Raw genomic sequence first — 56580 nt, 5'->3', positions numbered from 1 at the left:
GAAGTCCAGCGGCGTCCCGATCACGCAGACCACGTCCGCCTCGTTGAGCGCGGGCCGCCGCGCCTTGGCGAAGGCCAGCGGGTGCGACGGCGGCAGCGCGCCGCGCCCCATCCCGTTGGTGAAGACCGGGATCTGCAGCGCCTCGGCGACCGCCCGGAGCGCGTCGATCGCGTCGCCGCCCCAGACGTCCGACCCCGCGATGATCACCGGACGGGCGGCGGAGGCGAGCAGCGTCGCGGCCCGATCGACATCGGCAGGGTCAGCCTCCAGAACCGGCACCGCCGGCGAACCGGGCGCGGCCGCCTCCCCGGCCGAGAAGATCACTTCGAGCGGCAGGTCGAGGAAGGCCGGCCCGCGGTGCGGGGTCAGCGCCGCGGTGAGCGCCGCGGTGATCTCGCCGGCGATCCCGTCGGTGTCGGTGACCGTAGCGGCGTACTTGGTGATCGGCGCGACCAGCGGCACGTGGTCGAACTCCTGCAGGCTGCCCGAGCCCCAGCGGAACTGCGGCGCCCGGCCGCCGAGCACGAACACCGGCGAGGCGTTGAACAACGCACTGGTCAGCCCGGAGATCCCGTTGGTGACGCCGGGGCCGGCGGTGAGCACGGCCAGGCCCGGGCGCCGTTGCAGCTTGGCGACGGCCTCGGCCGCGAACACGGCGCTCTGCTCGTGGCGTACGTCGAAGATCGGGAAGTTTTGCTTGTGCGCGGCGTCGTAGAGCGGGAACACGTGCCCGCCGGAGAGGGTGAACATCTCCCGCACCCCGAACGCCCGCAGCGCCGCGAGCGCCAGATCGCCGCCGTGTCCCTCGATCACTTCCGCCATGCCCGCCTCCGTCGCCGTGCCGTCGCCAGCACGTTACCGGTCGGTACGTCAAAGATGAATCAGACTCAGATACCCAGCAGTCTCTCGATGTCGCGCAGCAGGTTCTGGGCGTCGACCATCAGCGAGTCGCCATTGCCGTAACCGTAGGCCACCACCAGCGCGGCGACCGGCACAGTCAGCATCACGACGATGCTCAGCACGATCTGGAGAAAGCGCCGGAACCGGCCGCGCCGGCGAGGCTTGCGCTTGGCGACCTTAGCCGGCGGCTCGACCAGGGTGTGTGGCTGGCTGGACGGATGGATGCGCGGCTGCGGCCGCGGCGGAGGCGTCGCCTGCGGCGACGGGGAAACGGGCCGGCTGGTTGCCTTCACCGGCGGCATCGGCCGGGTATCGCGCCGCGGGGGTGCGGGCGGATTTGCCGGTACGGGCGGGGCCTGCTCGAAACGCGGTTTCGCGGTCGCGACGGTGGCATGCGGATCGGGCACCCAGTGCCCATGATCGGCGTCCGGCCAGGGGTCGACGGCCGGCTGCAACCCGGTGGTGCCCGGGATGTGCGCCGGGGGAGGTGGAGGAGGCGGCGGAGCGGCCGGCGCGACCTTGACCGTCGCCGACTCGGCCCGGCCCTGCGACACCAGCCGCAGCTCGGCGGTCGGGCCGGGCGCGGCCGGCTGCGTCGTCAGCAGGGCCGCATCGGCCAGGATGCTGCCCTCGGCCACCACCAGCTCGGGCTGCTCGATCACCACCGGCGCCTCGCCGAGCTCCCGGTGCAGCAGCGTGGCCACCAGGGGGATCCGGCTCGCTCCGCCGACCAGGAACACCCCGGCCAGCCGCCCCTCCGGCAGGTCGGCCCAGCGGAGCAGGCCGTTGGTGATGCGAACCGTCTGGTCGAGCACCGGGCGGGCCAGCTTTTCCAGCTCGTCGCGGGTCAGATGAACCTCGGTGTCGAGCAGCGGCACCATGAAATCGGCGGACTGGGCGCGGGACAGCCGCTCCTTGGCGATCCGCACGTCGTCCCAGAGCTGGCGGCGGGCGCGGCGCTCCTCCACCGTGGTCGGCTCGAGGAGCCGTTCCCACGCGTCGGTGCGCAGGTGCTCGACGATCGCGGCGTCCACGTCGAGGCCGCCGATGTCGTCGCGGCCGTCGACCGCCATCACTTCAAAACCCTCGGCGGTACGCGCGACCACGCTCGCGTCGAACGTGCCGGCCCCGAAGTCGTGCACCACGACGACCGAGCCGATCGGCACGTCCCGGCCGAGGATCTCGGCGAAGTAGGTGGCCGCGGCGACCGGCTCGGCGACCAGCCGGGCGCCCTCGAGCCCGGCCCGGGCGGCCGCCTCGGCGAGCAGCCCGCGGCGGGCCGCACCCCAGGTGGCCGGGCAGGTCAGGGTGGTGTCGGGGCGTACCGGGCCGACCGCGCGGTGCCACTCCTCGGCGACCCGGGCCAGCACGCCGGCGATCAGGTCGACCACCTCGAACTCGTGGTCGCCGAGCAGCACCAGGCCGTCGTCGATGCGGCGCTTCGGGTTGGGCTCGAAGCGGGCCGGGTCGAGCCGGGCGCTGTGCACGGCGTCGCGGCCCACGGCCAGGGCCCCGCCGGGCTCGGCGTAGACGGCCGAGGGCAGCAGCGGCGAGCCGTCGACCAGGATCGGACGCGCCCGCCCGTCTGGCCAGCGCGCCACCGCGACGGTGTTCGACGTCCCGAAGTCCACGCCGAGGGCGTGCCGCTTCGGGCCCCCAGGGTCAGTGGCCATGACGGTGAGTCTAGGGGGTCCCGTCCCCTAGACGATCTTCCAGAGCAGTCGGTGATGCGACGTGCGCGTACAGCGAACCAGCACACTGTCGGCGGTGAACGCGTACGCCCCTTCGGGCGAGCAGGGGTCGCCGACCACGACCGGCCCGAACGACGCGGACGGCGCCGGCGGCACCACCGGGACCAGGGCCGGGGGCACGACCGTGGTCGCTACGACCGTCGGAGCGGGCGCGGGCAGCGCGGGCACCGCGATCGCCGGGGGCGGCGGCTGCGCGGGCCGCGGCGGCGGAGGCTGCGGAGGGCGCGCGGGCGGCGCGAGGGGCACGTGGACCGGGACGGCCTTGCGGTGCGTGGCGCGGGTCGTGGTCGCCGGCGAGGCGGCGGACCTGCCCGGTGACGTGGGCGGCTGGACGTGCCGCCCGGCGCCGGTCGGCGGTCGGGCGGCCGGCGGGGCGGCCATGGCGTCGACCTTTCCACCGGCGCCGCCGGCCCGGCCGAGGGTGAGCCACCCGATCAGCCCGACGAGCAACGCCTGACCCACCACCAGGGCAACCGCCACGCGCACGGTGCGGCGCACCGTGCCCGCGGCGGGTAACGAATCCACAACGACGGACTTTATGGCACGCGATCGATGGAAGCGAGGGTCAGCGCCCGGTAAATGTGGGCTTACGCTTCGCGACGAAGGCGGCGGTGCCCTCGGCCATGTCCTCGGTGGCGAACAGCGAGGCGAAGAGCTGGGACTCCAGGGCCAGGCCGTTGGCGAGATCCATGCTCAGCCCGCTGTCGATCGCCTGCTTCGCGGCGCGCAGTGCCAGCGCCGGGCCGGTCACGTACGGGCGGACCAGCGCCTCGGCGGTGGCGTAGACCTCGGCGGCCGGCGCGACCCGATCGGCCAGCCCGATCCGCAACGCCTCCTCGGCGTCCACCATCCGGCCCGAGAAGATCAGATCTTTGGCCTTGGCCGGGCCGACCAGCCGGGCCAGCCGCTGGGTACCGCCCGCGCCGGGGATCAGGCCCAGCCGGATCTCGGGCTGGCCGAGCTTGGCGTCGTCGGCCACCACCCGCCAGTCGCAGGCGAGGGCGAGCTCACAGCCGCCGCCGAGCGCGTACCCGGTGATGGCCGCCACCACCGGCTTCGGAATCTGCGCGACCGAGTCGAACGCGCCGGACAGCGCGCCCGCCCGCAGTACCATGTCCCGGTAGCTGAGCTCGGTGAACTCGGTGATGTCCGCGCCCGCCGCGAAGACCTTCTCCCCGCCGTACACGATGACGGCCTTGACCTCCTCGGAGCCGGCGGCGGAATGCGCGGCGACCCGAAGCTCTTCCTGTACTTGGGTGTTGAGCGGGTTCATCGGGGGCCGGTCGATCCGGATGGTGCCGATGCCGTCGGTGATCTCCAGCTGTACGAACTCGCCCACGAAACACGCCTCCCTGAGTGTTGGTTAAGCGAGAGCCTACGACGGGTACGGAGAGTGAATGACCACCTACTACCGGGACGGCGACGTCTGGATCACTTCGTCCGGAATCCGGATGAACGGGTGCAACTACGTCCCGGCCGAGCTGCGGCAGGTGTGGCATCGGGCGGGCAGCCGGTCGTGGGCGACCATCGCCAACCGGGGCGCGCTCGGGGTGGCGATGGTGCTGCCGCTCCTGATCGGCGCGCTCGGCGTGGTGATCGCCGTGGTCGCGGACGCGCCGACCGCGGTGACCATCGGGCTGATCGGCGGCGGAATCCTGGTCGGGCTGGCCGCCGCGCCGCTCGCCGACCTGCTGCTCGAGCGGGTGGACCGCTCCTACGACCGGGGCAGCCGGCCGCGCGAGATCTGGGGCCGCACCCGGCACGGTGACGTCCTGCTGCTGCGCACGATGGATGCGGCGCGGTTCGGGCGAATCTACCGAGCGCTGCAGCGCGCCCTCGAGCCGACCGGCCGTCTGGCCCGCTGATTCCGGCGTTCGGGCCGCACCAAGCCTCACAATTCGGGACGATCTGGCTATCATGCGAGCCACACAGACCCGTCCCACCGGGGTAGAGCGCACGTTCGGCCTGGACGAGATCATCGTGACCAAGACCGATCCGCGCGGCGTCATCACGTACACGAACGAGGTCTTTCTGCGCACGTCGGCGCTCACCGAGGCGGAGGCCCTCGGGCAGGCGCACAACATCATCCGGCACCCGGACATGCCCCGGGCCGTGTTCAAGCTGCTTTGGGACACCATCGGGGCCGGGCAGGAAATCTTCGCGTACGTGCTGAACCTCGCCGTCGACGGCGCCCACTACTGGGTATTCGCGCACGTCACGCCCTCGTACGACGCGGCCGGTGGGCTGGTCGGCTACCACTCCAACCGGCGCCGCCCCGACTTGGGCCCGGTCACCGCGGTCAAGCAGGTCTACGAGCGGGTGCGGCAGGCGGAGAGCCGGGCGGGCTCGACGTCGGCCGCGGTGGAGGCGGGCTGGCAGGCGCTGCAGGAGGAACTCGGCGAGCAGACGTACGACGAGTTCGTCTGGCGGATCACCAATGGATGAGCGGATCACCGGCCGATGAGCGAGTCACCGACGGACAACCGGACCCTGCAGGTGATCGCCGAGGTGTGCCAGCGGGCCGCGGCCGGCGACCTGGAGGCCCGGCTGCCCCAGCTCGGCGACCACCCCGGCGCGGACGAGTGCCGGGCGGCGGTCAACGCCATGCTGGACACGAGCGACGCCTTCGTCCGGGAGGCCGGCGCCGCCTCGGCCGCGGCCGCCGAGGGCCGCTTCCACCGGCACATCCTCACCCGTGGACTGCGCGGCGCTTACCGCAAGGCGGCCGAGCAGATCTCCGCCTCGATCGCGGCGATGAGCCGCAGCGCCGACCGGCTCGCCGAGGCCAACGCGGCCCGGGTCGCGCTCGCCGACGAGCTCGAGAACGCCGTGCTGCGGGTCTCCGAGCAGGTGGCCACCGCCGCCACCGAGATGGGCGCCTCGGCGAACGGGCTGGCCGACTTCGCCCGGTCCGCGGTCACCGAGGCCGAGCGCGGGCTGGAGACGGTGACCTCGCTGCGTACCGCGGCCGGGCAGATCCTCACCGCGGTCGACCTGATCAACCAGGTGGCCAAGCAGACCCGGCTGCTCGCGCTGAACGCCACCATCGAAGCGGCCCGGGCCGGGGAGGCCGGACGTGGCTTCAGCGTGGTGGCCAGCGAGGTCAAGTCGCTCGCCGACGAGACCAGCGGTTCGAGCGGCGAGATCATGCGCCATGTCAACCGGGTGCAGGAGGTGGCCGCCGACGCGATCGCCGTCCTCGAGAGGGTGACCGAGAGCATCCGGGAGATGAGCGGGCTGACCAGCGGCATCGCGATCGCGGTGGACGGCGGGCAGGGCATGGACGGGCTGTCCCAGCTGGCCGAGGTCCTGCGGGCCGAGGTGATCCGGTTCGTGGAGACCGCCCGGCACGACTGACTACGAGGCGAACACCTCGTCGATCTCGGCCCGGGTGGGCAGCGCGTTGGAGGCGCCCAGCTTGCGGACGCAGGCCGCGCCGGCCGCGTTCGCCCAGCGCACCGCCTCGATCAGGTCGCGACCCTCGCCCCAGGCGACGGCCAGCGCGGCGGTGAACGCGTCGCCGGCCGCGGTGGTGTCGGTCGCCTCGACCACGAACGCCGGCACCATCTCGTCGCGGCCGTCGCGCTCGGCGTACCGGGAGCCCGCGCCGCCCAGCGTCAGCACCACCCGCGGCACCAGCGCCAGCAGGGCCGACATGTCCGGGGATGTGCTGCCGGTGATGGTCTGCGCCTCGACCTCGTTGACCACCAGCAGGTCGACGTTCGCCAGCAGGTCGGCCGGCAGCTCGCGGACCGGGGCGGCGTTGAGGATCGTGCGGACGCCGGCGGCCCGGGCGGCCCGGCAGGCGGCGGTCACCGTCTCGACCGGGATCTCCAGCTGGCAGAGCAGCACGTCGCCGCCGACGATCACCTGCTCCTCGGCCGCGGTGAGGTCGCGGAACGTGCTGTTCGCACCGGGGGCGACCAGGATCGAGTTCTCCGCGGCGCGGTCCACCATGATGACCGCAACCCCGGAGGCGCCGTAGCTGGTGCGCAGGTGGGCGGTGTCCACGCCGGCCGCGTTCAGCCGGGCGTTCAGCGTGACGCCGAACGAGTCGGAGCCGATGGCACCGAGGAACACCGCCCGACCGCCGGCCCGGGCCGCCGCGATCGCTTGGTTGGCGCCCTTGCCGCCGGGCATCATCACGAAATCGTCCCCGAGCACCGTCTCGCCCGGCAGGGGCAGCCGCTCGGCGAGGCCGACCAGGTCCATGTTGGCGCTGCCGGCCACGACGATGCGCGGCGCCATCGCAGGGCCGCCCTCCGTGCTCATGCCGCGCGCGCCGCGTACCGGTCGCCGAACCGGTCCACCTGCAGGGCCACGCCGAAGGTCTTGGTCAGGTTGTCGGCGGTCATCACCTCGCCGAGCGGGCCGGACGCCACGATCGTGCCCTCGCGCAGCAGCATGCCGTGGGTGAAGCCGGGCGGGATCTCCTCGACGTGGTGGGTGACCAGCACCATGGCCGGCGAGTCGGGGTCGAGGGCCAGCTCGGTGAGGCGGCCGATCAGGTCTTCCCGGCCGCCCAGGTCGAGGCCGGCCGAGGGCTCGTCGAGCAGCATCAGCTCGGGATCGGTCATCAGCGCGCGGGCGATCAGCGTGCGCTTGCGCTCGCCCTCGGAGAGGGTGCCGAACTCCCGGTCGAGCAGCGCGCCCATGCCCAGCTGCTCGAGCAGCCGGCGGGCGCGCGCGGTGTCCATCGGGTCGTACGTCTCCCGCCAGCGGCCCACCACCGACCAGGCCGCGGTGACCACCACGTCGATCACCCGCTCGGCGGGCGGGATGCGCTCGCCGAACTGGCCGGTGGACAGGCCGATCCGGGTGCGCAGCTCGTTGACGTCGGTGCGGCCGAGCCGCTCGCCCAGCACGAACGCGGTGCCGCGGGACGGGTGCAACCGGCCGGCGGCGAGGTTGAGCAGCGTCGTCTTGCCGGCGCCGTTCGGCCCCAGGATCACCCATCGCTCGTCCAGCTCCACCTGCCAGGAGAGGCCGCGGACCAGAAAGTTGCCACTCCGGATCACGCTGACCCGGTCGAAGGCGATGACGGTGTCGTCGTGAGGCGGGATTCGCACCGCGGGTTCGAGCACGGACCTATCCAATCACGCGGTTTGGATGGCCTTCAGTCAGGTGGGAAGGGCCGGGTCACCCGGTGGTCGAGCCGAAGACCTCGTCGCGAACCGCGTCGAGGGCGGTGTGCAGGGCGCCGTGCAGCACCGGCTCGGACGCCACCTCGGTGATCACCACCTTGGGGCTGACCAGCGTGATCGCCGCCACCTCGCGCTCGACCCGCTCGGCCAGCGCGGGGCCGCCGGCCTGGCTGACCTCGCCGGCCAGCACCACCAGCGGCGGGTCGAGCACCACGCAGGTGGCGGCCACGCCGAGGGCCAGCCGCGCCGCCAGCTCGTCGAGCACCTGGCCGCCGGCCTCGCCCGCGGCCACCGCCGAGCGGATCACGTCGGACGCCTCGCTGCCGCGGAAGCCGTACTTCTTGCCGATCGCCTTCACCGCGTCGGCGCCCGCGACCGTCTGGAAGCCGCCGCGCACGCCGCCCTTCTGCGAGCGCTTTCCCTGGTGGCGGGGCACCTCGGCGCCGGCCACCGGCAGGTAGCCGATCTCGCCGGCCGCACCGGTCGCGCCCTGGTGCAACCGGCCGCCGATGACGCTGGCCAGGCCGACGCCGCGGCCGATCCAGATCAGCACGAAGTCGCCGGCGCCCTTCGCCGCGCCGGTGCTCTGCTCGGCGATCGCGGCCAGGTTCACGTCGTTGCCGAAGTGGACCGGGGTGCTCAGGTCGCGGCGCAGGTCGTCGAGCAGGCCGCGGTGCCAGCGGGGCAGGTCCCAGGCGAAGGAGATCTCGCCGCTGTCCGGGTCGACCAGGCCGGGCGTGCCGAGCACCACCCGGCGTACCGAGCTCATGTCGGTGCCGGCCTCGGCGGCGGCCTGGACCACCGCGGTGTGCACCACGCCGACCGGGTCGTCGGTGTCCTTGGTGGACTGCTCGACCCGGCTCACGATCGCCCCGGTGATGTCGGCGCAGGCGGCCACCACCCGCTCGGGACCGACGTCGACGCCGATCACGTGAGCGCTCCCAGGGGTGACCGCGTAAAGCTGGGCGTTGGGTCCGCGGCCGCCGGCCTGCTCGCCGACCCGGCGTACCAGGCCGCGCTGCTCGAGACGCTCCACCAGCTGGGAGGCGGTGACCTTGCTGAGCCCGGTCATCTCGCCGAGTTGGGCGCGGGTCAACGGACCTCGGGCGAGCAGCAGCTCCAGCGCCGCGCGATCGTTGAGAGCGCGCAGCAGCCGAGGTGTGCCCGGAAGGCGGGTCGCGGCCATCGTGAAGTCCCCTAGTATTTAGGATTGTTTCCTATTAGCTTACGAGCCCCCGCAGTCGTAGCGGCAGCGTAACCGTCGGCAGCGCCGCCGACACCACCCACCGTCATCGACTCGTAGCGATCATGGCAGCTCGCGGTCCCCCAGAGCCAGAGCTGCGTCACCGGAAGGACATCATGGCGATGGATCAAGGGTTGCGCCGTCTCGCCCTCGGCACTCTGCTCGCCGCGTTTCCCGGCGAGAAGCCGCCGGGCTGGGCGCTCGATCTGCTCGACGAGGGCCTGGCCGGGCACACGCTGTTCGGGACCAACGTCGGGTCGCCGGAGCAGCTCGCCGCGCTGACCGCGGCGCTGCGGTCGGCCCGGCCGGACGCGCTGATCGCGATCGACGAGGAGGGCGGCGATGTCACCCGGCTGGGGCATCGGACCGGCAGCCCCTATCCGGGGAACGCGGCGCTGGGCGTGGTCGACGATCCGGCGCTGACCACCGAGGTGTACGCCGCGATCGGGGGCGACCTCGCCGACACCGGGATCAACCTGGACCTGGCGCCGACCGTCGACGTGAACACGGCCGACGACAACCCGATCATCGGGACCCGGTCGTTCGGCGCGTCGCCGGAGCTGGTGGCGCGGCACGCGGCGGCCGCGGTGCGCGGGCTCCAGTCGGCCGGGGTGGCGGCCTGCGCCAAGCATTTCCCGGGGCACGGGGCGACGCTGGCCGACTCGCATCTGGAGCTGCCGACCGTGGACGCCCCGCTCGCCGTGCTCCGGTCGCGCGATCTGCCGCCGTTCGCCGCGGTGGTCCAGGCCGGAGTGCAGGCGATCATGTCGGCGCACATCCGGGTGCCGGAGCTGACCGGGGACGACCCGGCGACCTTCAGCTCGGCGGCGTTGGTGACGCTGGCGCGGCGGGAGTACGGGTTTGCCGGGGTGCTCGTCACCGACGCGCTGGAGATGAACGGGGCGGCGCTCGCCGCCGGTGGCATCGCGCCGGCCGCGGTGCGCGCGCTGGCCGCCGGGGCCGACCTGCTGTGCGTGGGGGCGCGGGTCGACCGGGAGCTGGTCGAGACGATCGCCGGGGAGATCGTCGCGGCGGTGACCGACGGACGGCTGCCGCTCCCGCGGTTGGAGGAGGCTTTCACCCGTACGGCGAAAATGGCGACGTGGAGCGCAACGCCGGCCCGCACGAGCGACCACGACGAAGCCCTCGGGGTGTCCGCCGCCCGGCGGGCCGTACGGGTCGAGGGCACGCCGAACGGCCTCGGTGTTCCGCTGGTGGTGCAGCTCGCCGCCGGGCACTCGATCGCGGAGGGCCGGGTGCCGTGGGGCCTGCGCCCGCATCTGAACGGCGCCATGCAGATCGACGTCGTCGCCGATGACGCCTCGGCCACCGAGTTGATCGAACGGGCGGCGGGCCGGCCGATCGTCGTCGTCGGCCGGCATCTGCATCGCTCGCCGGGCGGCCGGGCCCTGGTCGAGAAGCTGGCCGCGGCTCATCCGGTGGTGGTCGTGGAGATGGGCTGGCCGTCGTCGTGGCGGCCCGCGGGATCCCGGGCGTTCGTGATCACGCACGGCGCGAGCCTGGCCAACGGGCGCGCCGCGGCGCAGGTCCTCGGGCTCGCCTGAGGCGCTGTTCACATCTCTTGAACATGTTCAACTCATGGCCCTATCCTGAGGCGGACTTAGTTGAACATGTTCAGGAAGGACGATCCGATGGATCCGAAGGTCTGGATGTACCTGCTTTACCTCGCGGTCAGCGTCGGGCTGACCGTGTGGGTGGCGACCACGCTCTCGCGCAACGGCCGGGTCTTCCTGGAGGACGTCTTCGACGACCCGCGACTCGCCGGCGCCGTCAACCAGCTCCTGGTGATGGGCTTCTACCTGCTGAATCTCGGTTACGTGACGTTCGCGATGCGGTCCAGCGCGCAGGTCGAGGACACCAGCACGGCGCTCGAGACGTTCTCCACGAAGATCGGCCTGGTGCTGCTGGTGCTCGGCATCCTGCACTTCTGCAACGTCTACTTCCTCGGCCGGTACCGCCGCGGGCGGATCCGGCAGCAGCAGGGACAGCCGCCGCTGCCGCCGGCCGGACGCCTGCCGCAGCACCCGCCGCGACCCCCGATGGCGCCACCCGCGCGGGCATGACGACATCGTCCGACCCGGCCGGTCACGGGGCCGGCCGGGTCGGCTCCTTCACGGTGCTGTTCGACGAGGGGTGCCCGCTGTGCCGGACCGCCCGGTGGTGGCTGTCCCGCCAGGACCAGCTCGTGCCGCTGCACTTCGTGCCGGCCGGTTCGGCCGCGGCGCGGTCGCGGTTCCCCGGGCTCGATCATGAGGCGACGCTGCGGGATCTCACCGTGATCGCCGACGACGGGGCCTACTACACCGGCGACTCCGCCTGGCTGGCCTGCCTGTGGGCGCTGACCGACCACCGGGCGACGGCCGAGCGGCTCTCGTCGCCGCGGCTGCTGCCGGTTGCCCGGCGGATCATCGCGGCGGCCTCGGCGGTACGAGAGGCAACCCGCTCGCCCACGCCCTCGGAGCCGCCGTTCGCGGACTACGGTGACCACTGTGACGACCGCTGCCGCTGACTCTCCGCCGCCGTCTCCCGCGCGGCGGGCCCGGGGCGAGCAGACCCGCCAGCTGATCCTGGAGACGGCACTGCGGCTGTTCCGCGAGCGGGGGTACACCGAGACGACCATGCGGGCGATCGCCAAGGAGGCGGGCGTCGCGGTCGGGAACGCGTACTACTACTTCGACTCCAAGGAACACCTGATCCAGGGGTTCTACGACCGGAACCAGGCCGCACACCGGGCGGCGGCCGAGCCGGTGCTCACCGAGGAGAAGGAGTTCGCGACCCGGCTGCGCGGGGTGCTGCACGCGGGGGTCGACGTGAACGCTCCGTACCACTCGTTCGCGGCGACCTTCTTCAAGACCGCGGCCGAGCCGTCGTCGCCGCTGAGCCCGTTCTCCAAGGAGTCGTCGCCGGCCCGGGACGCGTCGATCGCGATCTTCCGGGACGTGGTCGAGGGGTCATCCGCGAAACTCGACCCGGAGCTGCGCCGCGAGCTGCCCGAGCTGCTCTGGCTCGGGTGGATGGGTGTGACCCTCTTCTGGGTGTACGACAAGTCGCCGGAGCAGCGGCGCACCCGGCGGCTGATCGACGGCGTGGTGCCGCTGATCGACCGGTTGGTGGCGCTGTCCCGGTTGCGGGTGCTGCGGCCCGCGCTGCGCCAGATCCTCGCGCTGATCGAGTCGGTCCGCCGGGACGACTGATCACCGCCCCGACACACTAAATGCCCCTACACCCAGAAATTACCGAATTTGTCGCCTAAGGGGGTTGGCCGAACGGCCAAAATGCGCAAGCAGAGCTTCCGAGCCCGCTTCGCCGGCACGTAGCGTCAGATCCGCAGGTGGGTCTGGGGACGTTGCGGGGACTCGGGCTTCGGGACCAGTTCGAGCCCCCGCAACAACGACGATGAGCCGGGCGCGCGGGATCGCGGGAGCAGTCCCCGCGACCGGCTCACGTCGTCGCGGCCGCCTTCTCACGGCGTCCCGGCGCCTTCTCACGGCGTCCCGGCGCCTTCTCGCGGCGTCCCGGCCGCCCTCTCACGTCGTCCCGGGCGGCCTCTCACGTCGTCCCGGGCGGCCTCTCACATCGTCGCGGCTGCCTTGAAGGTGCGCAGGCGCAGGCTGTTGAGGACCACGAAGATGCTGCTCAGGGCCATCGCGGCGCCGGCGATCATCGGGTTGAGCAGGCCGGTCGCGGCCAGCGGAAGCGCCGCCACGTTGTAGGCAAAGGCCCAGAACAGGTTGCCCCGGATGATCGCCAGCGTGCGCCGGGACAGCCGCACGGCGTCCACCGCGGCGGTCAGGTCGCCGCGGACCAGGGTCAGATCCGAGGCCTGGATCGCCACGTCGGCGCCGGCGCCCATCGCCAGGCCCAGGTCGGCCTGGGCCAGGGCGGGCGCGTCGTTCACCCCGTCGCCGACCATCGCCACCGCCCGGCCCTCGGACTGGAGACGCTTCACCACGTCGACCTTGCCGGCCGGGAGCACGCCGGCGAAGACCTCGGTGATGCCCACCTCGGCCGCCACCGCCCGGGCCACCGCCGGGGCGTCGCCGGTGACCAGCATCGGCTCGAGGCCCAGGCGGCGGAGGGCGGCGACCGCGTGGGCGCTGCTCGGGCGTACCGCATCGGCAAGCGCAAGCCACCCGCGCGGCGAGCCGTCGACGCGGACCTCGACCCAGGTGGCCGCCTCGAGCGTCGCGGCGGACGTCGCGGTGGTGCCTCGGCTCATCGAAACGACCTGGTAGAGCGGCACGGTCGCCGTGGCCGGGACCGGCGCCGCCGACAGCAGATCGTCGGGGCGGCCGGTCACGACCTCGACCAGTCGGCCCTCCACCCGGCCGCGGACGCCGACGCCGGCCGTGGCGTGAAAGTCGGTGACCGCGGGCAGCAGGCCGCTCCCCCGGGCGCCGGCCGACGGCGCGCCGTTTTCGCGGGCCGCGGCCGACGAAGCACCGTTTTCGCGGGCCGCGGCCGACGAAGCACCGTTTTCGCGGGCCGCGGCCGGCGAAGCGCCGTTTTCGCGGGCGGCGGCCGTGATCGCGCGGCCCAGTGGGTGCTCCGAGGCGGCCTCGACCGCGCCGGCCAGCCGGAGCAGCTCGTCGGGATCCCGGGCCACGGCCGCCACCAGCGACATCCGGCCGCTGGTCACCGTGCCGGTCTTGTCGAGGACGATCGTGTCGGCCTTGCGGGTGGACTCCAGCGCCTCCACGCCCCGGATCAGGATGCCCAGCTGGGCGCCGCGGCCGGTGCCGACCAGCAGCGCGGTGGGCGTGGCCAGGCCGAGCGCGCACGGGCAGGCGATGATCAGCACGGCCACCGCGGCGGTGAACGCGGCGGTCGCGCCCCCGCCGGTGCCCAGCCAGAAGCCGAGCGTGCCGATGGCCAGCAAGATCACCGCGGGGACGAAGACCGCGGCGATGCGATCGGCCAGGCGCTGGACGGCGGCCTTGCCGGTCTGCGCCTCCTCGACCAGCTTGGCCATCTGGGCGAGCTGGGTGTCGGCGCCGACCCGGGTGGCCCGGACGGTCAGGCGACCGCCGGCGTTCAGGGTCGCGCCCGGTGCCGGGTCGCCCGGACGCACCTCGACCGGCACCGACTCGCCGGTCAGCAGGCTCTGGTCGAGCGCCGAGACACCGTCGACCACCACACCGTCGGTGGCGACCTTCTCCCCCGGGCGTACCAGGAAGACGTCGTCCACCCGCAGCTCGGCCACGGGGATCTCGCGCTCGGCGCCGTCCCGCAGCACCGTGACCGATTTCGCGCCCAGTTCGAGCAGCGAACGCAACGCATCCCCGGCCCGGTGCTTCGCGCGGGCCTCCAGGTAGCGCCCGGCCAGCAGGAACGTGGTCACACCGGCGGCGGCCTCGAGATAGATGGCGTCGCCGCCCTGGGCGGTCAGCGAGAACGGGTGGGTCATCCCGGGCTCGCCGGCGTCGCCGAGGAAGAGCGCCCAGACCGACCAGCCGAACGCGGCGAGCGTGCCGAGCGAGACCAGCGTGTCCATAGTGGCCGCGCCGTGCCGGAGATTGACGAACGCGGCCCGGTGGAACGGCCAGCCGCCGTAGACGACGACCGGGGCGGCGAGGACCAGCGACAGCCACTGCCAGTAGTCGAACTGCCAGGCGGGCACCATGGCGAGCACGACGACCGGAATGCTGAGCGCGACGGAGATCAGCAGGCGGTCACGCAGCGGATCGCGCTTCTCGTCACGCTGTGGCGGCTCGGGGGCGGGCTCGGCCGCCGTGTAGCCGGTCTTCTCCACCACCGCGATCAGATCCCGGGCGGTCAGCGCGGCCGGCACGGTGGCCCGCGCCTTCTCCGTCGCGTAGTTGACCGTGGCGGTGACCCCGTCGAGCCGGTTCAGCTTCTTCTCGATGCGGCTTGCACACGACGCGCACGTCATGCCGCCGATCTCCAGCTCGATCACCCGCTCCACACCACCACCTTATACCCCTCGGGGGTACCTCACGCCATGACCTGCGCCTCGGTCCCGGCGATCAGCAGCGTCAGCCCGTGCTCGAAGGACGCCTCGTCCATCGGATTGCCGCCCGCCCGCAGCGCCGCCGCGAGCGTCGGCATCGCGGCCAGCAGATCACCCGCGTCGGGGTCGCCGGCCTCGACGCCGGCCTGCTCCTGCAGCACGTAGCCGTTCAGATAGTTGGCCAGCGCGGTGATCGTGCGCAGCGCCAGCACCGGCGTGAAGCCGAGCGCGACCATCGCCGACAGCTCGCCCTCGAACTCCCCGAGCGCGCCCGGCATGCGGCGGGCCGAGGCGACCACGCGGGCGCCGTCCCGATGGGCCAGCAGCGAGCGGCGATAGCCGCGCGCACGACGCCGCAGCCACTCCTGCCAGGACTCACCGTCCCACGGCGGACCCATCCCGGCGCCCTGGATGATCACGTCGGCCATCCCGTCGAGCAGCTCCTGCTTGGTCTTGATGTGCCAGTAGAGGGCCGGCGACCGGACGCCCAACTCGGTGGCAAGCCGGCGCACGGTGAGCCCGTCCAGCCCCACCTCGTCGAGAAGCCGCAGCCCGGTCTCGATCAGCACCTCTCGGGAAAGCCCCTTCACCCGATCACCTTAGCAGTGCTAAGGTCAATTTAGCGGTGCTAAGGAGGGGGCGACGGCATGGGCGAGGAACTGATCGACGAGGGGCGGGGGCGCGCGATCCTGGTGCTGCACGGCGGCATGGGCGACGCGACCTCGTGGTCGCGGGTCACCGACCGGCTGCGCGACCGCTTCCGGACGGTCCGGCTGACCCGCCGGCAATACCGGCCGGACGTGCCGCGCAAGGTGACCATGGCGGATGAGGTGGCGCAGGTCCGCGAGGTGGCCGCGGCGCTGGACCACCCGGTGCTGGTCGGGCACTCGTCCGGGGCGGTGCTCGCGCTGGAGGCGCTGGTGGCCGACCCCGGGCTCTACTCGGGCGCGGTGCTCTACGAGCCGCCGATCGTGCTGGACGAGCCACTGGGCGGGGCGAAACTCGAGCCGGCCCGGGCCGCCATCGCCGCCGGCAAGCCGGGGCAGGCGCTGCGCATCTTCCTGCGGGACGTGGTGCGCACCGGGCCGGTGCTGGCCGCGGTGGCCGGCCTGGTGCTTACCGCAAAGCCGGAGTGGGCCGCGCGGGTCGAACGCCAGCTCGACGACAACGACGCGATCGACGCCCTCGGAAACCGGCTCTCGGCGTACGCAAAAATTGATCTTCCGGTGTTGCTCGTCGGTGGCGACAAGAGCCCGGCTCACCTGCGCAAACGGCTCGACGCGCTGCGGCGGGCCCTGCCGCAGGCCAGTCGCCTGACGATGCACGGGCAGGGCCACAACGCCGAGCGGACCGCCCCGGCCCGGCTGGCCGAGGCGGTCGCCAAGTTCACGAGTTAGCGGACGAGGTCTTCACCAGCGTGCGGATCTGGCGGAGCAGCACCGACAACGCGGCCAGCTCGGCCGGGGTGTCGTCGACGTTGCCCATCGCGTTCGCGCACCTCGCGATCGAGGACGCGTTCACCTGCTCCCACTCGTCGACCCGCTCGCGCGCCGTCGACGTCGACTCGGTCGACTCCAGCACCTCGACCGTGAGTGCGGCCAGCGCCGCGTACAGGTCGTAGCGCAGCGCCATCCGGGCCAGCGTCTGCCACCGGTCGCCGCGCGGCAGCCGGGAGATGTGCGACAGCAGCTGGTCGATCTGGAAGCGCTCGGAGAGCAGGAAGTAGACCTGCGCCACCTCGAGCGGGTCCCGGCCGGAGGCGGCCGCGGTGGTGAGCACGTCGAGCAGGCCGAAGCCGTAGTTCGCCCAGGTGACCCGCTCGGCGAGCTCCATCGGGACGCCCTTGTCGACCAGCGTGGCGACGTGCTCGTCCATCGACCGGCGCTCGACGCCGACCAGCACCGAGACCAGCTGCGGCAGCAACTCGTGCACGCCGGGCTGCAGCCGGGCGATCTCGCCGGTCACGTCCAGCGGCGAGCGACGGGTGCTGACCAGCCAGCGGACCGCCCGGTCGAGCAGCCGCCGCGACTCGAGGAAGACCAGCGTCTGCGCCGAGGTGGGCACCTCGTTGTCCAGCTCCTCGGTGGCGCGCCAGATCTCGGAGAGCCCGAACGCCTCGCGCACCACCACGTACGCCCGCATGACGTCGGCGGCGGACGCGCCGCTCTCCTCCATCGCGCGGTAGACGAACGACGTCCCGCCCCGGTTGACCACCTCGTTGACCAGCGAGGTCGAGATGATCTCCCGGCGCAGCCGGTGCCCGGCCATCCGAGCGCCGAACCGCTCGCGCAACGGCGTCGGGAAGTACCGGGCCAGCACGTCGTGAGTCCAGGCCTCGTCGACCAGTTCGTCGGCGAGCACGTCGGTCTCCAAGGTGATCTTCACGTACGCCAGGAGCACGGCGAACTCGGGCGCGGTCAGTCCCTCGCCCGCGTCCGACCGGACGGCCAGCTCGGCGTCCGTGGGCAGTGCCTCCAGCTCCCGGTTGAGCTGCCCGCTCTCCTCCAGCGCGGTGAGCATCCGCCGGTGCACCGGCAGCAGCGAGTGGGCCTGCGCCCCCGCATTGCCGAGCGCCGACGACTGCTCGTAGTTGTCCCGCAGCACCAGGGCCGCGACCTCGTCGGTCATGGCCGCCAGCAGCGCGTCCCGGTCGGGGACGCTGAGCTCGCCCTCCGTCACCGCGCCGCCGAGCAGGATCTTGATGTTGACCTCGTGGTCCGAGCAGTCGACGCCGGCGGTGTTGTCGATGAAGTCGGTGAAGATTCGTCCGCCGGTGCCGGCCACCCCGCCGGAGCGGGCGAACTCGATCCGCCCGCGCTGGGTGAGTCCCAGGTTGCCGCCCTCGCCGACCACCTTGGCCCGCACCTGCGACCCGTTGACCCGGATCGCGTCGTTGGTCTTGTCGCCGACGTCGGCGTGCGTCTCGGACACCGCCTTCACGTACGTGCCGATGCCGCCGTTGAACAACAGGTCGACCGGGGCCTTGAGGATCGCCTTCATCAGCTCGGCGGGGCTGATCGCGGTGCCGTCGCCGAGGCCCAGCGCGGCACGTACCTCGTCCGTCACCGGGATCGACTTGGCCGTGCGCGGGTAGACGCCGCCACCCGCCGAGAGAAGCGATTTGTCGTAATCGGCCCAGGACGACCGGGGCAGGTCGAACAACCGCTGCCGTTCGGCGAAGGACGCGGCGGCATCCGGCGCCGGGTCGAGGAAGATGTGCCGGTGGTCGAACGCGGCCACCAGCCGGATGTGCCGGGACAGCAGCATCCCGTTGCCGAAGACGTCACCGGACATGTCGCCGATGCCGACCACGGTGAAGTCCTCGGTCTGCGTGTTCACGCCGAGGTCGCGGAAGTGCTTCTTGACCGACTCCCAGGCGCCGCGCGCGGTGATGCCCATCTTCTTGTGGTCGTACCCGGCCGAGCCGCCGCTGGCGAACGCGTCGCCGAGCCAGAACTCCTTGCCCACCGAGATCTCGTTGGCGATGTCGGAGAACGTCGCCGTGCCCTTGTCCGCCGCGACCACCAGGTAGGGGTCGTCGCCGTCGTGCCGGACCACGTCCGGCGGTGGCACGATCTTGCCGCCGTGGATGTTGTCGGTGACGTCGAGCAGCGCGGTGATGAACCGCTTGTAGCACTCGACGGCCTCGTCCCGGTCGCCCGGCTTCTGCTTCAGGACGAACCCGCCCTTGGCGCCCACCGGCACGATCACGGCGTTCTTCACCATCTGCGCCTTGACCAGGCCAAGTACCTCGGTGCGGAAGTCCTCGCGCCGGTCCGACCAGCGCAGGCCGCCCCGGGCGACCGCACCGAAGCGCAGGTGCACGCCCTCGAACCGCGGCGAGTACACGAAGATCTCGTATTTCGGGCGCGGCTCGGGCAGGTCGGGGATCGCCTTCGGGTCGAGCTTGAAGGCCACGTAGTTCTTCGGCCGGCCGTCCGCGCCACGCTGGAAGAAGCTGGTGCGCAGGGTGGCACGCACCAGCGTCAGGTAGGACCGCAGGATCCTGTCCTGGTCGAGGCTGTCCACCCCGTCGAGCAGCTCGGTGATCCGCTCGACGAGCTCGTCGGCCAGCCGGGTGCGCTCCGCCTCGCCGGCCTCCAGCCCGGGCGAGAAACGGGTCTCGAAGAGCGTGACCAGCAGCCGGGCGATCTCCGGATAGGCGATGAAGGTCGATTCGATGTACCGCTGGGAGAAGACGTTGCCGGCCTGACGCTGATATTTCGCGTACGCCCGGAGCACCACGACCTGCCGCCAGGTCAACCCGGCCCGCAGCACCAGCTCGTTGAACCCGTCGACCTCCGCCTCGCCCCGCCAGGCGGCCGCGAAGGCGTTCTCCACCTGCGGCCGCACCTCGGCCAGCTCGCGGTGCTCGGTCGGCGGGCGCAGCCCGAAGTCGTACAGGTAGATGGTGCCGTCGTTGCGGCGGATCTCGTACGGCCGCTCGTCGACCACCTGGACGCCGAGCGAGTGGAGCACGGGCAGCACCGCGGAGAGCAGCATCGGCTCGCCGTACCGGTAGACCTTGAACCGCACGTCGTGGTCGTCGGGCTCGGGCTCGCCGCCCACCACCTGCCGCCGCTTGCGGTGCAGGTGCATCTCGAGCTGGCCCTCCTCCTCGAGCAGCTCGAGCTTGGCCAGGTCCTGCATGCCCTCGTACGGCGTGTGGCCGTCCTTGTAGCTGTCCGGGTATGCGTTGGCGTACCGGCCGAACAGCTCGCGGGCCGGCTCCTCGCCCAGCTTGCGCTCGAGCACCAGGGAGAAGTCGTCGTCCCACATCCGGGTCGCGTCGGCGAGCTGCTCGGCCAGCGTGTTCGGGTCGACCGTGCCGGGCGGGTCGGCCGGATCGGTGCGCACGATGAAGTGGATCCGGGCCAGCATCCGCTCGGTGACCCGGGTCGTGTAGTCGACGCCGATGCCGTTCAGCTCGCGCAGCAGGATCTCCTGCATGCGCAGCCGGTTACCGGTGGTGAACCTGTCGCGGGGCATGTAGATGAGGCAGGAGATGAAACGGCCGTAACCGTCGCGCCGGAGGAAGAGGCGGAGCTGCCGGCGGCCCGCCATGCGCAGGACGCCGATCACCGCCTCGTACAGATCGTCGGTCTTGATCTGGAAGAGCTCGTCGCGCGGGTAGGTCTCCAGGATCTGCAAGAGGTCCTTGCCGGAGTGGCCGCGGGGGGACAGGCCGGAGCGGTCCAGCACCTCCATCACCTTGCGCTTGACCACCGGCAGCTCGCGCACGCTGGTCCGGTACGCCGAGCTGGAGAACAGGCCCAGGAAACGGCGCTCGCCCACCACCTCGCCACGGCTGTTGAAGATCTTGACGCCGATGTAGTCGAGGTAGGCGGAGCGGTGCACCGTTGCCCGCGAGTTGGCCTTGGTGATCACCAGCAGGCGCTTCTCGAGGGCCCGCTGGTATGCCTCGGGGGCCATCGACGAGAGCCGGCGCGGCGTCGAATCCCCGCGGAGGATGCCCAGGCCGGTGCCGGAGATCGCGGTGAGCACGTCGCCGTCGAGGCGGTACTCGCGATACCCGAGGAACGTGAAGTGATCGTGGGCGAGCCACTTGAGCAGCTCGATCGAGTCGGTGACGTCCTTGTCCGGTACCGGCAGCTTGGCCTCGGAGCCACGCGCGGCGGCCAGCTCGTCGGCGATCACCAGAGCCCGCTGGCGCATCCGCGGCCAGTCCTCCACCGCGTCCCGCACATCGGTGAGCACCCGGCGCACTTCGTTGTGCAGCTGCTCGCGGGCCTCCTCCCGGCGGACCGGGTCGATCTCGATCCGGATCCAGCTCTCCACCAGGTCGCCGTCGATCGCGTCGTCCGGCTCGACGTCGGCGGCGAGCTCGGCCAGCGCGCCCAGCGGCTCGCGGCGCAGCACGATCAGCGGGTGGACCAGCAGGTGCACCTGTAGCTGATGGGCGGTGAGCAGGGCGATCACCGAGTCGACCAGGAAGGGCATGTCGTCGGTGACGATCTGCAGAACGGTGTGGCACTCGGAGCCGGTCGGCGGCGTGATCGCCAGCTTCAGCTCGCCGGGCAACCGGACGGCGGCGAGCTCGCGATGGGCGACCGCGGCGTCGTACATCTCCGACGCGGTAAATCCGACCAACTCCTCATCCGGCGCGAACCGCCAGAAGCGGCCGACCAGCGACGCCGTCGCGTGGTCGGCGCCGGCGACTTCGACGGCCTGCGCCACCAGACGCTCGCCGTTCGGCAGCGGCTCATCGAGCTCGGCATCGTCGTTGGCGGTGCCGAGCCGGCCCGTGAGGGCGAACCCGGGCCCCTGCGAGAAGTCCAGCTCAGGATCGGAGGTCGGATCAGATTCCGACGGTGACTCACCGACGAAAGCCATGGTTTGGTGCTCCCCTCACCCACGACGCTGTGGGTTCGAACGTGTCGTTCACAGCCTAGAACGGTTGCGCCGCAGGGGATCACACGCGTGGGCGGTTCGGTCCGTTCGGCGGCGAAATTGCTCTACATCACGCAATCCGGGTCGGCGGGACGTGCGCATCTTTATTACCGTTCCGTAGCATCGCGTCCGGCATACCCACGAAAGGGGACCTCATGCTCGACCGCCGTGACCTCAAACGCCGCCGAGTGACCGCCGTCGCGGCCTCGTTGACGCTGGTCTGCGGAGGCCTGGCAGCCTGCTCCAAGGACGGCCCCGACAACACGCTCAAGGATTTCCTGACCGGTTGGCGCAGCGGCAACCTCGGCACGGTCGGCTTCGTGACCGCGGACGGCAGCAAGATCAGCGCCACTGATGTCCTCGCCCAGCTCCACACGCTCTCCGGCGACCTGGCCAAGCAGTCGCTGGTGCTGACCGCGGTCGGCGCGCCCAAGACCACCGGGGACATCTCGTCCAGCACCATCAAGCTGGACTGGACGCTGCCCGGCGGGGTGCCCTGGTCGTACCAGAGCACGGTCCGGCTGACCAAGCAGGGCAGCAAGGGCTGGCGGGTGGTCTGGGAGCCGGCCATCGTGCAGAACGAGCTGCAAACCGGCGACAAGCTGGCCGTACGGCGGGTGACGGCGAAGCGGGCGACCATTCAGGACGCGACCGGCCGGCCGATCGTGACGCCCCGGGACGTGGTGGTCATCGGGGTCAGCCCGCAGAAGATCACGAATGTGGCGCAGTTGCAGAAGGATCTCGCCGCCGCGTTCAAGAAGATCAACCTGACGGTCGATATGTCCAACCTTGCCGACCGGGTGAAGAACTCCGATCCGGGCGCTTTCATCGAGCTGGTCACGCTGCGTCGCCCCGACTATGACAAGATCCGCAATGCGGTGCGCCCACTGGCCGGCACGGTCTTCCGCGAGGAGACCCGCAACCTCGCGCCGAGCAGGGCGTTCGCCCGGGCGCTACTCGGCACCGCCGACGAGGCGACCCGCGAGGACATCGAAAACAATCCCGACGCCGTCGCGCAGGGTGACACCGTCGGGCACGGCGGTCTCCAGGAGCGGTACGACGCGACGCTGCGCGGCACGTCCGGCCTCTCGGTGGTGATCGCCCGCGAGGCCGCCGACGGCACGGTGACCAACTCCCAGCTGTACAGCACCAAGCCGGTCGACGGCCAACCCATCAAGATCAGCATCGACACGAAGACGCAGGTCGCGGCCGACGCGGCCCTGGCCACCCAGAAGCAGCCCGGCTCACTGGTCGCCATCCGGGTCAGCGACGGCTCGGTGCTCGCGGTCGCGAACGGTCCCGACGGCAGCACGGTCGACACCGCCCTGACCGGTCAGGTTCCGCCAGGATCGACATTCAAGACCGTCTCCGCGTACGGGTTGTTGCAGCAGAAAAGGGTCACGGCCACCTCGGTGGTCGCCTGCCCGAAGACGCTCACCGTCGACGGCCGCGAATTCAAGAACTCCGGCGGCGAGGTGCTCGGCAACGTCCCGTTCCACGTCGACTACGCGAAGTCGTGCAACACGGCCTTCGTCGGCCTCTCCTCGAAGCTGGGCGCCGCCGGGCTGCAGACCGCGGCCGGCGACCTCGGCCTGGGCGGCCAGTGGGACCTGGGCATCGACGCGTTCAGCGGCAAGGTGTCCGCGGCCGACAGCCCGACCGAACTCGCCGCGGCGACCTTCGGGCAGGGCGCGACCGCGGTCAGCCCGGTGGCCATGGCGAGCGTGGCGGCGGCGGTGGCGCGCGGCCAGTTCAAGCAGCCCCGGCTGGTCCTCGACCCGGCCCCGACCAAGGCGGCGGCCGACGGCGCGCCGCTCGACGCGGCCGCGGTGGGCGCGCTGCGCGGGATGATGCGCGAGGTGGTGACCGGGGGCACCGGCACGGCACTGCGCGACGTCAAGGGCAAGCCGGTGTTCGGCAAGACCGGCACGGCCGAGTTCGACGACAAGTCGACGGACACCCACTCCTGGTTCATCGGCTACCAGGGCGACGTCGCCTTCGCGGTGATGGTGCAGAAGGGCGGCGCCGGCGCCGAGGCGGCGGTCCCGGTCGTGAAGAACTTCCTGAATGCCCTGAACTGACCGTCGGGTGGGCCGCCCGCCAGCGGCCCACCCGACGCTTCTCCGGCGATGTCGGCCGGGAGGCTTCTCCGGGGATGTCGGCCGGGAGGCTTCTCAGACGATGTCGGCCGGGGAGCCCGAGCCCAGCTCGAACGCGGGGCGCTGGGCCGGCAGCGTGAAGCTGTCGGCGGCCGGAAGACGGTCGGCCGGGTGGTCTTCCGCCGGGAGCCGTTCGGGCGGGCGGTCGTCCACCGGGACGCCGTCCACCGGGACGCCGCCGCCCACCGGGAGCACGCCGTCCACCGGGATGCCGCCGCCCACCGGGAGGCCGTCGGCCGGGAGGTCGGTCGCCGCCGGGGGGTGCTCGGTCGGGCGGGCGGGCGGCGGAGGGTCGTCCGCCGGGCGCGGGCGGAGCCTGCCGGGGCGGGTGGCCGCCAGCGGCTTGGAGTCGAGCAGCGGCGCCTGACCGAGCGGCCGAGCGATGAACGGGTTTTCCCTTTCGCCCTGCGCGGCCGGCAGGTCGACGACTGCCTGGTTCGGCTCGGGGTCGGAAATTTCGGTTTTGTCGTTCGGGGCGGTCTCCGGCTCTTCGGCATGCGCGGGCCGCCGCAATCGAGAGCCGGCGCCGCCCGGGCCGGGATCCACGGACCGCCGCGACGACGCCTTGCGCAGCGACTCCGGACTCGTGCGCGGCCGCGACAACGACGCTCGGACGGCGGCGGCCGCATCCCCGGCCGGTCGCATCCACACCCCGCGGTCGGCGGTCGGCGCATCCCCGGCCGGTCGCAACAGCGACGCCAGTCCGGCTGCGGCATCCTCCGCCGCCGGGCGGGTCGACGTCCCGTCCTCGCCTGCCTCAGACCCGGCGTCCACCCCGGCGGGCCCGGACCCGGCGCCACCCTCGGCCGCCCCGGACCCGGCGTCACCCTCGGCCGCCCCAGACCCGGTGTCGGCGCCGGCGGCCTCAAACTCGGGGCCGGCCTCGACTGACTCAGGCTCGCCGCCGACCTCCGCCGCCCCGGACTCGGCATCGACCTCAGCGGCCCTGGACTCGGCATCGACCTCGGCGGCGTCGACCTCCGTGGCGTCGACCTCGGCGGCGCGGGACTCGGCATCGACCTCGGCAGCGCCGGACTCGGCATCGACCTCAGCGGCCCTGGACTCGGCATCGGCTTCCGGCGCCGGAGCGGACTCCGGAGAGGGCTCCGGAGAGGGCTTCGAGGCCGGCGCGGGCGCGGGCCGGGCCAGATCCGCGCGGGCCGCGATCAGATCCGGCCGGACGGCGACCGTGCGCGCCGCCGCCAGCCCGGCCGCCACCGTGGTGGCGATCTCGGCCGCATAGACGCCGTCCGGGTCGTAGTCCGGATCGAAGACGGTGATCTCGACGCCCAGGCAGTGCGGCGACTCGACCAGCCCGGCCAGCAGGATCTCCAGCTCCGGGAACGCGATGCCGCCCGGCGACGGCGCGTCGACCGCCGGCATCACCGCCGGGTCGAGCACATCGACGTCGACGTGCAGCCAGTACCCCGCGCAGTCGACCAACTGGTCGCGGGCCCATTGGGCGCTGCGAGCCGCGCCCTCCACCCGCAGCGCCGGGACCGGCCGGGTCACGATGCCCGCCGCCTGCAGGTCGAGGCGGTACTCGTCCTGGGCGCGCAACCCCAGCACCACCACGTCGATGTCGCGGAAGTACGGCCGCCGTCCCTCGATCGACGCCAGGTCCGACTGACCGCGACCGGTGACCAGCGCGAGATCCTCCCCCGCCGCGGCGCCCACATAGGACGCGTTCCCGGGGTGGCGGAAGTCGGAGTGACCGTCCACAAAGACCAGGCCGATCCGGCCGCCGACCGCCTCGCCGAGCCGGTGCATGGCCAGCCCCGAGCCGAGCAGGATCGAACAGTCCCCGCCGAGGATCACCGGGAACTCGCCGGCGTCCAGGATCGCGCCGATTCGGTCGGCGAGCCGGCGGGAGTACGCGGCGATCTGCGACGCGTGCGCGACACCGTCCCCGGGCCGCCAGTCGCCCGGGTCGTATCGGGGCGGGGTCAGGCAGCCCGCGTCGCGCGCACCGAGCTTGGTGAGCAGGCCGTGGTCGCGGAGCGCTCCGGGCGCCTTGGCGCAGCCGGGCACCGACGTCGCGGTCGGCGGGCGCAGACCGAGATTGGACGGTGCGTCGAGGACTGCGATCCGGCGCACGGAACCTCCCGCCTAGAACAGGGCGCTGGCCAGCTGGCGCCGGGCCGTGGCGACCGCCGGGTCGTCCGGTCCGGCCACGCTGAACAGCGAGAGCAAATGCTTGCGTACGACGTCGCGCTCGTCCCCGGCGGTGCGCTTGACCAGCTTGATCAGCCGCTGGTACGCCCGGTCGGCCTGGCCCGAGAGCACCTCGACGTCGGCCGCCAGGCACTGGGCCTCGAGGTCGTCCTGGTTGGCCTCGGCCGCGGCCAGCGCGGCGCTCGGGTCGGCACCGCCCACCCGGCGGTACAGATCGACCTGGGCCAGGCCGGACTCGGCGACGGCGTCGGCCGGGGACTCGGCGAGGATCTTCTTGTACGCCGCCTCGGCCGCGTCGAGGTCGCCGTCCATGAGCGCTTCGTCGGCGGCGTCGAGCCGCGGGTCGGCGGCCGCCTCGACGGTCACACCGCCGGCCTTGAGCACCGCGTCCACATACTGCTTGACCTGGTGCTCGGGCAGCACGCCGGTAAAGCCCTCGACGAGCTGACCGCCGACGACCGCGACCACCATCGGGATGCCCTGCACGCGCAGCGCCTGGGCGAGCCGGGGGTTGGCGTCTACATCGACCTTGCCGAGCACCCAGCTGCCGGCGCCGTCCCGGGCGAGCTTTTCGAGCACCGGGGACAGCTGCTTGCACGGCTCGCACCAGTCGGCCCAGAAATCGAGGATCACCGGTGTGGTCAGCGAACGCTCGAGGACGGCGGACTGGAAGTTGGCCTCGGTGACGTCGATGATCGCCTCGGGCCCGCCGCCGGGCAGGCCGGCCGGGACACCCGCGGTGGGCGCCGCTCCGGCTCCGCCGGCGTCGGCCGAGGAGGGACGGCTGGGGCCCGCCGCCGGGGACGGGGCCGGGGTGCGCAGCGCGCTGAGGTCGACCGCGCCGCGGGTGAAGATCGACGGAGTGGTCCGTGGGTCGCTCATGGTTACCTAGTCTCGCACGCTGGCAAGGCGGTTCGCGTGCCGCGCGGCGGTCGATATCGGAGGTCACAACGGCACGTCATCCCCGATACTTGACGCCGCCGCGCGGTTACGCAAGATCCCACAACGGTCCTGGGAGTGCCAGATGCCCGACGGGCGACACGACCGCAGCGAAGTGCGGCATGTCGCCCGTTTTGCGGAGTTAGCGGCGCGGCGAATACGGCTCAGAAGCGGGCCGGCTCGCGGTAGATGCCCCACTCCCCCTTCAGCACGCCACAGATCTCGCCGAGCGTCGCCTCGGCCCGCGCCGCCTCGAGCATCGCCGGGATCATGTTCTCCTCGGTGCGCGCGACGGCCACCAGTTTGTCGAGGGCGGCCTTGACCCGTACGGAATCCCGGGCGGCCCGCCGGTCGCCGAGCTCGCGTCGCTGCGCCACCTCGACCTCGTGCGAGACCCGCAGGATCTCCAGTTCCTTCGCCACCGTGCCGGTGTGGGCGTTGACGCCGACGATGCGCTTCTCGTCCTTCTCCAGCGCCTGCTGGTAGACGAACGCGGCCTCGGCGATGTTCGCGGTGAACCAGCCGTCCTCGATGCCGCGCAGGATGCCGGAGGTGACGCTGCCGTCCTCGCCCAGTTCGCGGATGCGGGCAAAGATCTCCTCGGCCTCGGCCTCGATCCGGTCGGTGAGCGCCTCCAGATACCACGAGCCGCCGAGCGGGTCGGCCACGTTGACCACGCCGGTCTCCTCCATCAGCACCTGCTGGGTGCGCAGGGCGATCTCGGCGGACTCGTCGGTGGGCAGCGCGAGCGTCTCGTCGAGGGCGTTGGTGTGCAACGAGTTCGTCCCGCCAAGCACCGCGGCCAGCGCCTCGACGGCGGTGCGCACCACGTTGTTGACCGGCTGCTGCGCGGTCAGGCTGACCCCCGCGGTCTGCGTGTGGAACTTCAGCCACAACGCCTTCTCGCTGGTCGCGCCGTACTCGTCGCGCAGGTGCCGGGCCCAGATGCGGCGCGCGGCGCGGAACTTCGCGATCTCCTCGAAGAAGTCGATGTGTGCGTCGAAGAAGAAGCTCAGCCCGGGCGCGAACTGATTGACGTCGAGCCCGCGGGACAGTCCGAGCTCGACATAGCCGAAGCCGTCGGCCAGCGTGTAGGCCAGCTCCTGCGCGGCCGTCGAGCCGGCCTCGCGGATGTGGTAGCCGCTGACCGACAGCGGCTTGTACTTCGGGATCTCCCGCGCGCAGTACTCCATCAGGTCGCCGATCAGGCGCAGGTGCGGCTCGGGCGCGAACAGCCACTCCTTCTGCGCGATGTACTCCTTGAAGATGTCGGTCTGCAGCGTGCCGTCGAGCCGGCTCAGCTCGGCGCCCTGCCGCTCGGCGGCCACCAGGTACATGCAGAAGATCGGCACGGCCGGCCCGGAGATCGTCATGCTCGTGGTGACCCGGCCGAGGTCGATGCCGGCGAAGAGCACGTCCATGTCGGCGGCCGAGTCGATCGCCACCCCGCAGTGCCCGACCTCGCCGAGCGACTGCGGGTCGTCGGAGTCGCGGCCCATCAGCGTGGGCATGTCGAAGGCGACGCTGAGCCCGCCACCGCCGGCCGCGAGGATCATCTTGTACCGCTCGTTGGTCTGCTGCGCGTTCCCGAACCCCGCGAACTGGCGGATGGTCCAGGTGCGTCCGCGATATCCGGTCGGATAGAGACCCCGGGTGTACGGGAACTCGCCCGGCCACCCGATGCGCTCGAAACCGGGGTGAGCGGCCCCGTCGGGCGGCCCGTAGACCGGGTCGACGGGCACCCCGGAGAGGGTGGTGAAGTCGGCTTCCCGCTTACGAGAGGCGTCGTAGCGCCGTTGCCAGCGCTCCCGGCCGGCGGCGATGTCGGCAGCATCCATGCAGCCATCGTAGAGGCAAACCTGAACGATCCCTAAGGGCCACCGTCAGACCCGGTGGTCGAGTATCCACGACTGCGGGTTTCCGCGGCGGTAGGCCATCCTGAGGAAGAACGGCAGCATCGCGTCGCGGATGGCGGCGCCGACCGGACCGGCCGTCTTGCCGCTGCCGTTGCGGCGGCCGACGGCGACCACCTTCTCCACCCGGGGGCGGCGGATCCGCTCGTACTCGCCGAGCGCGCCGGGCAGGTCGCCGGGGCGCTCGGCCAGGCAGCGACCGAGGACCACGGCGTCCTCGATCGCCATCGAGGCGCCCTGGCCCGAGGACGGGGCCACGGCGTGCGCGGCGTCGCCGGCCAGCACCACCCGATCGGAGTGCCACACCGGGACGCGACTCAGGTCGTCGGTGTTCCACGGGCCGATCGCCTCGTCCGTCGCCCGGATGATCGCGGCGGCGGGCAGACCCTCGTCGGCGAACAGGTCGATCAGGTGGGCGCGCCAGGACTCGGGCGTGTAGTCGCCGGGCCGCACCGGACGCTTGCTCGGCGGGTTGGCGAACCACCACACCGCGCCGCCGGGCGCCGTCGCCCAGCCGAAGAACGCCCGGCGGCCGAACGCCATGTGCACGAGGCCGGGCGTGCGGTCGAACTCGGCCTCGATCGGGTGGTCGGTGAAGCCGCCCGCGTTGAGCAGGCCCAGATAGGTCGGCGCGGGGCCGCCCGGATTGAGCACCTCGCGCACCCGCGACCGCAGGCCGTCGGCGCCGACCAGCAGGTCACCCTCGACGGTCGAGCCGTCGTCGAAGGCCGCGGTGACGCCGCCGGCGTGCTCCCGGTAGCCGGTGAGCCGCCGGTCGTACTCGATCGGGATGCCGCGCTCGGCGGCGACGGCGCGCAGCGCGGAATAGAGGTCGGCGCGGCGGATGGTCGTGGTGACCGTGCCGTCGGCGGCGGGCCCACCGAGCGGGAGCAGGGCCAGCCGGCGACCGGCTCCGTTGACCATGGCCAGGGTCGGCGTGGCGAACCCGGCGGCCAGCACCCGGGCCGGGTCGAGATCGAGGGCGCGCAGGGCGGCCAGGCCGTTGACCGCGACGGTCAGGAAGGCGCCGCGCTCGTCGGCGACCCCGTCGGGACGGGACTCGAGCAGGCGCGGCTGCCAGCCGGCGCGCTGCAGGGCGATGGCGGCGACGGTGCCGGCGATCCCGCCGCCGGCCACCAGGGCTATATTAGTCATACTCTGACTATGCATACTATGACTAAGAATCGTCAAGCCCCGTAGGCTGATCAAATGCAGGGAGAACCGCGCCGCTCGACGCTGGCCGTGGTGTTGCTGGCGCTGCTCACCGAGGCGCCGATGCACCCGTACCGGATGCAGCAGGTGATCAAGGAGCGCGGGCAGGACCAACTGGTCAACGTGGCCCAGCGCAACAGCGTCTACCAGGCCCTCGAACGGCTGGTGCGGGACGGCCTGGCCCGGCCGGCGGCGACCGCGCGGGAGGCGGGGCGGCCGGAGCGCACGACGTACGAGATCACCGAGGACGGCGCGACGACGTTCCGCCGATGGCTCACCTCGATGCTGCCGACGCCGGCCCGAGAGTTCCCGGAGTTCCCGGCCGCGCTCGCGTTCCTCGCGGTCCTGGCCCCCGCCGAGGTCAAGGGCCTGCTGGAACGGCGGATCGAGGCGCAGCGGGAACGGCTGACGGCGATCGGAGAGCAGGCGCCGCCCGGGATGCCGCGGCTGTTCCTGATCGAGGACGAGTACCGCGCGGCCATGCTGACCGCCGAGATCGCCTGGCTGCGCTCGGTGGTGGCGGACCTGGACAGCGGCACCTTCACCTGGGACCTGGCGCTGATCCAGAAGACCCTGGCGGAGTTCTCCTAGAGCCCCTTGATCAACTCGTCGGCGGCGGCGTACGGGTCGAGCTCACCGGCCGCGACCGCCGCGGCGAGGGTGCTCAACGCCGTACCCTCGTGCAGGTCTCCGATCCGGGCCCGCAGCGCACCCATGGCGATCGCCTCGACCTCGACGGACGCCCGCCGCTCGCGGCGGCGCTGCAGGTTGCCGCTCGACTCCAGCCAGGCCCGATGCTTGCCGATCGCCTCGACCACGTCGCCGATGCCCTCGCCGCGCACCGCCGTGGCCCGCACGACCTGCGGCCGCCAGTCGCCCGGCGCGCGCTCACCGAGGCCGAGCATGCCCTGGATATCGCGGTAGGTGGCGTCGGCGCCGGGCCGATCGGCCTTGTTGATCACGAAGACGTCGGCGATCTCGAGGACGCCGGCCTTGACCGCCTGGATCGCGTCGCCCATCCCGGGCGCGAGCAGCACCAGCGTCGTGTCGGCGAGCGAGGCGATCTCCACCTCGGCCTGGCCCACGCCGACCGTCTCGACCAGGATCACCTCGCAGCCGGCGCCCTCGAGCACGCGCACCGCCTGCGGCGTGGCCGCGGCGAGCCCGCCGAGCTGGCCACGGCTGGACATCGAGCGGATGTAGACACCGGGGTCGACCGTGTGCTCCTGCATGCGCACCCGGTCGCCGAGGATCGCGCCGCCGGTGAACGGGCTGGACGGGTCGACGGCGAGCACACCGACCCGGCGGCCCTCCGCGCGCAACTGCCGGACCAGCTCGTTGGTCGTGGTGGACTTGCCCACCCCGGGCGAGCCGGTCAGGCCGACCACCTGGGCGTGCCCGGCGTACGGCGCGAGCGCGGCGGCGACCTCGGGCAGCGCCGGGTCGCCGTTCTCGACGAGGCTGATCAGCCGGGCCACCGAGCGGGCGTCACCCTCGCGCGCCCGGGCGACCAGAGTGGGCACGTCGTGCCGGCGACTCACGCCGAACTGCCCCTGGGAAAGGGCCGGTTCACGCGGCAGGCACCTCGATGAGCAGCGCGTCGCCCTGCCCGCCGCCGCCGCACAGGCCGGCCGCGCCCAAACCGCCGCCGCGGCGCTTGAGCTCCAGCGCCAGGGTCAGCACCAGCCGGGCGCCGGACATGCCGACCGGGTGGCCGAGCGCGATCGCACCGCCGTTGACGTTGACGATCTCGCCGGAGACGCCGAGCTCCCGCATCGACTGGATGCCCACCTGGGCGAACGCCTCGTTGATCTCGATCAGGTCGAGGTCGGACACGGCCTTGCCGGCCTTGGTCAGCGCGTGCTTGATCGCGTTGGCCGGCTGCGACTGCAGCGAGCTGTCCGGGCCGGCCACGTTGCCGTGCGCGACGACCTCGGCGAGCCAGGTGAGCCCGAGCTCCTCGGCCTTGGCCTTGCTCATCACCACGACCGCGGCGGCGCCGTCGGAGATCGGCGAGGCGCTGCCCGCGGTGATCGTGCCGTCCTTGGCGAAGGCCGGGCGCAGCTTGGCCAGCGACGCGGCGGTGGTGTCGGGGCGTACCCCCTCGTCGGTGTCGACGACCAGGTCGCCGCCGCGCTGGGCGATGGTGATCGGCGCGATCTCCTCGGCGAAGTGGCCGTTCTTCTGCGCGGCGGCGGCCCGCTGGTGACTGGCCGCGGCGAACTCGTCCTGCTCCTCGCGGGAGATGCCGAGCTTGGCGCCGCTGCGCTCGGTGGACTCGCCCATCGCGATGCCGTCCCACGGGTCGGTGAGCGCGTCGAACGCCATGTGGTCGCGCATCGTCACGTCGCCGTACTTGACGCCCTGGCGCTGGTTGATCAGGTGCGGCGCGTTGGTCATCGACTCCATGCCGCCGGCCACCACGATCTCGAACTCGCCGGCCCGGATCAGCTGGTCGGCCAGGGCGATCGCGTCCAGCCCGCTCAGGCACACCTTGTTGATCGTGATGGCGGGCGTCGTCATCGGGATGCCGGCGGCCACGGCGGCCTGGCGGGCGGTGATCTGGCCGGCGCCGGCCTGCAGGACCTGTCCCATGATCACGTACTCGACCTGGTCGGGGCGCACGCCGGCGCGCTCGAGGGCGGCGCCGATCGCGTGGCCGCCCAGGGCGGTGCCGGAGAGGGATTTCAGATTGCCGAGCAGGCGGCCCATGGGTGTGCGGGCGCCACTGACGATTACCGAGGTGGTCACGGGTGATCGCTTTCGTCCTGAACGGTGGTTCAAGTAAGACTAGTAGCATGACCAACGCCTCACCTAACGCCGCTGAGAATGTCACATTCCTGGGCGTGGACCTCCTGCGGATCGACCACGTGGGCATCGCGGTGCCCGATCTCGACGCCGCGAAGGCCTTCTATGCCGAGACCTTCGGCCTGCACGTCGTGCACGAAGAGACGAACGAGGAGCAAGGCGTACGGGAGGCGATGCTCGCGGTCGGCGACGGCGCCGGCCCGCGGCTGCAGTTGCTCGCACCGGCCCGGCCCGATTCGACGATCGCCAAGTTCCTCGACCGCAGCGGGCCGGGACTGCAGCAACTGGCCTACACGGTGGCCGACGTCGAGGCGGCGTCGGCGGCACTGCGCGCCCGGGGCCTCCGGCTTCTCTACGACACACCCCGCCGGGGAACGGCCGGATCACGGATCAACTTCGTCCACCCCAAGGACGCGGGTGGGGTTCTGGTGGAATTGGTGGAGCCTGCCCGATAGCTCCGTCTTACGGGTGAATCGTCCTGACGGATCGCGGGCGGCCTGGCAGGATCGTGGACATCGAGCGGCGCGACCGCCCGGCCGATCTCGCAGAACCCGGATACAGCAGGTGACAGCGCGGCGAACAGCTTTCGCCGGGCGGCTTGCGCCCGCCGCCCGAACGGCGGGCACCACAACTTCCGGGCTGCTCAAAAGCTGATCTACGTGTCGTTTCCGATGCCCGTCCGCTCTTGCGTGGCTGGTGCGTCTTCGCCAGGATGGCCCAATGCCTCAGCAGCAGGATCAGAACTTGGCATTCTTCGACGGTGCAAACTCGCAGCACGACTTCACCGTCGTTCTCCGCGGCTACGACCGCGGGCAGGTGGACGCACATCTGGGCCGGCTCATCGCCGCGCTTAACCAGTCCCAGCAGGCCCAGGGCGAGGCCGAGCAGCGGATGAACGACGCGCAGCGACGGCTGCGCCAGGCCGAGCAGCGGCTCAACGCCGTGGAGCAGAAGCTCGCCGACAGCAACAAGCTGCTGGAGGAGAACAACCGGCCCACGCTCTCCGGGCTGGGCACCCGGGTCGAGCAGATCCTGCGGCTGGCCGAGGAGCAGGCGAACGACCACCGCAGCGAGGCGAAGCGGGAGTCCGAGGGCATCCTCTCGGCGGCCCGGCTGGAGGCCCGCGAGATCACCGACAAGGCGCGCGCTGAGGCCGCCGCCATGAAGGCGACCGCCGAGCGCGAGGCCGGCCAGGTCCGCACGCACGCCGAGCGGGAGGCGGCCGAGGCCCGCGTCCAGGCCCGGCGGGAGGCGGACACGCTCCGGTCGGACGCCGACCGCGAGACCAAGCAGCTGCGTACGGTCACCGCGCACGAGGTCGCCGAGCTGAAGTCGACCGTGGAGCGTGAGGTCGCGTCGCTGCGCGCCACCGCCGAGCGCGAGATCACCCAGCTGCGGGCCAAGGCCTCCCGCGAGGCGGAGGAGAAGCGCGCCGAGGCGACCAAGCTGCTGACCGACACCCGCGACAAGCGCGACAAGGACCTGCAGTCCCTGGCGCTGGAGATCGCCGAGCGGCGGGAGAAATCCGAGCGCGAGGAGTCCCAGCGGCACGCCGCCCAGCTCGCCGCCACCCAGAAGATGGTGGGCGAGGCCGAGGAGCGGGCCCGCGCCGCCGAGGACCGCGCGAAGGAGATCGAGCAGCGCGCCGAGCAGCGCCGGGTCGAGTCCGAGCGCAACGCGGTGGAGACCACCGAGAAGTCCCGCGCCCTCGCGGAAAAGACGGTGAGCGAGGCCCGCGCCGAGGCCCAGCGGTTGATGAGCGAGGCCCGCACCGAGGCCGAGCTGACCACCCAGGCGGCCAAGCGTGAGGTGGAAGATCTCACCCGTCAGAAGGACCAGGTCACCAACCAGCTCGGTCAGATGTTGTCCGGTCTGTCCGGTCTCGTGCCGGGGGTGGGCGGCGGCGCCAAGGCGGCTGCCGAGGCCGCGAAGTCGGCGTCGCCGGCCCAGCGCAGCCCCGAATCGGCCCAGCGCAGCGCCGAGGCGGACCACAACGGCGCTGGTGACAAGCCGGTGGCTGCCAAGACCAACTCCTGAGTATTTCACCCTCAGTTCCTGAGTCGTTCGCCACTGATCCCTCCGGTTGCGTCATCCGTCCGGGTGCGCGACGGTAGTTCAGTCGGCCGCTACACATCGATGCGGGCCGTATCGGAGTTTCTCCGATGCGGCCTGACTCGTTTTGCGCGCGTAGCCTTGCTCACGGCGAGCCGGCTCAGACAAATCTCAACTAGACGCATACTCCGCCCAGGACGGTGTGTATCCCTCCCAGACGGGACGATGCGTATGTGAGGATGGACAGCATGTCGCATGGCGGTGAAATCTTCGGTCTTGGCGGAGACGCGGCCACCGAGCCCAGCTTCGAAACCGCCCTGCGGGGCTACGAGAAGAAGCAGGTCGAGCGGTACGTCGCGAGAGCCGAGAACGAGATAGCCGCGCTGGCCTCCGAACGCGAGCAGGCGTATGCCCAGATCCAGGGCATGGCCGCGCAGATCGAGCGCCTCCAGCAGGAGATCACCCAAGCCCGCCGGGACGGCGGGATCGGGCCCGAGGTCACCTTCCACCACCTGGGCCCGCGGATCGGGCGGATACTCGAGCTGGCCGAGGAGCAGGCCGAGGCGATCAAGGCATCGGCCACCGACGACATCGCCGCCCGGCTCGCCGAGGCCGAGCGCATCCGGGCCGAGGCGGAAAAGCACGCCCGCGACGGCGTCCGCGATTTCGAGATCGCCCTGGCCGCCCGGCGCGCCGAGGAGGAGCGGGCCGACGTCGTCAAGCGCGCCGCGCAGGAAAAGGCGTTGTCCGCCGCCCGCCAGTCCGCCGAGCAGATGCGCGCCGAGGCCGAGGGCATGCTGGCCCGCGCCCGAACCGACGCCCAGCAGCTCACCGAGCAGGCCGCGCGAGACGCGCACCGGGTGCGCGCCGAGGCCGACGGCTACGCCCAGTCCGCCCGGATGCAGGCCGACCAGGAGATCAAGGCCATCCGGGAGAAGAGCCAGCAGGAGATCGACGCGCAGCGGGCGGACGCCGACCGCACGCACAACGAGCTGAAGGCCACCGCGGAGCAGGAGCTCGGGCAGCTCCGCCAGTCCCTCGCCCAGGAGCTCGCCCAGCAGCGCGCGGCCGTCGAGAAGCAGTGCGCCGACCTGCGCAGCGAGGCCGACAAGTACGCCGAGGAGGTGCTCCGCCGCTCGGACGACCAGGCCACCGCCGTACGCCGGGAAATCGAGTCTCAGCAGGAGAAGATCGCGCAGGCCGCCGCCGACCTCGAGGCCGCCCAGGCCGCGACCGCCGAGGCGGAGCGGCAGCTCGCGGAGGCGCAGGAGCGCGCCCGTGCCGGCCGGCAGGAGGCCGAGCAGGTCGATGAGCAGATCGCCGAGATGCGCAAGCAACTGGAGGCCGAGACCGTGCGGGTCGTCGAGGCGCAGCGGGGCGCCGAGGCCGCCGAGCGGCACGCCGCCGACATCCGCCGCCAGGTGCAGAAGGAAGCGAAGCGGGTCGCCGAGCTGGCCGCCGCCGCGGTGCTCGCCGCCGCCGCCTCCCCTGACGGGGACGACGAGGACGACCGCGACGACATCGACCGCGAAAAGAACGACGAGCCGGCCGAGAAGGCCGTCGCCGGTGGCTCGGTCGGCGCGCACGCCGCGGAGGAGTCGGTCGGCCAGCACGCGGTCGGCCAGCACGCCGCGGAGGAATCGGTCGGCCAGCACGCGGCCGGGCCGGGCAAGGTCACCGCATCGGCCAAGGTCACCGTGCCGCCCGCCTCTCGGGTAGGTGCCGACGCGGAGTAGTCGGGTGATAGCCTCCGCCGAAAAGATCGGCGGGAGGACTTGGCCCGGTGGCCGCAGACGAAGAGATCGAGACCGCTCCGGCGGACGACGTGGACGACGCGACCACCGAGGCGGAGCTTGAGGGCCGCTTCGGCCGCCCCGGACCGCCGATCGACCGGCGCAACCCGTTCATCATCGGCCTGCTGGGCGGGCTCGGCCTGCTCCTCGCGTACACCATCTTCCTGGGGATTCGCAACGCCGCGTCGATCCTGGTCCTGATCTTCATCGCGGCGTTCCTGGCCATCGGCCTCAACCCGGCGGTGAGCTGGCTGCGCCGGCGCGGCGTCCCGCGCGGCGGCGCGGTCGCGATCGTGGCGCTGGTGGTGCTGGCGCTGCTGATCGGCGGCATCATCGCGCTGATTCCGCCGCTGGTCACGCAGACCAACGAGCTGATCAAAAACGTGCCCGACTACGTGTCGCAGCTGCAGCGCAACCAGACGATCAAAGAGCTGATCGTGCGCTACGACATCATGGAGAAGGTCACCAGCGCGGTCAACGCGGGCACGGTCGGCAACGCGGTCGGCGGCGTCGTGGGCGGGGCCAAGCTGATCTTCGGAACGATCTTCAACACGCTCACCGTGCTGGTCCTGACGATCTACTTCATGGCCGCCTTCGACCGGCTGCGCGAGTCGGCCTACTCGCTGGCGCCGGCCTCCCGGCGAGCCCGGGTGCGGCTGCTCACCGACGAGATCCTGACCAAGGTCGGCGCGTACATGGTGGGTGCGCTCGCGATCGCGGTGCTGGCCGGCTTCAGCTCGTTCGTGCTCGCCATGATCCTCGGGCTGGCCTACCCGTTCGCGCTGGCCGTGGTGGTCGCCGTCTGCGACCTGATCCCGCAGATCGGCGCCACCCTCGGCGCGATCATCGTGAGCCTGGTGGGCTTCGCCTCGTCGCTCACCGCCGGGCTGGTCTGCGTCGTCTTCTTCATCATCTACCAGCAGGTGGAGAACTACCTGATCTATCCGAGCGTGATGCGCCGGTCGGTGAAGGTGAGCGACGTGGCGGCGGTGGTCGCGGCGCTGCTCGGGGTGGCGCTGTTCGGCGTGGTGGGCGCGCTGGTGGCGATCCCGATGGTGGCCGCCGTTCAGCTGATCATTCGCGAGGTCGTGGTGCCGAGTCAGGAGAGCCACTGAGCGGTCCGGGGACGGGCACGTCGGCGAAGGCGGCCACGGTGCGGTCGGCGTAGGCGTTCATGTCGCCGCTCTCCATCGGGCCGTCCCAGGTCCGCGGCAGCGGGACGGGGACGTCGGGCGCGACCCGCTTGACGATCTCGTCCAGCACGCGCTCGGCGTCGCCGACCCAGAGGTGCTTCGCGCCGTCCACCGGGACAACCTCCGCCACCCCGGCAAATCGGTCAGCGGCCTCGGCCGGTCGCAGGTAGTCGTCGAACTCGGGAATCAGGGCGGTGAGCGGTTTGCCGCTGCTCTTCCACGCGTCAAGGTGGTCTTGCCGGGAGTACCGCAGCGGCGGCGAGAGCAGGATCGCGCCGACCACCGCCGGGTCGAGGCCGTGCATGAGGGTCAGGTCGGTGCCGAAGGACCAGCCCAGCAGCCAGATGTTCGGCAATTCCGAAAAATCGGCAAATTCTATGGCGGCGGCCACGTCGTACTTCTCGCCGAGGGCGCCCTCGAACGCGCCCTCCGACGTCCCTCGCACGCTGCTGGTCCCCCGGGTGTTGAAGCGCAGCACCGCGAGTCCGGCCAGCGCCGGCAGCCGCCAGGCCGCCTTGCGGAAGACGTGACTGTCCATCATGCCGCCGTGCGTGGGCAGCGGGTGCAGGCACACCAGCGTGGCGACCGGGTCGCGGTCGAGCGGGCGGGCCAGCTCACCGACCAGGGTGAGGCCGTCGGCGGTGTGCAGCTCGATGTCCTCGCGATGCGCGGGCAGTATCGAGTTCGCACGGATCTGGTTCGTCATCTGATGATCATCACCCATAGTGCGGAGCGTTGCGCGAGCGTTCCACCCCGGGGGCGCGCCGGTCCCGGGCCTTCCAGCAGCCGGTGTGCCAGTGCCGGCGGTCGGTGAGGTCGCCGCGCTCGTCGGCCGGCCAGGCCACCACGTGCGCCACGCCGGGCCGGATCTCCTGCATGCACCCCGGGCAGCGGTACGCCTTCGTCGCCGACCCGCCGAAGATGGACCGCACCATCCACTCCCCGTCCTGCCACTGCTGGACGCCATCGACGCCCTTGCGCACGCGTTCGTCCGTCAACTCAGGGGACTCCGAGGCGGAACGACGGCGGGGGTGATTTCGGCGCGGCACCAGTCAAGAGTACGTAGTGACTGACGGGTAACAACGGCCGTAGACTCCGCCCATGACGGCTACTCGCGTTCCCGGCGTGCCGGTGATCGAAGACGGCGTGCTCATCTCCACCAACCCGGCCAGCGGCGACGAGGCCGGCCGCGTCCCGGTCGCCGACGCCGCGGCGGTCGGCGCCGCCGTCGAGCGCGCTCGGGAGGCCGCGTCCTGGTGGCTGCGACTCGGCTTCGACGGCCGCAAGGAGCGGCTGCTGCGCTGGCGCTCGCTGATCGTCCAGCGGATCGAGGAGCTGGCCCAGCTCACCTCCTTGGAGGCGGGCAAGCCGCACGACGACGCGGTCATGGAGACGGTCGCCGCGATCGAGCACCTCGACTGGGCGGCCCATCACGCGAAGCGGGTGCTCGGCCCGCGGCGTACCCGCACCCGGCTCCTGCTGGCCGAGCACGCCGGCCACCTGGAGTACCAGCCGTACGGCGTGGTCGGCGTGATCGGCCCGTGGAACTACCCGATCGTCACGCCGATCGGCCCGATCAGCGGCGCGCTCGCGGCCGGCAACGCGGTGGTCTTCAAGCCGAGTGAGTACACCCCGATCGTCGGCCAGTGGCTGGTCGACACGTTCGCCGAGGTGGTGCCCGAGCACCCGGTGCTGCAGGCGGTGCACGGCCTGGGTGACGTCGGCGGCGCGCTGTGCCGCTCGGGGGTCGGCAAGGTGGCGTTCACCGGCTCCACCGCCACCGGCAAGAAGGTGATGGCCGCCTGTGCGGAAAACCTGGTCCCGGTCGTGATCGAGGCGGGCGGCAAGGACGCGTTGATCGTCGACGCCGACGCGGACATCCCGGCCGCCGCCGAGGCGGCCGTCTGGGGCGGCATGACCAACGCCGGCCAGACCTGCATCGGCATCGAGCGGGTGTACGCGGTGGCCCCGGTCTACGACCGGCTGGTGCAGGAGATCGTGGCCCGGGCCGGCAAGCTGCGCACCGGCGAGGAGATCGGCCCGATCACCATGCCCCGGCAGATCGACATCATCCGCGACCACATCGACGACGCGCTGGCCAAGGGCGGCAAGGCGGTCCTCGGCGGTGCCGACGCGGTGCAGCCGCCGTACGTGGCGCCGACCGTGCTGGTCGACGTCCCGGCCGACTCGTCGGAGATCCGCGAGGAGACGTTCGGGCCGACCCTGACGATCACCAAGGTCGCCGATGCCGACGAGGCGGTGCGACTGGCCAACGACAGCCCGTACGGTCTCGGTGGTGCGGTCTTCGGCAAGAAGAACGCGGTCCGCATCGCCCGCCGGCTGCGCTCCGGCATGGTCGCGGTCAACTCCACGCTGACCTTCGTCGGCATGGGCAACCTGCCGTTCGGCGGCGTCGGCGACTCCGGCTTCGGCCGCATCCACGGCGAGGACGGCCTGCGCGAGTTCGCCCGGCCCAAGGCGATCACGGTGCGCCGCGCCAAGTCGATGCTGCCGTCGACGACCTTCGAGCGCACCCCGGCCCAGATCAAGCAGATCGTCAAGGTGGTACGGATGCTGTACGGGCGCAAGAGCTAGGTGCTCGTAAGCTGTCGGGGTGGTCGATCATCCCGCCGTCGAGGTCGAGGACCTGCACGTCAGTTACGGCTCCACACCGGTGCTGGTCGGCGTCGCGCTCACCGTCCCGGCCAACTCCGGCGTCTGCGTGACCGGCGAGAACGGTATCGGCAAGTCGACGCTGCTGCGCTGCGTGAGCAGCCTCCAGGAGCCCGACTCCGGCACCATCCGGGTCTTCGGCGCGCCGCCCGGCGCCGGGCCCGAGTTCTGGCGGGCCGTGGTCACCACCGTTGAGCCACCGACCTGGTACCCGGGCCTCACCGTGCACGAGCACGCCGAGCTGGTCTGCCGCGCGCACGGGCAGGACCCGCAGGAGGCCGGCATCGACGAGGCGCTCGAGCGACTAGGCCTGGCCGGGCACGCCGACGCGATCCCGCCGTCGCTCTCCTCCGGGCAGAAGCAGCGGCTCACCCTGGCGTGCGCGCTGCTGCGGCCCAGCTCGCTGCTGATCCTCGACGAGCCCGAGCAGCGGCTCGACCCGGACGGCCGCAAGGAGGTGGCGGCGCTGCTCGCGCAGTACCTCGAGGACGGCGGCTCGCTGCTGATGGCCAGCCATGACGAGTCGTTCGCGGCGGCGTCCGGGGCGCAGGTCACCACAATGGAGTCGCTGAGCGCGGACCCCACATGAGCACGGCCACCGTCCCGCTCGCGCCGATCCGCCGATGGATCGGCCGCCGTCAGTCGGCGCACCGGGAACGCGGCGCCACCGCCGGCAACATCTACTTCGCGTTGCTGTTCGTGGCGATCGTCGGCGGCATGGTGCACAAGCAACTCGCCGTGGTCTTCTGGCCGTCCGCGCCGAACGCCTCCCGGCTCGTCGCCGCATCGCTGGTCCCGGTCCTGTTCGGCCTGCTCTACTTGGCGCTGCGCCGATTCGGCCCGCTCGCGCTGAGCCGTCCGGCGGCGTCCTGGCTGCTGCCCGCGCCGGTGAGTCGTCGCCGCCTGTTACTGCCGTCGCTGCGACTCGCCGCGATCGTGGCGGCCACCGTGGGCGCCCTTTTCGGTCTGGCCATCGTCGGGCATGCCGCGCCGCGCACGCTGGGCGGCTCCGCGGTGGCCCTGCTCGGCGTCGGCGCCGCCCTCTTCGGCATCGTTCTGCTGCTGGTCGCGCTGGCCGCGCAGGCCGGCGGCCGGTGGGGGGACCGGCTCGACGCGGTGATCTCGCTGCTGCTGGCGGCCGGCCTGGCCGGCCTCGTGCTCGACGCGGCCTCGACCGGCCCGGTCGCGCCGGCCGGGTGGCCCTCCGCCACGACGCTGTTTCCGCTGGTCGGAACGCTTGCGCTGATCGTCGGCCTGCTCTTCGCCCTGGCCGTACGGGGTTTGGCCCGCACCCCGAACGAGCGGATCCTGGAGGCCGCGAAGACCGCCGGCACGCTGTTCGACTCGGCCTTCGGGGTCGAGCCGTCCTTCCTCACCGACATGATCGAGCGGCGCTACTGGGCCCGGCGGCACCTCCGCTCGGTGCGCTTCCCGGCCCGGCTCCCGATCCTGGTCACTCAGGACCTGCTGCTCGTGGCCCGCCGTCGCCGCCGCCTGCTGTGGCTGGCGCTCGCCGCCGCACTCCCGGTGCTGCTCGCCGACGCCCCGGCCGCGCTGACCGGCGTCGCGATCCTGATCGGCGCCCTGCTGGCCGCCGCCACCTCGACCGGCAACGTGAAGACCGACGCCGGCAACCCGGTGCTGCTGCGCCTGCTCGGCCTCAGCTCCCGGCAGGCCGTGCTGCAGCGGATGGCCGTCCCCGGCGTGCTGGCGGCCGTCTGGTCGGCGCTGGCCCTCGGCCTGCTCGCCGCGCTGGGCACGATGCCGTCCGGCCCGTGGTGGGCGCTCGGCCTCACCCTCGGCCCGGTCGGCGCGGTCGCCGCGGTCCGCCGCGCCCGGGTCGGCTTCGTCCGCAACGAACTGCTGCCGCTGGACACCCCGATGGGGACGGTCTCGACCGGCCCGCTGGTCAACGCGGTGATCGGCCCGGACGCGCTGCTGCTCGGCCTGCCGGCCCTGGTCCAGATCGCCCAGGGCCACCCGCTCACCTGGACCACCGTCCTGGTGCAGGCGGTCGTCGGCGGCATCGGCGCCCGCGCCTACGTCGCCGGCAGCACCGCCACCGACCGCGTCGAGCTCAGCGGCCGCTGATCAGAAGAGGGTCAGCTCGTCGCGGGTCATGCCGCGCAGCCTGTCGTAGTCGACGACCACGCAGCGGATTCCCCGGTCGGTGGCCAGCACCCGGGCCTGCGGCTTGATCTCCTGGGCGGCGAAGACGCCCTGGACCGGGGCCAGCAGCGGGTCGCGGTTCATCAGTTCGAGGTATCGGGTGAGCTGCTCGACGCCGTCGATCTCGCCTCGGCGTTTGATCTCCACCGCCACCGAGGCGCCCGAGGCGTCCTTGCAGAGCAGGTCGACCGGGCCGATCGCGGTCATGAACTCGCGGCGCACCAGGGTCCAGCCGTCGCCGAAGGTCTCCGGGTGGGCGGCCAGCAGCTCCTGCAGATGCGCCTCCACCCCGTCCTTGACCAGGCCGGGGTCGATGCCGAGGTCGTGCGCGGTGTCGTGCAGGATCTCTTCGATGGTGATCCGCAGCTCCTCGCCGGCCTTGTTCACCACCTTCCAGACGCCCGGCGCCTCCTGCAGCTTGCAGGGCGGGCTCATCCAGTTCAGCGGCTTGTAGGCGCGGTCGTCGGCGTGGATCGAGACCGAGCCGTCGGCCTTGACCATCAGCAGGCGGGTGGCCGGGGGCAGGTGGGCGGACAGCTTGCCGACGTAGTCGACGGAACACTTCGCGATGACCAGGCGCACCGCACGACAGTAGCGGACTCGAACCGGCTCGCACGCGGGTGCCATGCTGGGTTCGTGCTCGCAGCATTGACCGGCACCGGGCTCGCCGCATCGGCAGGCCTGAATGCCTACATCCCCCTCCTGGTGATGGGCCTGCTGGCCCGGTACACCGACGTGATCGACCTGCCGCAGGGCTGGTCCTGGCTGACCAACGGCTGGGCGCTGGTCATCCTCGGCATTCTGCTGGCCGTCGAGGTGGTGGCCGACAAGGTGCCGATCGTCGACCACGCGAACGACGTGGTGCAGACCGTGGTGCGGCCGACCGCGGGCGGGCTCGCCTTCGGCGCCGGATCGGGGGCGCAGACTGTGACGGTGAGCAACCCGGGCTCGTTCTTCGGCTCGCATCAGTGGGTGCCGATCGTGGCGGGTGTGCTGATCGCGCTCGGCGTGCACGGCGCGAAGGCCACCGCCCGGCCGGTGGTGAACGTCAGCACGGGCGGATTCGGGGCGCCGGTGGTGAGCACGATCGAGGACTTCGGCAGCGCGTTCCTGTCCGTCCTGGCGATCCTGATGCCGATATTGGTGCTGGCCGGGATCGTTCTGTTCGTCTGGCTGGCGGTCGTGGTGGTACGCCGGCGGCGACGGAAGCGGGAAAGCCCGTCTTCCGACACCGCCCGACTGTTTGGTTGACTGCACCGGTGCCCGCCGTCGCCGTACCCGCCTTCGCCCTCGCCTGGTGGGCGGCCTGTTACCTGATCGGCCGTGATCCGACGCGCGGTCCCTCGGTCCGGGCGGCGGCGGCCCTGGCGGCGTACGCCATCGGGGTCCTGCTCTGGACGATCGCGCCCGGTTCGGCCGCCGCCGAGATCTTCTTCTGCGTGCCGGCGCTGTTCTGGGCGGGCGCCGCGGTCGCACTGCTGCCGCGGCTGGTGCCCGAGCGGCGCCAGATCGACCTCGGCTGGCTGATCCTGGTGGCGCCGTTCCTGCTGATGGCGGTCGCGCTGCCGGCGGCCGGCCGGCTCGTGGTGCTCGCGCCGCTGGTCGGCGGGGTGGTGCTGCTCTGGCGGTTCCGCGACCAGGTGCAGCCGAACATCCTGCCGGCCGCGCTCGCGGTGATGTCCGCGCTTTACGCGGCCGGGCTCGCGATGCTGCTGATCGTCGACCTGGGCGCGCCCGTCCTGGTGATCCTGGCGATCGGGGTCGACCTGATGATGCTCGCCTTCCTGGTCGTGATCGCCGAGGCGCTGGACGTGGGCGAGCGGCTGCGGCCCGATCTGATCCGCTCGCTGATCGGGGCGCTGCTCGGCGTGGCCGTGGTCGACGTGCCGATCACGCTGACCATGCTGGGCGACACCAGCACCACCGTGCGGGTCCTGCAGTTCGGGCTGCTGGCGGCCGTGATGACCGGAATCGGGCTGATCGGACAGCTGCGCCGCGCGCTGGACAGGATCGCCTACCGGCACGACGACCGGCTGCGCGAGGACCGCGGGGCGCTGCTGATGCTGGCCGAGGCGCTGCCCCGGCACCGGCAGCGGCATCGGCTGATCGCCACCGACCAGCAGGACTTCCTGCGCTTCACCCGGCAGGCGCTGGACAACTACGGACGGCTCGGACGGCTGATGCGCAGCCCGCTCACCGATCTGCCGGCGGTCGACCGGCGGCTGTCCGGACTGACCATCGAGCAGCCGCTGGCCCGGGCGATGGAGCTGCGCGCGGTGCTGGCGGAGGGCGTGGACCGGCTGCGACCGGCCGGGCGGTTCGCCACCACGGACGAGTGGCGGCACTACAACGCGCTGTACTTCGGCGTGGTGCTCGGGCTCGATCCGTACGCCCGCAAGCGCAGCACCGACGGCCTGGACCGGGAGGCGCGTCTGGCGCTGGACTGGATGCGCCGCAACGTCCCCCGGCAGACGCTGCGGCGCTGGAAGGACGAGGGCGCCGCGATCGTGGCACGCCGGCTGTGGGTCGAGTTGGCGCACACGGATCCACGCTGGCTGACCCGGGTCACGACACGCAGCACATAATCCGCCCCTTCGGGGCGAAATGGGTAAAATCGCCCATCATGGGTAGCAGCAACGCGCTTGTCGATGCCGTCCGGCAGGAGCTCGCCGTGGCTCGCGGCGCCGCCCGGGCGGTCCTGGCCGCGGCCGAAACCGCCCGGGGTGAGGCGCAGAACCATCGGCGGCTGGTCCGCGACGCGTACGCCACCTGCCTGAACCAACTCACCGAGGCGCGCGACAGCGCCCGCCGCGACATCCAGCGCCGCTACCAGTACGAGACCACCAAGCTGGCCGGCAACGTCCGCCGGGCCGCCGCGCTCAGCGCCACCGGCGCGGCCAGCGCGCCCTGGCGGCTCTGGGCCCCGAGCGAGCCCGAGCGCGGCGGACGCGCCAGCCTGCTGCGGATCGGCACGCTCGCGCTCGACGACGCGGCGCCGCTGCCCGCGCTGGTCCCCCTGCTCGACGCGGCGCACCTCGACCTCACCGGCTCGCCGGCCGTGGCGGACGGGGTGATCACCGGGCTGCTGCTGCGAGCGCTGGGCAGCACCCGTCCCGGGGACATCCAGCTCACCGTGTACGACCCCGAGCACCTCGGCGGGACGCTCGCCGCCTTCGCCCCGCTCGGGATCAGCTTCGTCGGGCCGGGCGGGCTCGGGGCCATGGTCGACGACCTGGTCGAACACATCTGCCGGGTCAACGAGACGGTGCTGGCCGGCAGCTCGCTGACCGAGCCGTGGCGGGTCGTCGTGCTGCTCGCCGACACGCCCGAGCTGCCGGCCGAGCAGCGGGCCCAGCTCGACCGGATCACCCGGACCGGGGTGGCCTGCGGGGTGCACCTCGTCGCCCGCGGGGTGTCGTTGTGCGACCACCCGTCCGTGGTGCGCATCGATGTCGACGCGAAACGATGCGACGTCACCGGCGAGCTGGACATCTCCCTCGACCCGCCGCCGCCGGCCGACCGGGTGGTCGCCTTCTGCAAGGCCACCGCCGAGCGGATGCGGGCCGGGGCGCCGCCCGCCCAGCTGGCCGACCTCTCCCCCGCCACCTTCTGGGCCGAGTCGTCGGCGCACGGGCTGAGCGCGCCGATCGGTGACAGCACCGACGGCGCCCTGATCGACGTGCCGCTCGGCGACGACCCGCCGCACGCGCTGATCGGCGGCCCCTCCGGCTCCGGCAAGACCAACCTGGTCTACGCCTGGCTGGCCGCGCTCGCCACCCGGTACGGCCCCACCGAGCTGGCCCTCTACCTGCTGGACTTCAAGGAGGGCGTGTCGTTCTCCCGGTTCGTGCCCGGGCCACGCGACCCCAGCTGGCTCCCGCAGGTGCGGCTGGCCGGCATCAACGTCAACGGCGACCGCGAGTTCGGCCTCGCCATGCTGCGCCACCTCGGCGAGGAACTGCGCACCCGGGCCCAGGCGGCCAAGCGGCACGACGCCAGCAAGCTCGCCGAACTGCGGGCCGAGGACCCCGACGGTCGCTGGCCGCGCCTGGTCGCCGTGATCGACGAGTTCCAGGTGCTGCTCGGCGGCCGGGACGCGGTCGCCGACGAGGCGGTCACCCTGCTCGAGGACCTCGCCCGGCGGGGCCGCTCGCAGGGCATCCACCTGATCCTCGCCTCCCAGGACGTCTCCGGCATCGAGGCGCTGTGGGGCCGCTCCGGCCTGATCGGCCAGTTCACGCTCCGGATCGCCCTGCCCAAGGCAAGGCGCATCCTGGCCGACAACAACCTGGCCGCCGCGGTCATCCCCCGCCATCACGCGGTGGTCAACACCGAATCCGGCACCGCGGGGGCCAATCTCATCGTCCGGCTTCCGGACGCCGGGGACCGGCTCGTCTGGCGTACGCTCCAGCGCCGGCTCTGGCGGCTGCGCCCCGACGGCTGCGAGGAGCCCCGGGTCTTCGACGGCGACGCGGTCCCGATCCTGCCCGCGCAATGCCGGCCGGCCGGTCCGGTGCCGACCGCCGACGGGCCGGTCGGCTCCTCCCCCGGCGCGGTGCTCGGCGAGCGGATCGACGTGGCCGCCCGCCCGGCCCGGCTACGCCTGGGTCGCATGCCGGGCCGCAACCTGGCGGTTCTGGGCACCCGCACCGACGAGGCGTGCGACGTGCTCGCGTCGGCGGCGCTGTCGCTGGCGGCGCAGGGCCCGGCGCACTTCAGCGTGGTCTGCCTCGATCCCGATGCGGGCGGGGCGGCGGCCCGGCTGATGGCCGAGTTGCCCTCGGCCGACTGGTACGACGATCTGCCGCCCCTGGAGCCGCTGGAGATCCCGCACTACGTGCTCGGCTACGCGCTGGACGCGGGCGCCGACCAGGAGAGGCTGCGCCGGCTGCTCACCGACGGGCCGGAGCGGCGTACGCACGTGCTCGGCTGGTGGCGCTCGGTCGCCCGGCTCCGCGACAGCCTCGGCGGCCCGGCGAGCCGGCTCGACCCGATCGGTGCATGGGTGGCGCTCGACGTGCAGGGCGCCGACCTCGCGCCGCTCTATCCACAGCCGGGCGGTCCGGCCTGGTATCCGCGCGCCCGCCGGGCGCTGTTCTTCGACCGCTCGGTCCACCGCACCCCCGAGGTGATCATCCCGTACGAGGTGAACAGTGACCACACGTGACCGGCAGCCCATCGGCCGCGACTACCAGGTGATGGTCAGCGCTCTCGCCGAGGCGACCCGGCGGCGCGACGCCGAGCTGGGCGGCGCCGAACGGGCCTATCAGGACAGTGCCGCGCAGGCGGCCGGCGAGCTGACCCGCGCCGAGGGGGACGCCCTCTCCGCCGACCGGTGGGCCGGCGCCGCGGCGGCGCAGGTGATCGACATCGACCGGGAGGCCGCCCGGCTGTGGGAGCAGCTGCGCCGAGCCCGCGGCCTGCGGATGCGCTCGCTGGGCGAGGTGCCGGAGCCGGCGCCGGTCGACGCGCTGCCCCGGGTGGCGCTGCCGCGCATGCCGTCGTCGTCCTCGCGCTCGTCCTCGGCTTCGTCCTCGTCCTCGGCGGCGTCCTCGATGTCGGCCTCGGCGTCGGCGGCGTCCTCGACGTCGGCCTCGGCGGCGGCGGCCTCGGCCTCGGCGTCGGCCTCGGAAGAAGCCGAGCCCGCAGAGTCGCCCCGGATGCTCCTGGCCCGGGCGGCGGCCCGGATCGACGTGACGGTGCGTCCGGCCGGGCGGCGGGCGATGCCCCGCTGGGCGCTGCCGCTGCTGCCGCTGCTGGGCGCGCTGGTCGCGGCCCTGACCGGCCTGCTGGCCTCCGGCCTGGTCACCATCGGCGGCACGAGCATCTGGGGCGGCCCGGTCCTGCGCGGCCTCGGCTGGCTCGCCTTCGTGGTGGCGCCCTCGGCCGGCGTACCGGTCGCGGCCGCGGCAGCCCACCGCTGGCTCGAGGCCAAACTGGACATCGGCGGCATCGGCCTGACCCTGCTGGGCGGCATGATCGCGGCGACCCTGATGTCGCTGGCCTTCGCCGCCACCCACTGACCCGGCCGGCCGTCACGCGTCGCCGACCGCCCGAATCCAGCCGGCCGTCACGCCTCGCCGCCACCGACTGACCGGTCAGCCGACACGCGTCGCCGGCCGCCCGGATCCCGTCGCCCGTCACGCCTCGCCGTCGCCCACCGACCGGCCCACCGACCGGCCCGCCGACATGCGTCGCCGGCCGCCCGAATCCGGCCGGTCGCCTCGCCTCGCCGCCCGCCCACCGACGCGGTCCGCCAAGCGGATTCGCCGCCCGCCCACCGGCGCGGCCAGCCGAGCCGATTCGCCGGCCGCCCACCAGCGCGGCCAGCCGAGCCGATTCGCCGCCCGCCCACCAGCGCGGCCAGCCCAGCGGATTCGCCGCCCGCCCACCGGCGCGGTCGGCCGAGCGGATTCGCCCCGCCCACCGGCGCGGTCAGCCGTCGCGCTTCGTCGTCCACTTGAACGTGGTCAGGCACAGGGCCAGGGCCAGCACGCACCACAACCCGAGCACCAGGCCGACCATCGGCAGGTTGAAGGAGCCGCCCGGCTCGTGCGCCCCGAACGCCGCCGGCAGGAACACCGAGCGCAGCCCTTGGCAGAGCCACTTCAGCGGGAACAGCGACGCCACGTTCTGCATCCACACCGGCAGGCTGGTGAAGACGAAGAACACCCCGGAGATGAACTGCAGGATCAGCGCCACCGGGGTGACCACCGCCGGCGCGCTGCGACCCGTGCGGGCAACCGACGAGAACGCCACCCCGCACAGGGTGCACGCCGTGATGCCGAGCAGCGACACCCACAGGAAGGTCAGCCATTTCGCCGGTGTGTCCGGCAGCTTCAGGCCGAACAGCAGGGACGACACGGTGAGCAGGAGGACCGTCTCGAGCAGCGCGATGACGGCGACCATCAGCACCTTGCCCGCGAAGTAGACCCATTTCGGCATCGGCGTGCCGAGGAAGCGTTTCAGCACCCCGCGGTCGCGTTCCATCGGGATCTGGATGGCCAGCGCCTGGAAGCCAGCCGTCATCAGGCCGGCGCCGATCATGCCGGTCACGAAGTATTGGGTGAACTTGACGCCGCCGCCGATCTCGCCCTTGAAGATCGAGCCGAATACCAAGATCATGATGGCCGGAAAGGCCAGCGTGAACATGACCTGCTCGCGGCTGCGCAGGAATTGGCGGACCTCGAGGCCGCCCTGCGCAAACCCCAGCTCGAGCGAGCCGGCCCGGCCCGCGGGTTTCGAAGTGGTCGTCACGCCGCGCCCCCGATCATCTCCAGGTAGACGTCCTCCAGGGTCGGCCGGGTCACGGTCAGGCCGGGCACCTCGCCGGAGAAGCGCGCGGCCAGGTCGGCCACCACGGCCGTCGGCGTCGCGCTGCGGGTGCGTTCCCAACCTCCGTCGGGCGTACGCCAGGAAACCGTCGCCAGTGCCGAGTCGCGCCGGCCCAGCGAGCGCGGGGTGTCGACCGCGATCAGCCGGCCCTTGGCGATCACCCCGACCCGGTCGGCCAGCGCCTCCGCCTCCTCCAGGTAGTGCGTGGTCAGCAGGATCGTGGTGCCGCCCGCCTGCAGGTCGCGGATCAGCTGCCAGAACTCGCGCCGCGCCTCGGGGTCGAACCCGGTGGTCGGCTCGTCGAGGAACAGCAGCTCGGGCCGCCCGATGATGCCGAGCGCCACGTCGAGCCGGCGTTTCTGCCCGCCGGAGAGCGTGTGTGTGCGGGCCGCGGCCTTTTCCGCCAGGCCGACCCGCTCGACCACCGTCGCCGGATCGTCGGGCCGGGGGTAGAAGCGCGCGAAGTGCCGCACCACCTCGCCGACGGTCAGCTCGTCGAACTCCCCGGTGCCCTGCAGCACGATGCCGACCCGCTCGCGCCACCGCTTGGCCACCGGGTCGCCGGTGCCGCGCCGGCCCTGTGCCACCGCCGGGTCGACGCCGAGCACGCGGACCTCGCCGTCGTCGCGCCGCCGATAGCCCTCGAGGATCTCCACAGTGGTCGTCTTGCCGGCGCCGTTGGGCCCGAGCAGCGCAAAGACCTCACCGTGGGAAACCTCGAGGTCGACCCCGCCGACCGCGACGTTGTCCCCATAGGCCTTGCGCAGCCCGCGCACCCGGATGGCGGGCTCGTCGACGTCCATGCCGAAAACCCTAGAGCTTGGGTACGACAATCCGCCGTCCCGGGCGGGTCAGTGCGGCACGTCCCGGTAGGCGAGCGTGAGGATCGCGTGCGCGACGAGGGTGGCCTGCTCCTTCGTCTCGTACGGGCCGCAGTGCAGTTCGACGGCGTGCGAGCCGAACAGGACGCGGACCGTCCAGCTGTTCGGATGCCGGTCGTCCTCCCGGCTGTGGTTGACGATCAGCTGGGTGGACGAGCGGACGTTCACCGCCGAGAACTTCTGGCTGGCCGTGGGCCAGGCCCGGAACCAGCCGGGCGCCACCGAGAGCGCCTCGCTGCTCGCCTGGGCCATCGCCCACTGCATCTCCTCCGAAGACGGAGACATCGTCGTGCGCGTCATGCCGTCGCCTCCCACCGACCGATTCGCCGGAGAAACTGCGGAAAATCGTAGAAGGGAGACGGCCAACCCCGAGGCTGAACGCCAGAACTGGCCCGGCGGGACCCGCCGGCGGCAGCTCAGCCTCGGGCGTACGGCTCAGTAGGTGTAGAAGCCCTTGCCGGTCTTGCGGCCCAGGTCGCCCGCGGTGACCATGCGCTGCAGCAGCTCCGGCGGGAAGAACTTCTCGTCCGCGGTGTCCCGGTAGATGTTGCCGGCCGCGTTGAGCATGACGTCCAGCCCGGTCAGGTCCACCGTGGCCAGCGGGCCCATCGCGTGCCCGAAGCCCAGCTTCATCACCGTGTCGAGGTCGGCCGGCGAGACCACGCCCGACTCGACCAGCTTGATCGCCTCGACCAGGAGCGCCGAGAAGAGCCGGTTCGACACGAAGCCGGCCACGTCCCGCTTCACCTCGACGCAGGTCTTGCCGACCTCCTCGGCGAAGTTGCGCGCGGCGGCCAGCGTGTCGTCCGAGGTCTGGTACCCGCGGACCAGCTCGACCAGCTTCATCATCGGCACCGGCGAGAAGAAGTGGATGCCGACCACCGACTCGGGCCGCTCGGTGACCGTGGCGATCTGCGTGATCGGGATGGCCGAGGTGTTCGTGCCGAGCACCGCGCCGGCCTTGCAGATCTTGTCGAGAGCCCGGAAGACCTCGTGCTTGGCCTCGACCTTCTCGTAGATCGCCTCGACCACGACGTCCGCGTCGGCGGCCGCGTCCAGGTCGGTGGTGGGGGTGATCCGGGCGAGTGTGGCGTCCGCCTCCTCCTGGGTGATCTTGCCCTTCGACAGGAAGCGACCCAGGGAATCCCGGATCGCGGCCATGCCGCGGTTGGTCGCGGCGTCGTCGACGTCCCGCATGGTGACCTGCCAGCCGGCCAATGCCGAGACCTGCGCGATGCCCGAGCCCATCAAACCGGAGCCGATGACCGCGAGTCGACCCGCCATGTGCGTTCCCCTTCCGCCGATGCCCGTCCCCGGACGGGCAGGTGCCTCGCGCCCACCCTACCGGGGGTACTTAACGGAGACTCAGGGGTGGTGGACCTTCCCGATCGGGGCAAATCCGGGGAATCGCCCGCGCGACGGTGCCAGACTGTGCGTATGGCCTCAGGCATCGGCTGGTACCTCATCGGGCCAATGATTGCCATCGGCCTGGTCTGCCTGCTCGGCGCGATCTTCTGGCGGATGGGACTGGACGGGACGCTGATCCACGAGGACGGCGGCGATCGCTGCGCCGACGGCCTCGCCATCTTCGGCGAGCCCGACGACTACGGCCTGCTCTGCCCGGTCGCGGTCACCGACGATCCGGACGTGGCCGACGACATCCGGCGGCTGCTCGGCGACGCCGGCATCCGCGCCACCCGGGCCGTCGACCGCGACGGCCGGACGGCGGTGCTGGTCTTCGCCGAGGAGGCCGAGGTGGCCCGCCGCCTGGTCGGCGGCTCGGCGGCCCTCTGAAACCCGGCGACCCTCCGAAAAGCGGCCCGGAAACCGGAAGGCAGCGGTCAGAAGTCGAAGGTGGGCTCGGGCACGTCGGCCCGCTCCACCTCGACACCCAGCTTGGCCAGGTCGGTCACGAAGTCCGGGTAGCCACGGTCGATGTGGTGGACCTCGCCCACCTCGGTCACGCCCTCCGCGCACAGCCCCGCGATCACCAGCCCGGCCCCCGCCCGGATGTCGGTGGCCCGCACCGGCGCGCCGGAGAGTCGTTCCCGGCCGTTGACCACCGCGTGATGTCCGTCGGTGCGGATGTCGGCGCCCAGGCGGACCATCTCGTTCACGAACATGAACCGGCCGTCGAAGATGTTCTCGGTGATCAGCGACGCGCCCTCGGCCACGGCGGCCAAGCCGATCGCCATCGGCAGCAGGTCGGTGGCGAAACCCGGGTACGGCAGCGTCACGATGTCCACCGCGCGGGGACGGTCCTCCATCCGTACCCGGAACTGGTTGTCACCCGGCGTGATCTGCGCACCCGCCGTCACCAACTTGTCCAGCGCGACGTCCAGGAACTCCGGGCGGACCCCGTGGACGATCACGTCGCCGCGGGTCATCGCGGTGGCGAAGGCCCAGGTGCCGCCCACGATGCGGTCGCCGACCGTACGGTGGGTGACCGGGTTGAGCGACTCCACGCCCTCGATGGTCAGTGTCGAGCTGCCGGCGCCGTCGATCCGGGCGCCCATCTCGGTGAGCATCTCGCAGATGTCGACGATCTCGGGTTCCCGGGCGGCGTTGTCGATCTCGGTGACGCCCTTGGCCAGCACCGCCGCCATCAGCAGGTTCTCGGTGGCGCCGACGCTCGGGAAGTCCAGCCAGATCTTGCTGCCGCGCAGGCCGCGCGGTGCCGCGGCGATCACGAAGCCGTGCTCGCCGGAGATCTCCGCGCCCATCCGGGTCAGGCCGGAGAAGTGCATGTCCAGCCCTCGGGAGCCGATCATGTCGCCACCCGGGAGGGCGACCCGCACGTAGCCGCGCCGGGCCAGCAGTGGGCCCAGCACGCAGATCGACGCGCGCAGTCGGCGTACCAGGTCGTAGTCGGCCTCGCTGCCGGGCTCGGCGGGCACGTCGATGGTGGCGTGGCCGCCCTCGAGCGTCGCCTGGCAGCCCAGCCGGCGCAGCACCTCGGCCATGATCGCGATGTCGGTGATCCGGGGAACGTTCTCCACCACGCTGCGGCCCTGCGCGAGCAACGCGACCGCCATCAGCTTGAGCGCCGAGTTCTTGGCGCCGCCGACGCTGACCTCGCCGGCGAGCTGAGCGCCGCCCTTGACCCTGATCACATCCACGCGGGCCATGGTATGGGCCGCGGCGGTTCCGCGCCTCCGTAGGGTGGGTGCATGGCCGTTCACCTCACCCGCATCTACACCCGAACCGGCGACGCCGGCGAGACCAGGCTGGGCAACAACGAGGTCGTCGCGAAGACCGATCCCCGCCTGGCCGCCTACGCCGACACCGACGAGTGCAACGCCTCGCTGGGCGTGGCGCTGGCGCTGGGCAACCTGCCCGAGGACGTGTGCGCCGTGCTCACCGCCGTACAGAACGATCTTTTCGATCTCGGCGCGGACCTGTGCAATCCGATCGCCGAGAACCCGGCCTACCCGCCGCTGCGGGTCACCGAGGACTACGTGACCCGGCTGGAGGGCTGGTGCGACGAGTTCAACGATCGGCTGGCACCGCTCGACAGCTTCATCCTGCCGGGCGGAACCCCGGGCGCGGCCCTGCTGCACGTGTCGCGCACCGTGGCGCGACGTGCCGAGCGTGCGGCCTGGGCGCTGCTGCGGGACGACGCCGAGCGGACCAGCGACCTGCCGGCGAAATACCTGAACCGCCTCTCCGACCTGCTCTTCATCCTGTCCCGGGTGGCCAACCCGGCGGGCGACGTGAAGTGGGTGCCGGGCGGGTCACGCTAGACGAGCAGCTCGCCGTCGATCACCGTGACGGCCTGGCCGGTGAGCAGGGTGCGGTCGCCGGCCAGGGTGACGCGCACGTAGCCGCCGCGCGGGGAGGCCTGGTACCCGGTCAGCTCGGTGCGCCCCAGGCGCGCCGACCAGAACGGCGTCAGCGCGGTGTGCGCGCTGCCGGTCACCGGGTCCTCCTCCACGCCCGCGGCCGCGCCGAAGAAGCGGGACACGAAATCGTAGCCGGCGGACGGGTCGGCGGCCTGGGCAGTGACGATGACGCCGCGGTTCTCCTTGGTGGCGAGCGTGCCCAGATCGGGGCGCAGGCCGCGCACGGTGGCCTCGTCGGCCAGCTCGACCAGCAGGTCGTCGGTGTTCGGCCCGGTGTGCCGGACCGAGACGATCTCGGCGCCGAGCACGCCGGCCAGCCACGACGGCGCTTCGACCGGGCTCAGCGGCGCGGTCGGGAAGTCGAGCGTGATCCACCCGTCGTCGGTCGCGGTGGCGGTCAGCACCCCGCTGAGCGTGGCGAAGCTGGTCTTGTCGCGGCCCAGGACGTGCGCGGTGGCCAGGGTGGCGTGCCCGCAGAGCGCGACCTCGACCGCCGGGGTGAACCAGCGGAGGGCGAAATCGGCCTCGGCGCCGGGCGGCAGGGGGTGCAGGAAGGCGGTCTCGGAGAGGTTGACCTCGGCGGCGACCCGCTGCATCCACTCGGTTTCGGGAAAGGCGGAGAGCACCACGACACCGGCGGGGTTACCCGCGAAGGGCTGAGCAGTGAACGCGTCGACGATCTGGATCCGCATGCCTCGACCCTAGGACCGGGCGCCACCGGAGTTCAGCGGCCAATATGCAACGAGCGGCCCTCGGCGACCGGCCGGAGATCAGTGGTCGGCCGGGCGGGGCCGGACGGTCGGGCGAGGGCTGAGGCTGCCGGGCTGCCCGGGCGGGGCGGCCTCGAGCCAGGAGAGAAAGCCGGTGGCGGTCGACTCGGCCATGGCGATCTCGATCTCGCCGGCGTCGCCGTTGCGACATCGCAGGACCGCCCAGTGGGCCGGCATGGTGAGGCGCTCGGGACCATCCGGCGCTCGGCGCTGCTCGACCACCAGGACGGTGCGGTCGAGCACCCGTTTAGGGCGGAACGCGAGGCTGAACATCCGGTGGAAACGGAACTCGTCGCCGACGAACTGGCCGATGCCGGTGGACCAGCCGCGGCCCGGTACCAGCGTGCTGACCCGGGCCTGCAGGCGGATGGTGCCACCGCCGAGCATGAGCAGGCGCTGGCGGAAGAAGATCACAAAGAGCAGCGCGAGCAGCGCGGCGATGCAGATCCCGAAGACTTCCAGAATCCGCATCGCCGGAGGTCAGCGCGACTCGGGGGTGGCGGGTACGGCGCTCTCGGCGAGGACGGTCACGCCGTCGGCATCGATCGAGAGGAAGCCGCCGCTCACGTCGTAGGTCAACTGCTCGCCGCCGGCGAGCTTGACCCGCACCTGGGACGGCTCCTTGAGCAGGCCCAGAAGCGGCGCGTGACCGGGCAGCACACCGATCTCACCCTCGGTGGTCCGTGCGACTAGCATCTCGGCCTCGCCGGACCAGATTCGCTCCTCGACGGCGACAACCTTGACGGGCAGCTGGTTGGCCACGCTGTCTCCCTGTTCAGCCGGTGTTACCGAATGGGTGAAGTCTAAACGGCGAGGTGGTCGGCCGAGGTGGGGGGTGGCGACCACCACACTCGCACTACGCGTTGGTGCTGAAGTACTCCGGGTGTTCGAACAGGAAGTTCGGCAGGCGGTCCTCGGTGACGGCGGTGAAAAAGTCGGTGGCGCTCGGGTCCAGCCCCTCCCCGAGGTAGGCCCCGCCCTCGTAAAGCGACTTTCCGGGCAGCTTGATCAACGTCATGGTGCCGGCCCGGATGTTCTTGAGCGCGAAACCCCAGTCGACCACGTCGTGGCCCTTGCCGTCGAAGATCAGCGCGCTGCCGGCCGCCTTCAGCACCCGGTCCAGGGTGACCGGGTTGGTGACCACGTCCCTGCTCAGGGCCTGCTGCGCCATCGCCTTGACGAACTGCTGCTGGTGCCGCTGCCGGTCGTAGTCGCCGTTGGGCAG

Annotated in this window: 50 protein-coding genes and 1 pseudogene (2 of these 51 running past the window's edge); 23 read left to right on the top strand and 28 right to left on the bottom strand. The window is 72.2% G+C overall.

What is annotated here, in order from left to right:
• From ODJ79_RS13170 to ODJ79_RS13155, 4 genes are all read right to left on the bottom strand, one after another.
• Nucleotides 1-822 carry the 5' portion of an acetolactate synthase gene (locus ODJ79_RS13170; protein WP_263023673.1) on the bottom strand. 801 nt of this gene lie to the left of the window's left edge, so only the first 822 of its 1623 coding nucleotides appear in the window; the start codon lies at nucleotides 820-822; its stop codon lies off the left edge, out of view.
• A 65-nt stretch (nucleotides 823-887) separates the two neighbouring features.
• The gene (locus ODJ79_RS13165; protein WP_263023672.1) at nucleotides 888-2573 is read right to left on the bottom strand and encodes an Hsp70 family protein; all 1686 of its coding nucleotides are present in this window, start codon (nucleotides 2571-2573) and stop codon (nucleotides 888-890) included.
• A 27-nt stretch (nucleotides 2574-2600) separates the two neighbouring features.
• Nucleotides 2601-3176 (bottom strand): hypothetical protein, encoded by a 576-nt coding sequence (locus ODJ79_RS13160; RefSeq protein WP_263023671.1) that lies wholly within the window; start codon nucleotides 3174-3176, stop codon nucleotides 2601-2603.
• A 40-nt stretch (nucleotides 3177-3216) separates the two neighbouring features.
• Complete coding sequence (locus ODJ79_RS13155) at nucleotides 3217-3990, bottom strand: enoyl-CoA hydratase/isomerase family protein (RefSeq protein ID WP_263023670.1); 774 nt, start codon at nucleotides 3988-3990, stop codon at nucleotides 3217-3219.
• 58 nt (nucleotides 3991-4048) lie between these two features.
• On the opposite strand from ODJ79_RS13155, the gene ODJ79_RS13150 reads away from it, so the two are divergent.
• From ODJ79_RS13150 to ODJ79_RS13140, 3 genes are read left to right on the top strand one after another with little or no spacing between them, the layout of a single operon-like run.
• Nucleotides 4049-4516: a DUF6232 family protein gene (locus ODJ79_RS13150; RefSeq protein WP_263023669.1), complete on the top strand. Its 468-nt coding sequence runs from the start codon at nucleotides 4049-4051 to the stop codon at nucleotides 4514-4516.
• A gap of 52 nt (nucleotides 4517-4568) precedes the next feature.
• Complete coding sequence (locus ODJ79_RS13145; RefSeq protein WP_263023668.1) at nucleotides 4569-5096, top strand: PAS domain-containing protein; 528 nt, start codon at nucleotides 4569-4571, stop codon at nucleotides 5094-5096.
• A 15-nt stretch (nucleotides 5097-5111) separates the two neighbouring features.
• Nucleotides 5112-6008, top strand: a complete 897-nt coding sequence (locus ODJ79_RS13140; protein ID WP_263023667.1) for a methyl-accepting chemotaxis protein — start codon at nucleotides 5112-5114, stop codon at nucleotides 6006-6008.
• Here ODJ79_RS13140 and ODJ79_RS13135 read toward each other — a convergent pair whose 3' ends face one another.
• The 3 genes from ODJ79_RS13135 to ODJ79_RS13125 are packed head-to-tail and all read right to left on the bottom strand — an operon-like array spanning nucleotide 6009 to nucleotide 8981.
• Nucleotides 6009-6899, bottom strand: coding sequence for a ribokinase (locus ODJ79_RS13135; RefSeq protein WP_263023666.1), 891 nt, complete (start codon nucleotides 6897-6899; stop codon nucleotides 6009-6011). It lies immediately after the preceding gene.
• Nucleotides 6900-6919: 20 nt separating this feature from the next.
• Nucleotides 6920-7735, bottom strand: a complete 816-nt coding sequence (locus ODJ79_RS13130; RefSeq protein WP_263023665.1) for an ABC transporter ATP-binding protein — start codon at nucleotides 7733-7735, stop codon at nucleotides 6920-6922.
• A gap of 55 nt (nucleotides 7736-7790) precedes the next feature.
• A complete protein-coding gene (locus tag ODJ79_RS13125; protein ID WP_263023664.1) occupies nucleotides 7791-8981 on the bottom strand; it encodes an ROK family transcriptional regulator in 1191 nt (396 codons plus the stop codon).
• Between the two features lie 173 nt (nucleotides 8982-9154).
• Between ODJ79_RS13125 and ODJ79_RS13120 the strand changes: the two genes are divergently transcribed.
• From ODJ79_RS13120 to ODJ79_RS13105, 4 genes are all read left to right on the top strand, one after another.
• The gene (locus tag ODJ79_RS13120; RefSeq protein WP_263023663.1) at nucleotides 9155-10603 is read left to right on the top strand and encodes a glycoside hydrolase family 3 N-terminal domain-containing protein; all 1449 of its coding nucleotides are present in this window, start codon (nucleotides 9155-9157) and stop codon (nucleotides 10601-10603) included.
• An 87-nt stretch (nucleotides 10604-10690) separates the two neighbouring features.
• Nucleotides 10691-11122 (top strand): hypothetical protein, encoded by a 432-nt coding sequence (locus tag ODJ79_RS13115; RefSeq protein WP_263023662.1) that lies wholly within the window; start codon nucleotides 10691-10693, stop codon nucleotides 11120-11122.
• The gene (locus tag ODJ79_RS13110) at nucleotides 11119-11568 is read left to right on the top strand and encodes a thiol-disulfide oxidoreductase DCC family protein (RefSeq protein ID WP_263023661.1); all 450 of its coding nucleotides are present in this window, start codon (nucleotides 11119-11121) and stop codon (nucleotides 11566-11568) included. Before ODJ79_RS13115 ends, ODJ79_RS13110 begins: the two co-directional genes overlap by 4 nt.
• Complete coding sequence (locus ODJ79_RS13105) at nucleotides 11549-12253, top strand: TetR/AcrR family transcriptional regulator (protein WP_263023660.1); 705 nt, start codon at nucleotides 11549-11551, stop codon at nucleotides 12251-12253. The genes ODJ79_RS13110 and ODJ79_RS13105 overlap by 20 nt, the downstream gene beginning before the upstream one ends.
• A gap of 377 nt (nucleotides 12254-12630) precedes the next feature.
• Here the strand turns inward: ODJ79_RS13105 and ODJ79_RS13100 are convergent, their stop codons facing one another.
• Both ODJ79_RS13100 and ODJ79_RS13095 read right to left on the bottom strand, forming a co-directional pair.
• Complete coding sequence (locus tag ODJ79_RS13100; RefSeq protein ID WP_411267309.1) at nucleotides 12631-14985, bottom strand: heavy metal translocating P-type ATPase; 2355 nt, start codon at nucleotides 14983-14985, stop codon at nucleotides 12631-12633.
• A gap of 29 nt (nucleotides 14986-15014) precedes the next feature.
• The gene (locus ODJ79_RS13095) at nucleotides 15015-15620 is read right to left on the bottom strand and encodes a TetR/AcrR family transcriptional regulator C-terminal domain-containing protein (protein ID WP_263023659.1); all 606 of its coding nucleotides are present in this window, start codon (nucleotides 15618-15620) and stop codon (nucleotides 15015-15017) included.
• Between the two features lie 57 nt (nucleotides 15621-15677).
• Between ODJ79_RS13095 and ODJ79_RS13090 the strand changes: the two genes are divergently transcribed.
• Nucleotides 15678-16427 (top strand): alpha/beta fold hydrolase, encoded by a 750-nt coding sequence (locus ODJ79_RS13090; RefSeq protein WP_263023658.1) that lies wholly within the window; start codon nucleotides 15678-15680, stop codon nucleotides 16425-16427.
• On the opposite strand, the gene ODJ79_RS13085 is transcribed toward ODJ79_RS13090, so the two are convergent.
• Entirely contained in the window at nucleotides 16417-21384 is a 4968-nt protein-coding gene (locus ODJ79_RS13085) for an NAD-glutamate dehydrogenase (protein ID WP_263023657.1), read from the bottom strand. The genes ODJ79_RS13090 and ODJ79_RS13085 overlap by 11 nt on opposite strands.
• A 212-nt stretch (nucleotides 21385-21596) precedes the next feature.
• Between ODJ79_RS13085 and ODJ79_RS13080 the strand changes: the two genes are divergently transcribed.
• Nucleotides 21597-23522, top strand: a complete 1926-nt coding sequence (locus ODJ79_RS13080; protein ID WP_263023656.1) for a penicillin-binding transpeptidase domain-containing protein — start codon at nucleotides 21597-21599, stop codon at nucleotides 23520-23522.
• A 1187-nt stretch (nucleotides 23523-24709) separates the two neighbouring features.
• Here ODJ79_RS13080 and ODJ79_RS13075 read toward each other — a convergent pair.
• The 4 genes and pseudogenes from ODJ79_RS13075 to ODJ79_RS13060 all read right to left on the bottom strand — a co-directional run.
• Nucleotides 24710-25697: pseudogene (locus ODJ79_RS13075) on the bottom strand (arginase family protein); the annotation flags it as partial.
• Between the two features lie 12 nt (nucleotides 25698-25709).
• On the bottom strand, nucleotides 25710-26657 hold the full coding sequence (locus tag ODJ79_RS13070) for a tetratricopeptide repeat protein (RefSeq protein ID WP_263023655.1): 948 nt from the start codon (nucleotides 26655-26657) through the stop codon (nucleotides 25710-25712).
• A 221-nt stretch (nucleotides 26658-26878) separates the two neighbouring features.
• The gene (locus ODJ79_RS13065; RefSeq protein ID WP_263023654.1) at nucleotides 26879-28552 is read right to left on the bottom strand and encodes a methylmalonyl-CoA mutase; all 1674 of its coding nucleotides are present in this window, start codon (nucleotides 28550-28552) and stop codon (nucleotides 26879-26881) included.
• A 45-nt stretch (nucleotides 28553-28597) separates the two neighbouring features.
• Nucleotides 28598-29782: an FAD-dependent oxidoreductase gene (locus ODJ79_RS13060; protein WP_263023653.1), complete on the bottom strand. Its 1185-nt coding sequence runs from the start codon at nucleotides 29780-29782 to the stop codon at nucleotides 28598-28600.
• 54 nt (nucleotides 29783-29836) lie between these two features.
• On the opposite strand from ODJ79_RS13060, the gene ODJ79_RS13055 reads away from it, so the two are divergent.
• Nucleotides 29837-30430, top strand: coding sequence for a PadR family transcriptional regulator (locus ODJ79_RS13055; RefSeq protein ID WP_263023652.1), 594 nt, complete (start codon nucleotides 29837-29839; stop codon nucleotides 30428-30430).
• Here the strand turns inward: ODJ79_RS13055 and meaB are convergent.
• On the bottom strand, nucleotides 30427-31380 hold the full coding sequence (gene meaB, locus ODJ79_RS13050; RefSeq protein ID WP_263023651.1) for a methylmalonyl Co-A mutase-associated GTPase MeaB: 954 nt from the start codon (nucleotides 31378-31380) through the stop codon (nucleotides 30427-30429). The genes ODJ79_RS13055 and meaB overlap by 4 nt on opposite strands.
• 28 nt (nucleotides 31381-31408) lie before the next feature.
• Nucleotides 31409-32590, bottom strand: coding sequence for an acetyl-CoA C-acetyltransferase (locus ODJ79_RS13045; protein ID WP_263023650.1), 1182 nt, complete (start codon nucleotides 32588-32590; stop codon nucleotides 31409-31411).
• A 47-nt stretch (nucleotides 32591-32637) separates the two neighbouring features.
• On the opposite strand from ODJ79_RS13045, the gene mce reads away from it, so the two are divergent.
• From mce to ODJ79_RS13025, 4 genes are all read left to right on the top strand, one after another.
• Complete coding sequence (mce, locus tag ODJ79_RS13040; protein WP_263023649.1) at nucleotides 32638-33102, top strand: methylmalonyl-CoA epimerase; 465 nt, start codon at nucleotides 32638-32640, stop codon at nucleotides 33100-33102.
• 265 nt (nucleotides 33103-33367) lie between these two features.
• On the top strand, nucleotides 33368-34684 hold the full coding sequence (locus ODJ79_RS13035; protein ID WP_263023648.1) for a DivIVA domain-containing protein: 1317 nt from the start codon (nucleotides 33368-33370) through the stop codon (nucleotides 34682-34684).
• Nucleotides 34685-34947: 263 nt separating this feature from the next.
• The gene (locus ODJ79_RS13030) at nucleotides 34948-36435 is read left to right on the top strand and encodes a Laminin subunit beta-1 (RefSeq protein WP_263023647.1); all 1488 of its coding nucleotides are present in this window, start codon (nucleotides 34948-34950) and stop codon (nucleotides 36433-36435) included.
• A 65-nt stretch (nucleotides 36436-36500) separates the two neighbouring features.
• On the top strand, nucleotides 36501-37607 hold the full coding sequence (locus tag ODJ79_RS13025) for an AI-2E family transporter (RefSeq protein WP_263023695.1): 1107 nt from the start codon (nucleotides 36501-36503) through the stop codon (nucleotides 37605-37607).
• Here ODJ79_RS13025 and ODJ79_RS13020 read toward each other — a convergent pair.
• On the bottom strand, nucleotides 37567-38391 hold the full coding sequence (locus ODJ79_RS13020) for an alpha/beta hydrolase (protein WP_263023646.1): 825 nt from the start codon (nucleotides 38389-38391) through the stop codon (nucleotides 37567-37569). The two genes, ODJ79_RS13025 and ODJ79_RS13020, sit on opposite strands and share 41 nt — an antisense overlap.
• Nucleotides 38392-38401: 10 nt before the next feature.
• Nucleotides 38402-38683: a hypothetical protein gene (locus ODJ79_RS13015; protein ID WP_263023645.1), complete on the bottom strand. Its 282-nt coding sequence runs from the start codon at nucleotides 38681-38683 to the stop codon at nucleotides 38402-38404.
• A gap of 103 nt (nucleotides 38684-38786) precedes the next feature.
• On the opposite strand from ODJ79_RS13015, the gene ODJ79_RS13010 reads away from it, so the two are divergent.
• The 3 genes from ODJ79_RS13010 to ODJ79_RS13000 are packed head-to-tail and all read left to right on the top strand — an operon-like array spanning nucleotide 38787 to nucleotide 42449.
• Nucleotides 38787-40280: an aldehyde dehydrogenase family protein gene (locus ODJ79_RS13010; protein ID WP_263023644.1), complete on the top strand. Its 1494-nt coding sequence runs from the start codon at nucleotides 38787-38789 to the stop codon at nucleotides 40278-40280.
• 19 nt (nucleotides 40281-40299) lie between these two features.
• The gene (locus ODJ79_RS13005) at nucleotides 40300-40947 is read left to right on the top strand and encodes an ABC transporter ATP-binding protein (RefSeq protein ID WP_263023643.1); all 648 of its coding nucleotides are present in this window, start codon (nucleotides 40300-40302) and stop codon (nucleotides 40945-40947) included.
• On the top strand, nucleotides 40944-42449 hold the full coding sequence (locus tag ODJ79_RS13000; RefSeq protein WP_263023642.1) for a DUF6297 family protein: 1506 nt from the start codon (nucleotides 40944-40946) through the stop codon (nucleotides 42447-42449). Before ODJ79_RS13005 ends, ODJ79_RS13000 begins: the two co-directional genes overlap by 4 nt.
• On the opposite strand, the gene nucS is transcribed toward ODJ79_RS13000, so the two are convergent.
• Nucleotides 42450-43109 carry an endonuclease NucS gene (gene nucS / locus ODJ79_RS12995; protein ID WP_263023641.1) on the bottom strand — a complete coding sequence of 220 codons (660 nt, stop codon included), beginning with the start codon at nucleotides 43107-43109 and terminating at the stop codon, nucleotides 42450-42452.
• Nucleotides 43110-43163: 54 nt separating this feature from the next.
• On the opposite strand from nucS, the gene ODJ79_RS12990 reads away from it, so the two are divergent.
• The 4 genes from ODJ79_RS12990 to ODJ79_RS12975 are packed head-to-tail and all read left to right on the top strand — an operon-like array spanning nucleotide 43164 to nucleotide 48550.
• The gene (locus ODJ79_RS12990) at nucleotides 43164-43778 is read left to right on the top strand and encodes a DUF4126 domain-containing protein (RefSeq protein ID WP_263023640.1); all 615 of its coding nucleotides are present in this window, start codon (nucleotides 43164-43166) and stop codon (nucleotides 43776-43778) included.
• A gap of 8 nt (nucleotides 43779-43786) precedes the next feature.
• A complete protein-coding gene (locus ODJ79_RS12985; RefSeq protein WP_263023639.1) occupies nucleotides 43787-45112 on the top strand; it encodes a hypothetical protein in 1326 nt (441 codons plus the stop codon).
• Nucleotides 45113-45150: 38 nt separating this feature from the next.
• Complete coding sequence (locus tag ODJ79_RS12980) at nucleotides 45151-47694, top strand: FtsK/SpoIIIE domain-containing protein (protein ID WP_263023638.1); 2544 nt, start codon at nucleotides 45151-45153, stop codon at nucleotides 47692-47694.
• Nucleotides 47681-48550, top strand: a complete 870-nt coding sequence (locus ODJ79_RS12975; protein ID WP_263023637.1) for a hypothetical protein — start codon at nucleotides 47681-47683, stop codon at nucleotides 48548-48550. Before ODJ79_RS12980 ends, ODJ79_RS12975 begins: the two co-directional genes overlap by 14 nt.
• Nucleotides 48551-48962: 412 nt before the next feature.
• Here the strand turns inward: ODJ79_RS12975 and ODJ79_RS12970 are convergent, their stop codons facing one another.
• The 4 genes from ODJ79_RS12970 to ODJ79_RS12955 all read right to left on the bottom strand — a co-directional run bounded on the left by ODJ79_RS12970 (nucleotide 48963) and on the right by ODJ79_RS12955 (nucleotide 52027).
• Complete coding sequence (locus ODJ79_RS12970; protein ID WP_263023636.1) at nucleotides 48963-49784, bottom strand: ABC transporter permease; 822 nt, start codon at nucleotides 49782-49784, stop codon at nucleotides 48963-48965.
• The gene (locus ODJ79_RS12965; RefSeq protein ID WP_263023635.1) at nucleotides 49781-50665 is read right to left on the bottom strand and encodes an ABC transporter ATP-binding protein; all 885 of its coding nucleotides are present in this window, start codon (nucleotides 50663-50665) and stop codon (nucleotides 49781-49783) included. Before ODJ79_RS12965 ends, ODJ79_RS12970 begins: the two co-directional genes overlap by 4 nt.
• 48 nt (nucleotides 50666-50713) lie before the next feature.
• Nucleotides 50714-51043: a hypothetical protein gene (locus ODJ79_RS12960; RefSeq protein WP_263023634.1), complete on the bottom strand. Its 330-nt coding sequence runs from the start codon at nucleotides 51041-51043 to the stop codon at nucleotides 50714-50716.
• Between the two features lie 135 nt (nucleotides 51044-51178).
• Nucleotides 51179-52027: a 3-hydroxyacyl-CoA dehydrogenase family protein gene (locus ODJ79_RS12955; protein WP_263023633.1), complete on the bottom strand. Its 849-nt coding sequence runs from the start codon at nucleotides 52025-52027 to the stop codon at nucleotides 51179-51181.
• A gap of 153 nt (nucleotides 52028-52180) precedes the next feature.
• Here ODJ79_RS12955 and ODJ79_RS12950 point away from each other — a divergent pair, with 153 nt between their 5' ends.
• On the top strand, nucleotides 52181-52537 hold the full coding sequence (locus tag ODJ79_RS12950) for a hypothetical protein (protein ID WP_263023632.1): 357 nt from the start codon (nucleotides 52181-52183) through the stop codon (nucleotides 52535-52537).
• Between the two features lie 47 nt (nucleotides 52538-52584).
• Here ODJ79_RS12950 and murA read toward each other — a convergent pair whose 3' ends face one another.
• Entirely contained in the window at nucleotides 52585-53871 is a 1287-nt protein-coding gene (murA, locus tag ODJ79_RS12945) for a UDP-N-acetylglucosamine 1-carboxyvinyltransferase (RefSeq protein WP_263023631.1), read from the bottom strand.
• Between the two features lie 42 nt (nucleotides 53872-53913).
• Between murA and ODJ79_RS12940 the strand changes: the two genes are divergently transcribed.
• The gene (locus ODJ79_RS12940; protein WP_263023630.1) at nucleotides 53914-54486 is read left to right on the top strand and encodes a cob(I)yrinic acid a,c-diamide adenosyltransferase; all 573 of its coding nucleotides are present in this window, start codon (nucleotides 53914-53916) and stop codon (nucleotides 54484-54486) included.
• Here the strand turns inward: ODJ79_RS12940 and ODJ79_RS12935 are convergent.
• From ODJ79_RS12935 to ODJ79_RS12920, 4 genes are all read right to left on the bottom strand, one after another.
• A complete protein-coding gene (locus ODJ79_RS12935; RefSeq protein ID WP_263023629.1) occupies nucleotides 54483-55277 on the bottom strand; it encodes a PhzF family phenazine biosynthesis protein in 795 nt (264 codons plus the stop codon). The genes ODJ79_RS12940 and ODJ79_RS12935 overlap by 4 nt on opposite strands.
• Nucleotides 55278-55355: 78 nt before the next feature.
• A complete protein-coding gene (locus ODJ79_RS12930; protein WP_263023628.1) occupies nucleotides 55356-55826 on the bottom strand; it encodes a DUF2550 domain-containing protein in 471 nt (156 codons plus the stop codon).
• A gap of 9 nt (nucleotides 55827-55835) precedes the next feature.
• Nucleotides 55836-56117: a F0F1 ATP synthase subunit epsilon gene (locus ODJ79_RS12925; protein ID WP_263023627.1), complete on the bottom strand. Its 282-nt coding sequence runs from the start codon at nucleotides 56115-56117 to the stop codon at nucleotides 55836-55838.
• 94 nt (nucleotides 56118-56211) lie between these two features.
• Nucleotides 56212-56580, bottom strand: the 3' portion of a protein-coding gene (locus ODJ79_RS12920; protein WP_263023626.1) for an LCP family protein. Its footprint extends 738 nt past the window's final position; the window shows 369 of its 1107 coding nt (coding positions 739-1107); the start codon falls outside the window, past its right edge — the gene reads right to left on this strand; its stop codon occupies nucleotides 56212-56214.

Origin of the sequence: Actinoplanes sp. KI2 (assembly GCF_025630775.1) — a bacterium.
In the GTDB taxonomy this organism is placed as follows: domain Bacteria; phylum Actinomycetota; class Actinomycetes; order Mycobacteriales; family Micromonosporaceae; genus Actinoplanes.
Note: the sequence above shows the minus strand (reverse complement) of the source record. Positions and strands in the feature narration are given on the sequence as shown.

What these genes read in the sequence shown, in the direction of transcription:
- ODJ79_RS13165 (WP_263023672.1), bottom strand. Translation starts at nt 2,573, where the DNA reads ATGGCCACTGACCCTGGGGGCCCGAAGCGGCACGCCCTCGGCGTGGAC.
- ODJ79_RS13150 (WP_263023669.1), top strand. Translation starts at nt 4,049, where the DNA reads ATGACCACCTACTACCGGGACGGCGACGTCTGGATCACTTCGTCCGGA.
- ODJ79_RS13145 (WP_263023668.1), top strand. Translation starts at nt 4,569, where the DNA reads ATGCGAGCCACACAGACCCGTCCCACCGGGGTAGAGCGCACGTTCGGC.
- ODJ79_RS13140 (WP_263023667.1), top strand. Translation starts at nt 5,112, where the DNA reads ATGAGCGAGTCACCGACGGACAACCGGACCCTGCAGGTGATCGCCGAG.
- ODJ79_RS13135 (WP_263023666.1), bottom strand. Translation starts at nt 6,899, where the DNA reads ATGGCGCCGCGCATCGTCGTGGCCGGCAGCGCCAACATGGACCTGGTC.
- ODJ79_RS13125 (WP_263023664.1), bottom strand. Translation starts at nt 8,981, where the DNA reads ATGGCCGCGACCCGCCTTCCGGGCACACCTCGGCTGCTGCGCGCTCTC.
- ODJ79_RS13120 (WP_263023663.1), top strand. Translation starts at nt 9,155, where the DNA reads ATGGCGATGGATCAAGGGTTGCGCCGTCTCGCCCTCGGCACTCTGCTC.
- ODJ79_RS13115 (WP_263023662.1), top strand. Translation starts at nt 10,691, where the DNA reads ATGGATCCGAAGGTCTGGATGTACCTGCTTTACCTCGCGGTCAGCGTC.
- ODJ79_RS13110 (WP_263023661.1), top strand. Translation starts at nt 11,119, where the DNA reads ATGACGACATCGTCCGACCCGGCCGGTCACGGGGCCGGCCGGGTCGGC.
- ODJ79_RS13090 (WP_263023658.1), top strand. Translation starts at nt 15,678, where the DNA reads ATGGGCGAGGAACTGATCGACGAGGGGCGGGGGCGCGCGATCCTGGTG.
- ODJ79_RS13085 (WP_263023657.1), bottom strand. Translation starts at nt 21,384, where the DNA reads ATGGCTTTCGTCGGTGAGTCACCGTCGGAATCTGATCCGACCTCCGAT.
- ODJ79_RS13080 (WP_263023656.1), top strand. Translation starts at nt 21,597, where the DNA reads ATGCTCGACCGCCGTGACCTCAAACGCCGCCGAGTGACCGCCGTCGCG.
- ODJ79_RS13070 (WP_263023655.1), bottom strand. Translation starts at nt 26,657, where the DNA reads ATGAGCGACCCACGGACCACTCCGTCGATCTTCACCCGCGGCGCGGTC.
- ODJ79_RS13065 (WP_263023654.1), bottom strand. Translation starts at nt 28,552, where the DNA reads ATGGATGCTGCCGACATCGCCGCCGGCCGGGAGCGCTGGCAACGGCGC.
- ODJ79_RS13060 (WP_263023653.1), bottom strand. Translation starts at nt 29,782, where the DNA reads ATGACTAATATAGCCCTGGTGGCCGGCGGCGGGATCGCCGGCACCGTC.
- ODJ79_RS13055 (WP_263023652.1), top strand. Translation starts at nt 29,837, where the DNA reads ATGCAGGGAGAACCGCGCCGCTCGACGCTGGCCGTGGTGTTGCTGGCG.
- mce (WP_263023649.1), top strand. Translation starts at nt 32,638, where the DNA reads ATGACCAACGCCTCACCTAACGCCGCTGAGAATGTCACATTCCTGGGC.
- ODJ79_RS13035 (WP_263023648.1), top strand. Translation starts at nt 33,368, where the DNA reads ATGCCTCAGCAGCAGGATCAGAACTTGGCATTCTTCGACGGTGCAAAC.
- ODJ79_RS13030 (WP_263023647.1), top strand. Translation starts at nt 34,948, where the DNA reads ATGTCGCATGGCGGTGAAATCTTCGGTCTTGGCGGAGACGCGGCCACC.
- ODJ79_RS13020 (WP_263023646.1), bottom strand. Translation starts at nt 38,391, where the DNA reads ATGACGAACCAGATCCGTGCGAACTCGATACTGCCCGCGCATCGCGAG.
- ODJ79_RS13010 (WP_263023644.1), top strand. Translation starts at nt 38,787, where the DNA reads ATGACGGCTACTCGCGTTCCCGGCGTGCCGGTGATCGAAGACGGCGTG.
- ODJ79_RS13000 (WP_263023642.1), top strand. Translation starts at nt 40,944, where the DNA reads ATGAGCACGGCCACCGTCCCGCTCGCGCCGATCCGCCGATGGATCGGC.
- ODJ79_RS12980 (WP_263023638.1), top strand. Translation starts at nt 45,151, where the DNA reads ATGGGTAGCAGCAACGCGCTTGTCGATGCCGTCCGGCAGGAGCTCGCC.
- ODJ79_RS12965 (WP_263023635.1), bottom strand. Translation starts at nt 50,665, where the DNA reads ATGGACGTCGACGAGCCCGCCATCCGGGTGCGCGGGCTGCGCAAGGCC.
- ODJ79_RS12960 (WP_263023634.1), bottom strand. Translation starts at nt 51,043, where the DNA reads ATGACGCGCACGACGATGTCTCCGTCTTCGGAGGAGATGCAGTGGGCG.
- ODJ79_RS12955 (WP_263023633.1), bottom strand. Translation starts at nt 52,027, where the DNA reads ATGGCGGGTCGACTCGCGGTCATCGGCTCCGGTTTGATGGGCTCGGGC.
- ODJ79_RS12950 (WP_263023632.1), top strand. Translation starts at nt 52,181, where the DNA reads ATGGCCTCAGGCATCGGCTGGTACCTCATCGGGCCAATGATTGCCATC.
- murA (WP_263023631.1), bottom strand. Translation starts at nt 53,871, where the DNA reads ATGGCCCGCGTGGATGTGATCAGGGTCAAGGGCGGCGCTCAGCTCGCC.
- ODJ79_RS12940 (WP_263023630.1), top strand. Translation starts at nt 53,914, where the DNA reads ATGGCCGTTCACCTCACCCGCATCTACACCCGAACCGGCGACGCCGGC.
- ODJ79_RS12935 (WP_263023629.1), bottom strand. Translation starts at nt 55,277, where the DNA reads ATGCGGATCCAGATCGTCGACGCGTTCACTGCTCAGCCCTTCGCGGGT.
- ODJ79_RS12930 (WP_263023628.1), bottom strand. Translation starts at nt 55,826, where the DNA reads ATGCGGATTCTGGAAGTCTTCGGGATCTGCATCGCCGCGCTGCTCGCG.